Consider the following 57,671-nt stretch of genomic DNA (forward strand, 5'->3'; position numbering starts at 1 on the left):
TGTGCGGTGAAAGTCGCTTGCACGGTGTGAATGGGGGGAAAAGAAAGAGATAACATCAAATTCTTACCTATCCATATCAATTATTTACTATAACGATCCTACGCTTTATTTAGGAAAGGTGTCGCTTGCGTGGGGGCAAGGGACAAGCGATCGTTTTTATTTAAAAGACATTGCGGTTTTAATTGAAAAGTTCATGAAAAAAGTACAGGTGAGTTCGTCTAATGTGCTATTTTACGGATCATCGGGCGGCGGCTTTATGTCGATGTTTTTAGCAGGGTACGTAAAAGGAGCAAAAGCGCTTGTCAACAATCCGCAGACTTGCTTGACCAAGTGGCTGAAAACGCCGGTTCGGCAAGTGTTTAATTTATCTTATCCGAACCTGACAGAAGATGAAGTGATCGCCTCATACGGTGAGAGAATCAACGTAGTGAAGTTTTTTCGCCATATTAACTATGTGCCAAAGGTGTATTACTTGCAAAATGGGGCGTTTGAATACGATATGAACAATCACTTGCTGCCGTTTTTAACGGATTTGCAGGACATGCCAGACGACTGTGAAATCAATAATATAAAAGTGGAGCTCTATTATGACCCAAAGCTGAAGCATGCAGCTGTTAGTAAGCAAGAAACGATTGATTATGTGAATATGGCGAAGAAGATATAAGAAAAAAGGCAAGAGTTTATCCTTTAAGGAGCTCTTGCTTTTTTATGTCGAATTTTCTACCTCAATAGATACAAGTAGGAAGTTATGTTGCTTTTTCTTTTGAATATGATAGTGAAGATGAGGTGTAAGGAGGGGAAGTATGGCCGATCAAGATGAGAGAAAAAGATACTTGATGGAAGTTCAGACCTGGCTTGAACAAGTATGTGATCCTGTATTTGAAGAAGCCTTTACAGAAGTAGATATAACGTCATATATCACGCGCACGCAAGAAGACGTTCTTGAATATTTAAGTGAAGAAGATGTGAACGAATATACGTTAGAAGAAATCAATAATGCGGTACGGCACATTGATAAAATCTTAAAAGAGCGGCTTGGAGACGACGGTAGGGAGAGGGAATCGATAGCTCCGGGGCAGCATGAGCTGCCGCCGCTTGGCTATAGCTATTCAGCTCTTGAACCGTATATTAACCGGGAAATTATGCGTCTTCATCACAGCAAGCATCACCAAAGCTATGTCGATGGATTAAATAAAGCAGAGCTCATGCTGCAGCAAGCCCGTAACACAAACAATTTTGACCTCATAAAACATTGGGAACGGGAAGCTTCTTTTCATGGCTCCGGTCATTACTTACACACAATCTTTTGGGAGATTATGAGTCCAGAAGGAGGAGGACGACCGAGGCGCCAGCTGCTGCAGCAGCTTCAAAAAGACTTTGGCAGCTATGAGAAGTTTATGATGCACTTTTCTCAAGCCGCTAAAAAAGTCGAAGGTGTTGGCTGGGCAATCTTAGTATGGTCGCCGCGTTCGCGAAAGCTTGAAGTTCTGCAAGCTGAGCGCCATCAGCTTCTCACGCAGTGGGATACGATTCCGCTTCTTGTATTAGACGTATGGGAACACGCATATTATTTACAGTACAAAAATGAACGTGATCCATACGTTGATAATTGGTGGAAAATCGTTTACTGGCCGAATGTAGAAAAAAGGTTTGAGGCAGCTAGAATGCTTCAGTGGCAGCCGTATTAACAAGTATTGCAGGTATTTTAATTTCAAATAAAAAGGCTATGATAAAAGCATTTTAGTTGAAGGGAAATCCGAACGATGAATTGAGATTCTTGATGGAGAATCCAACGCGTTCGGATTTTTTATTGTTATGGCGGTTGATATATGTATACGCTTCTAGCAGTTGATTGGAGAGCAAGACGAAGACTCCTGTAGAAATAGTGGAATAGATGAGACCCCGCAGGAGCGCAAGCGACGTGGAGGCTCATCGGCCATCCGCGGAAAGCGAAGTCTTGCACGGAAATCAACTGCGGTGTAAAAAGTGATTTATATTAAGATCCTTTAACGCATTTATTAATTTTAAATAAACTATGTTCTAAATAACCAATTTAAAATAAAGTATAAGCCTCTAGAACCAGTTAAATGTTACAAATGAAATAATCTAATATAAATGTGTGTAAAAGCACCGTTATATGCCTAAATATGTATGTTTTTAAAATGTTAAGGTGATTAATTTACTAGTTTAAAAGGAAGAATATTTATTTTTACTGTAACTAAACTATCAAACTATTGACATGTTACTGAAATATAACTGTAATATTCATGTGTTATTTTTTATGTATTGGTAGATAAAGGGGAAATCAATTACATGAAAAAGACAATGATTACGTTCAGTTTAGTTCTAATGTCACTGTTCGGTGTGGCAAGTGGTGCATCAGCTGCAACAAATACATATACAGTAAAAAGCGGAGATTCGCTATACAAAATTGCAAAGACATACAAAGTATCGGTTAGTCAGCTGAAACAGTGGAATAACTTAAAGTCAGACAGCATTCATCCGAAACAAGTATTAAAAGTATCACAAGTAAAATCAAGCACGCCTGCTAAAGCAGCGCCTGCGAAGTCTTCAAACGTTGTGAAAGAATTTAAAGTAACAGCAACAGCGTACACAGCGAACTGCAAAGGCTGCAGCGGAAAAACGGCGATTGGAATCGATTTGAAAAAGAATCCAAATCAAAAAGTGATTTCTGTCGATCCAAAAGTGATTAAGCTTGGTTCAAAAGTATACGTAGAAGGTTATGGCACGGCAATCGCAGCTGATACAGGCGGTGCGATTAAAGGAAATAAAATTGATGTTCTTCTTCCTTCTCAAAAAGAAGCGTTAAAATGGGGAAGAAAAACAGTGAAAGTTCAAATCTTAAAATAAGTATTCCTTAAAGAAATGAGAGCCTTCGTTGAAAGGCTCTCATTTTTTTCTTCATTAAAGGGCATCCTACTTTATATATACTGATGGAAAAGTTTTACGAAAATGATCATATTTGTTGACAAATATTTCGGAAACGGATATATTTATCCGGTATATAATTAAGTTCATTAAATATTCGTGACATAAATTAATAGAATGAACACATAAACTATATTCTTAACCTGTTTGTCATCTGAAGATTTACATACAGATAATTTTAAAAGGGAAAGGTCTTGTTAAAATGAATACACAAACACAACAGTCCGATCAAGCCCGAACTCGGTCTATTTTTGGCGTAATGATAATGGGAGCGCTCGTCGCTTTTTTAAATCAAACGCTGATTAACATTGCGCTTCCGCAAATGATGGATCATTTCCATGTAACGGCGGCTACGGGGAACTGGTTAACAACTATCTTTATGTTAGTAAACGGAATTGTTATTCCAATTACAGCATTTTTAATGAATCGATTTACGACAAGGCAGCTGTATATTACAGCAATGGGTCTGTTTACAGTAGGAACACTCCTTTGCGGTATCGCACCGACATTTTCTGTTATTTTAGTGGGACGCGTCGTGCAAGCAGCAGGAGCAGGAATTTTATTTCCGTTAATTACAAACGTTATTTTTACGTTATTCCCGCCTGACCGACGCGGTTTTGCGATGGGGATTTTTGGAGTAGCGATGAACTTCGCACCGGCAGTAGGTCCGACGCTTTCTGGTTTAATCGTTGAGCACTACTCATGGCGCGTTTTATTTTTTATGATGTTTCCAATTGCACTTATTAACGTAATTGCGGCAATTATTTTAGTGAAAAACGTTACGGAAACAAGCCGACCTAAGCTAGACGTGCTTGGCGTTATTTTATCAACAATTGGATTTGGCGGCTTACTGTATGCGTTCGCTACGGGCGGTACAAAGGGGTGGACCAGCACCGAAGTGTTAGCCATGTTTATTGTAGGCGGTATTTCGATTCTGTTCTTTATTTTCCGTCAGTTAAAAATTGATCAGCCGCTTCTTGAATTCCGTATTTTCCGTTACCGCATGTTCACGCTGACAACAATTATTAACGTAATTGTGACGATGGCAATGTTTTCAGGTATGATTTTAATGCCGATTTATATGCAAAACGTACGCGGCTTTTCACCGTTTCTTTCAGGCTTGCTGTTACTGCCAGGGGGAATTGTAATGGGGATTATGTCTCCTATTACAGGAAGACTGTTTGATAAGTTCGGCGCAAGATGGCTTGCTGTTATTGGTTTAGCGATTACCGTTGTGACAACATATGAATTAACAAAACTTGAAACAACCACAACATTTATGTATGTGATGATTGTCTATACTGTTCGTATGTTTGGGATGTCACTGCTCATGATGCCGATCTTTACAGCAGGATTAAATGAGCTTGCGCTTAGTCTAAATAAATACGGCACGGCAATGGTTAATACGCTTCGAATGGTTGCTGGAGCTGTAGGAATGGCGTTCTTTGTATCCATTATGATGAATCAAGGTGAAAAACACGTGAAAAACATCGTAACGAATCAGCAAATTTTGCCGACAGATAAAGGCAGTATGGCTGAAGCTGTGAATCAAGGTACAGCAATGGGTATTAACGATGCGTTTATGATCGCAACGATTTTAAGTGTAATCGCGTTTGTTTTAGCCTTCTTTATTCGTAAAACATCACCAAAAGAAGATACCATTACAAATCGTGTGAAAAAAGCAAGCTAATAAAAAATCCGTGCCTTAATATGGTACGGATTTTTTTTATGAGTTAAATTTGTCTTTTTTATAGTCAATATAAAGCGATCCGTCCGACTGAACCTCAGCGTAAAAGACGTCATCAATTGATTTGACTCCCGCTTTTTCGAGCTGCTTATGCAGCCAATTATTATCTACATGCAGGTCCTTCAACGCATCTTCATTCGCTTTTCCATCGTAAATAACGCCGGTTGAAGTGGGAAATAAAAGCGTTTTTGACCATGAGTTCGGCTTTTTATCTTGTTTTTGCATAACGGAAAGGTTTCCGTTGATTTCTAATATGGCGTATTCTACATCTTTTATGGAAAATACGTTTTGCTGCCTCAGCATGCCTAAAAGAGATTCAATATCTAGCCGCACTTGTTTTAATGCCTTTTCCATCACTTTCCCTTGCTTAATTACAATTTTAGGCTCACCGGTAATAAGATGCCGCGCTTTTTTCGATTTCATTCCAATATAGCCCATAGCGATCGTTAAAAATGTCCAACCTAGCAGTGAATAAACCCCTTTATCAATCTCCACTCGCTCATCGGTGGAGAGGGAAGAAGCGATATTACCAATCGTAATTGCCGTAATAAATGTAAATACATTTAACTGGCTAATTTCTGTTTTCCCCATGAGCCGCGTTAAAAGAAGCAGCACAAAAAATGAACAGGCGATTCGAAACGTCGATTCAGCATAGCCCATACATTTCACCCTTCCTTCATTTCATTGTTTTATGTTGTGAAAAAATAGAAATTTTATGCAGTTAAAAGGATAAATTCCATGCTTGTCTCCCAATCGCTTTTGCTTTTGCGCTACAATAAAGAAGCAACGTGTTTAACTAGACAAAAGAAGGTGAAACCATGAAACCATTTAAAGCCTCAGCCCTACTAGATGTTATCAGTGAATTGTTCTCCGATGAAGCGTCGATTGCCGTTTCAGATCTAGAAACGTACGTGTATTACCGAGCAAGCAAACGAATTAATTTGAAAATCAGCCCTGGAGATCAAATAAAAAAAGGAACGATTACATATAAAGCATTAGAACAAAAGCAAAAAGTATCGGAATTTATTCACCGAGACGTGTTCGGCACACCTTACTACGGCATGGCCGTGCCTTTTTTAGATGAAGGAGATGTTCAAGGATGCGTAACGGCGATTTTTCCTGTGTTAACGAGCGGAAAGTCAGTTGTGACGTTAAAGGTGAACGAAGGATGGATACCGGTTCCTTTCTCAAAAATCATCTACGTAGAAGCGCGTGACCGAAAAACCTATGTGTACGCACAGAAGTATACGGGTACGCATAAATACACGTTAAATGAATTTGATTATGTGCTTCCAAAAGAAGAGTTTGTGCGCTGTCATCGTTCCTTTATCGTCAATGTGACACAAATTCAAGAAATTTACCCTGATACACATTCGACTTTTTTATTAGTGATGAACAATGGAGAAAAAATTCCGGTCAGTCAGTCGTACGCCAGTTATTTTCGAAAGCTGCTTGGGTTTTAACCGTCATTTAGCTTCATTATCATCAAATATGCTGTTTTGTCGCTATTTTTGTCCATTTCATTCCAAAAACTCTTGTGGACGCTTTCTTTACAGTAAAATGGTAAAAAGAGCAAAAACAAGGAGTGAACAGAATGGAAAACGTACGTAATCGAATTAAGCATGAAGCATTACAGAATCGCGTTGTCTCTGCTGAAGAAGCAGCGTCTTGGATTCAAGATGGAATGACGCTTGGTCTAAGCGGTTTTACACGCGCGGGCGATGTCAAAGCTGTGCCGTTTGCGCTAGCGAAACGAGCGGAAACTGAGGCAATAAAAGTCAGCGTGTATACCGGTGCTTCACTTGGGTCAGATGTGGATAAGCTATTTGCAGAAAAAGGCATGTTAAACAAACGCCTGCCGTTTCAAGCGGATCCGACGATGCGTAAAAAAATTAATGAAGGTGAATTTCAGTTTATTGACCAGCATTTATCGCATACTTCTGAATGGGTGCGTTCAGGCGTGTTAGATTCAATAGATTTCGCTATTTTGGAAGCGGTTTCTATCACAGATGACGGAATGATGATTCCAACAACGTCAATCGGCAATTCAATGGTGTTTGCCGAGCATGCAAAATCAATTATTATTGAAATAAACACAGCGCAGCCAGAGCTGTTAGAAGGTATTCACGATCTGTATGATCCGGGCGCTCAAGGAAAGCGAGATGCAATTCCTTTGAAAAAATCCGATGATCGTATTGGTTCGTTAGGCATACCAATTGATTTAGATAAAGTAAAGGGTATTGTGTTTACAAATCAGCTAGATTCACCGTCTACAATTGTAGCACCTGACGAAGAAACGGTTGTGATGGCTCAAAATTTGATTTCATTTTTACGCCAAGAAATTAAAGAAGGGCGATTAACTGAATCGCTTGCTCCTTTACAATCTGGAATTGGATCCGTGGCAAATGCCGTTTTCCACGGTTTGTTAGATTCTGAGTTTCATGATTTAGAAGTATATTCCGAAGTATTGCAGGACGCCGTGTTTGATTTATTTGACGCAGGAAAAGTTACGTTTGCTTCCTGCTGCTCAATTACGCTTTCAGCAGATAAAATGAAACAAGTTTTCTCGAATCTTGAAGCCTATCGAGGTAAACTTATTCTTCGTCCGCAGGAAATTTCCAACCATCCCGAGATCATTCGTCGTTTAGGGCTGATTTCAATTAATACCGCGCTAGAACTAGATATTTACGGAAACGTCAATTCCACACATGTGATGGGAACAAAAATGATGAACGGAATCGGAGGCTCAGGAGATTTTGCCCGAAATGCGCGCCTTGGTATTTTTGTAACAAAATCCATTGCTAAAAACGGGGATATTTCAAGCATAGTGCCGTTTGTTTCGCACGTTGATCATACGGAACACGATGTGGATGTCATTGTAACAGAGCAAGGGTACGCAGACTTACGCGGACTCGCTCCAAGAGAACGAGCAAAACGAATCATTGAAAATTGTGCACATCCAATGTACCGCGACCAGCTTATGGCGTATTACGAAGAAGCGCTCACGCGAGGCGGCCAAACACCGCACGTTCTTGAAAAAGCCTTTTCTTTTCATACGTCTTATCAAAAAAATGGAACGATGAGAGAAGTTGTAGGGCAAACAAAGTAAATGAACGCTTTGTCTCATGAGGAGACAAAGCGTTTTTTGCTGAGTAAGAAACTTGTGTTTGTTATCTCTTTGAATTACGATGAAAGGGAATACATAAAGAAAACGAGGTAACTTATATATGAAAGCATTAGTATTTGAAAGATTTGGAGGACCTGACGTTCTTCACTATCAAGATATACCGAATCCCTCTATTGGACCAACAGATGTACTAGTAAGAACAAAAGCAATTGGACTTAATTTTGCGGATGTGTACCGAAGAAAAGGGAACTACCATTTAACGGGTACACCTCCGTATATTTTAGGATATGAAGGAGCAGGTGTGGTAGAAGAAGTAGGAGCAGAAGTAAGTCACGTTAACGTAGGAGACCGCATTGCGTTTGCTGACGTTCCTTTTGCAAATGCAGAGCTTGTTGCCGTGCCACAGGATAAAATAATTGCTGTACCTGACGATATTTCGTTTGATGCAGCTGCTTCTGTGCTTTTGCAAGGGTTAACGGCCCACTATTTAACACAAGACAGCTACAGCATTCAGCCGGGCGATTATGTACTTGTTCACGCAGCTGCTGGAGGTGTAGGGCAGCTTTTAGTTCAAATTGCCAAGCTATTAGGCGGACAGGTTATTGGCTTAACGTCATCTTCTGAAAAAGCAAAAGCAGCGGCTCGAGCAGGGGCTGACTATGTCTTTTTATACGAAGATAACTGGGTAGAACAAGTGAAAGAAGTAACGAAACGAGGCGCAGACGTTGCCTACGAATCTGTAGGGGTTACGCTAGAAAAAAGCTTTGAAGCCGTAAAAACAGGCGGAACCGTGGTGTTTTACGGAATGGCAGGAGGCGATCCGGCCCCGGTCGACCCACGTATGCTGATGGATACCTCTAAAACGCTTACAGGCGGAGATCTGTGGAACGTGCTTGTATCTTATGAAGAACGCAAAGTACGCTCACAGCAGCTGTTTGAGTGGATCAGTAAAGGTCAGCTTGTGCTAACCGATCCTGTGGTATTTGACTTAAAAGACGGAGCGAAAGCACATGAGCTTCTTGAAAGCCGAAAAAGTACAGGTAAAATTTTGTTAAGACCGTAAAAGAAAAGCCCTTTCGTCAAGGGCTTTTTTCCGTTAGTAAAGGAGAAATCAAGAAGCTGTCTAATATATATAGTAGAGAAGTAGAGTAAAAGAGGTGAAGGTCGATGAAACATGCATTAATTACAGCAGGTCATAAAGGTATCGGCAAAAAAGTAACAGAACAGTTTCTAAAAAAGCAGTATTCCGTTACCGTCCATTTTCGCAGTGATAAAAATAAAGTGCGAGAACTGCAAGAAGAATGGCATCAATATAGTGATAACGTACAGTTTATAGAAGGAGACATAACAAATAAAGAAGATATTGAACATGTCGTTGCGCAGGCTATGGAGCGGTTTGGACGTATTGATGTTTTAATTAATAATGCAGGTCCGTATGTATTTGAAAGAAAGAAATTAATAGAGTACACAGACAGTGAATGGTATGAAATGGTGGAAGGGAATTTAAGCTCTGTTTTTCACTTTGTCAAAGCTGTTGTTCCTATTATGAAAAAACAGCAGTTTGGACGGATTATTACATACGGCTTTCAAGATGTAGAGCATACCCCTGGATGGATGTACCGCGCGGCTTTTAGTGCCGCTAAGTCAGGGCTAGCTTCTCTGACCAAATCGCTTGCTCTAGAAGTAGCGGAATACGGGATTACGGCCAATATGGTCTGCCCCGGAGATATTGTAGGAGACATGAAAGAAAGTGATATTATAAAAGCAAGATTACTAGAAGACAAAGCAACGCCTGTCGGTCGATCAGGGACAGGAGAAGACATTGCGCGTATTATTGAGTTTCTTTGTGATGAAAACTCAGATATGATTACAGGCAGTATTATATCCGCTTCGGGTGGAGTAGACGTTGTTCATAAAAGCAAAAAAACAAGCCCCTGGCAGATAATGCAGGGGCTTGTACGTTACAGCAGCGATTCTCCGCCATCAATAAACATTTCACTTCCGGTAATATGTTTGGACGCGTCAGAAGCTAAAAAGGAAATTAAATCTGCTACTTCTTCAGGCTTAGCCGAGCGTTTAGCAAGCGGTTGATTGCCATTTGGATATTCAATTGGAATCGCGACTTCTTTTAATTTGTCTTCTTGACGGAATGTATTGCTTTCAATATTTGTATCAACTGCTCCTGGACAAATGACGTTAACCCGTATTCCGTATGTAGAAAGTTCAAGAGCTGCCATTTTGCCGAAGGCCATTTGGCCAGCCTTTGAGGAACTGTATGCGCTCATGCCGATGTTTGAAAATGTACGGTTGCCATTAATGGAGCTAGTAATAATAACGCTTCCTCCCTGAGCTTTTAAATAAGGAATAGAATGCTTCACGGTTAAAAAAGTACTCGTTAAATTTGTATCAATTGTTTTTGTCCAATCTTCTGGTGATAGTTCTTCAATAGAAGAAAACGTACCGTTGATGCCTGCGTTAATAGAAACAATATGTAATTGACTCCATAAGCTGCTAATCGTTTCGATACTTTCTTTTATACTTTCAGAGTCAGATACGTCTGTTTTAATGGCTATACACTCTCCGCCGCTCGCCATGATGGTCTCTTTTACTTCGTGTAGTTTTTCTTCCTCTAAGTCTAAAAGAGCAACGCGCGCTCCTTGTTCAGCTAAGGTAATGGCTGAAGCCCGTCCAATTCCAGATGCCGCTCCCGTCACAAGCGCAACTTTTCCAGTTAATGCAATCATTTGTAACCCCTCCATATAAAAATGTTGTTTCCTTTCTTTAACCTATAAGAAGGAAATAAAAACCTCTTTTAAACTATTTGTGTTTAAATTTGCTAAAAGATGCCAAAAGGAAAAGAGAAAACAGCGGCGAATTATTAATATGACGCCAGAACACGAAAAAGGCTAATCTCAAATAGGCTTACTTGAGTAGCTAAAGATATACTCTGTCTTTTCAGAAGAATGTTTATATAAAATTTTACATCAGAGGGACTTGCAAATCGTTCCTTGAAAGCTTACACTAGTAAAGCACAGAAAAAGGACGGTGTTTTATGAAGAAGAAAGATAATGTGATTCCATTCCCGCAAAGAAGGGAAGCAGCTGCTTATGTTCCCGCTTCTATTAGCTTAGATAAGGATATTGTGGAGTTTTTAGAAATTATGAATTTTGAAGATCGAAATGATTTTTTAAATGAAATGATTGATTCATTTTTTAAATATGTAAAAGGTGAAGAAGACGAAGTAAGATAAAAGGTAACGTAAAGACATCCAAAGAGATGTTTTTTATTTTGTGACCGATTGCTTAAAATGCATGCTTAAGCCTCGTATAGTTATTTATGGTATAGTATACATTAGATACTATCTAGCAGGTGCAAATGCGAGGAGTGATAAGATGAGTGGATTTAAAAAAGACATTCGTGCCGGATCTGAAGAACCACACTCACTAGAACAATTAAAGCATGAAATGGAGCAAAGCCTGTGGAATTTAAGAAAAGATTTGCGAAATGAAAATCGTTCGGAAACGGAAATGGAAATGATTAAAATTTCGCTGCTGTCACTATTTGAGGAGCAGGCCAATAATTTGAGCAAAACGGAGCTCTCTGATTACCTTGCGGACTATCACAAAAGAGTCGAGCAATTATTCGACAGGTATAGCTATAAATAAGACAAGCATCCTTGTGGGGATGCTTGTTTTTATTTGAGCAAAATTCGCTTGTATTCGCTGCGTTTCAGAGGTTTGGATACATATCCGTCAGCTTCTAGCTGATAAATAATGGTGGCAGCTGCATACACGCTAAAGGCATGATCAAGACCAAAGTAGTCTTGCAAGGCGGCGACGCTCACTTCCTCTTGAAAGATTTTACTGCGGTTCGATAAGACAATAGGGTAGACGTTTTTAACGATTTGCTTTGAAATTTCGAGTGTTAACATATTGAATCCCTCCTGTGTGAGTGTACATAACTAAAGGTATTCAGCGCATTGTACATTCATGAAAAAGGGAGCGATTACATTTTTAAAAGATAAAGAAAAGAGGAGTAAATGCCCATAAAATCAGATATTTTATCACTTTGTGGAACTTGTTTGAGAAGCTCAGTATTTTAGTGTATGACAAACATTTTCAAAAGTTCTATGGAATTATTAGGAGCAATTTAACTAAATCCACATATCTTAAAGTATAGCAAATGGAGGTGAAACACATGGGATACTACGGAGGTTACGGATACGGTTGTGGTTATGGCGGCGGTGGCTGCGGCGGCGGTTTCGCTTTAATCATTGTACTTTTCATCTTATTAATCATCATCGGCGCTTCTTGCTTCGGCGGCGGCTGGTGCTAATTATTAAAAAATGAGGACGATGCAACATCCACACTTTATTTCTTCAACTATTTCTTCCACAAAAGGTCTCTTCGGAATGAAGAGACTCTTTTAGTTTACTATTTATAATAACGTGTACAAACTACATGTTAAAAAAATTTATGCGTAGCTCTACATAAAAAAAAGACTCTGTAATCAGAGTCTTTTTCTACTTATGCTTTTTGAACGTTAGCAGCTTGAGGTCCGCGTTGACCTTCTTCAACGTCGAATGTTACAGCTTGACCTTCGTCTAAAGATTTGAATCCTTCGCTTTGGATTGCTGAGAAATGTACGAATACATCGTCGCCGTTTTCGCGCTCGATAAATCCGAAACCTTTTTCTGCGTTAAACCATTTTACTGTACCTTTTTCCATGAATGTTGCCTCCTCGTGTGCTATGCACACATTGTATTACTATCCTTGCTCATGATCAAAATCTTTAAGACGAAAGTATTCACCTATCGATTGTTGCCGAACAAAAATAATTCTTCTTATAGAATAGCAAAAGATAATGATAATTGCAAGGAGTGAAGAAAATTTAACGAAGATGTTGCCTTCATTTAACGAAAGAAAACGAAAATTATACGACTGAAAATAAGTAAGAAAGAGCGTATCAGGTCACACTATCTCTATATATAAGAAGAAAGGGGTAGTCATATGTTTAAACAAAAAGCTGGAGAAAAACTGATTGAACTGCTAATTGAATGGGGCGTTGATCATATTTACGGCATGCCGGGAGACTCCATTAACTCAATTATTGAACCGCTTCGCAAAGCCCAAGATAAAATTAAGTTTATTCAAGTGAGGCATGAAGAAGCAGGAGCTCTCGCAGCGGCTGCATATGCAAAGCTAACGGGGAAAATTGGAGTATGCACGGCTATTGCCGGACCGGGAGCAATTCATTTACTAAATGGTTTATATGATGCCAAATTAGACAAAGCGCCCGTTTTAGCACTTACAGGGCAAGTAGAGTCAGATCTCATCGGCAGCGATGCGTTTCAAGAAATTAATTTAGAGAGAATGTTCGATGACGTGGCTGTATATAACCAGCGAGTCATGTCCGCTGAGCAGCTTCCGACTGTTGTCAATCAAGCGATTCGAACAGCTTATGCTAAAAAAGGTGTGGCTGTGTTAACCATTCCCGATGATATTCCTCGTTTTGAAGTTGGATCAGAAGCACGAGAAACATCAAGCATCATTGTCAAGCAAGACATTTTCCCCCATAGAGAAGATCTTGAAAAAGCAAAAGATTTGATTGGTAAAGCGGAAAGTCCGGTTATCCTAGCCGGTCGAGGCACACATGAAATGAGAGAAGAGCTGCTTGCATTTGCAGAAAAAATCGCAGCACCGATTGTCCTTACGCTTCCTGGAAAAGGCGCAATACCGGATGAGCATCCATATTGCCTTGGAGGACTTGGATTAATCGGGACAAAGCCAGCGTATGAAGCGATGCAAGAAGCGGATACGCTCATCATGATTGGGACGTCCTATCCGTTTACAGGCTTTTTGCCAGACCATGCAAAAACGATTCATATTGATATTGATCCTGCACAAATTGGCAAACGATATCCTGTAGATGCAGGGCTTGCAGGAGAAGCGAAAGCAACGGTTCAGTGGTTTTTAGAAAACGTTGGCCGCTCAGAGCATCGTCAGTTTTTAGAGCAAAGTCAAGAACGTATGAAAAAGTGGTGGAATCAGCTTGATACCCAAGAAGCCAAAGAAAGTGTACCTATCAAGCCTCAGCGAGTGATTCGAGCGCTTCAGCACGTAGCGGATGACAACGCGGTCTTGTCTGTAGATGTAGGAAACGTCACAGTATGGATGGCGCGCCATTTTCGGATGACAAATCAGCAGTTTGTGATTTCAAGCTGGTTAGCCACTCTCGGATGCGGGCTGCCGGGCGGAATTGCTGGAAAAGTTGCTTATCCCGAGAAGCAGGTGTTTGCGGTGTGTGGAGACGGCGGCTTTGCGATGACAATGGCTGACTTTATTACAGCTGTTAAATACAATCTTCCGCTAGTCGTAGTGCTATTTAATAATCATAAAATTGGCATGATTAAATTTGAACAAGAAGTAATGGGAAATGCTGAATTTGGGACAGATTTAACAAACCCGAATTTTGCTAGGTATGCAGATATCTGCGGAGGTGTTGGCTACCGAGTAGAAAAGGAAGACGAGCTGTTGCCGGCTTTTGAAAGTGCAGTTAGACAGAATAAACCGTGTATTATCGATGTAATCGTTGATGCAAACGAAGCGCCTATGCCAGCAAAAATAACGCTTGGGCAAGCAACAGGGTATGCCAAGCACATGGTGAAAGAATTGTTTCAAGAAGGCAAGCTAGATTTACCGCCTTTATAAAAAAATAGGCTGTGACGAAAGTAATTTAGTTGAAGAAAGATCCGAACGATGAATCGAGATTCTTGATGGAGAATCAACTTCGTTTGGGTTTTTTTTATTGGCATGGTGAATGTAGTTTTCATGTATTTCGTTGCTTCTAGCAGTTGATTGGAGAGCAAGGCGAAGACTCCTGCGGGAAAAGCGGAATAGGTGAGACCCCGCAGGAGCGTATGCGACGAGGAGGCTCACCGGCCGCCCGCGGAAAGCGAAGTCTTGCACGGAAATCAAATGTGGTGTACCAAGCAACCCATATGAGCTCATGTATCCCATTTGTTCGTCTTCAGATTGGACTGGTGTGGTTATGTCTCAATCTCTTTTTCATGGTGAAATTCATTCAATATGATTAACTATAAAATTATTATGTAAACTAAAATACCTAAAAATGAAAAATAGCTACTATTATAATTTTTGATAAAGTGGATGAGCAAAAAAACACCGAATTGGATGGTCTTTTTTTATAAAACTGCTTTAAGATAAGAGAGATAAAGGATAAACTACTAATTAAGAAAGTTTAAATGTAAGGACTGACGCCGCATGAACTGGAGACCAGATCGCGCTAGCAAAAAAGCGATTTATAAACAAATTGCAGAATATATTGAAAGCTGTATTTCATCGGGAGCTTTTCCACCGGATTCTATGCTGCCATCAGAACGAACGCTTGCCGCTGAGCTCAACGTGAACAGAAGCACGGTAGTAGCTGCTTATGAAGAGCTGCAGGCACTTGGAATCGTAGAACGTAAAAAAGGAAGCGGCACGCGAGTGAGTTCGAGCATCTGGGGAATTTCCCGAAAACGTATTCCAAACTGGGGGAGATATGTAGAAGACGGTTCATTTTTGCCTAATTTACCGCTCGTACAGCGAATCAGAAGCGAGGCTTTGCGAACAGATTTTGTGAACTTAGCCAGCGGAGAGTTAGCTCCTAGCTTATTTCCAAGCGAAGATTTTCAGCAAATATTAGCGGGCATGCCTTTTAATGAACATTTAGGCTATGATCATCCCCACGGCAATGAACGTTTGCGCGATGCTATTGCTACTCATGTTTATGAGTACCGGAAAATCTCCACTGACTCCAATTCTATTCTAATTACATCAGGTGCACAGCAAGCACTTCATTTGATTGTGCAGTGTTTGTTAAAGCCAGGGGATGCAGTAGCGATTGAAGATCCATCCTATAGCTATTCACTGCCGCTCTTTCAATCAGCAGGTCTACGAACGTTTTTACTGCCTGTAGATAAAAATGGAGCCAACCCGGACGACTTAGTAGAATTACATAAAAAGCATCGCATTCGAATGATTTTTTTAAATCCGTACTATCAAAACCCGACCGGTATTGTGTTATCAGAAGCGCGTCGAAAGCGGTTTTTAGAGCTTTCTTCAGAATACGGCATTCCGCTTATTGAAGATGATCCTTATTCACTCACGGCATTTGACGGAAATGTACATCAAACGCTGAAATCGATGGACGAGAACGGAAATGTCCTCTATATCAGCTCGCTTTCTAAAATTGTTGCATCAGGCCTTCGAATTGGATGGATAGTGGGGCCGGAGCAAGTAATTCAGCGCCTGGCAGACGCTAAGCAGCAAATTGATTTTGGTCACAGCATCTTTCCGCAGTGGATTGCTTATCAATTCTTAGATTCTCCTACGTTTTCTTCTCATATTGAAAAGCTTAGACAAGAGCTCAAAAAGCAAGAGTATGCCCTGTCGTCGAGTCTGAACGAATTGCTTGGATCAAAAGTATCTTTCGATTCGCCTCAAGGCGGGATTCACTTATGGTGCAAAGTGAATCAGCCGGTCGATGACTATCGTCTATTGGAAGAATCGCTTAAAAAAGGAGTGGCCTTTGTCCCAGGAAGCGTGCTGAGTTCTCAAAGCGGAGCTATTCGCTTTACGTTTGGCAGAGGGGAAGAAGAGGTTATTCGAGAAGGAATTAAACGATTTGCGAGCGCCCTAGAGAGTCTGGAATAGCTATAAACATAGCTAAACGTGCCGGATGAAAGTTTTATTTTATTATTTCGTATAGATTGTTATGATCTTGTGCTATACTAAGAGTACCATTAACTTTACTTCTGTATTTGTACCGACTGGCCCTGTTGAAAAACAGGGCTTTTTTATGTTTGTACACAAAAAAACAGATCCTTTAAAGGATCTGTTTCTGATATGTTGTGTTTCTTATGCTTTTTGAACGTTAGCAGCTTGAGGTCCGCGTTGACCTTGTTCTACGTCAAATGTTACAGCTTGACCTTCGTCTAAAGATTTGAAGCCTTCGCTTTGGATTGCTGAGAAGTGTACGAATACATCGTCTCCACCTTCGCGCTCGATGAATCCAAAACCTTTTTCTGCGTTAAACCATTTTACTTTACCTTGTTCCATAATTGTTGCCTCCTCGTGCGGACTCGCACATTGTGGTACTATTCTTGCTCAAATCTAAAGACGAAAAGTGACAATACTCATACATCCCCACCGAACAAAAATAATTCTCTTATATCTTAGCAGAAATTTCCTATGCTTGCAAGCGCTTTATTTAAAAACTATCCGTATTTTTTTGACAAGTTTTTCATAAGACACGTCTAAAAAATGTCACATTTTGAACATTTTAGAAAGGCTATTCTTTGTATTCGCTTTTACTGTAGTTATATAATAATGAAAATATGGTTTTTCTAAAGGTAGAAAACAAGTATAAATGTACATACTGAGCGCTGAAATGGAGTGGTAAAGATGAAAGTGGGTTTAATTGGTTTAGGAAATATGGGATTACCGATGGCGGAAAATATGATAAAAGCGGGTCATGAACTTGTGATTTATAACCGAACTGCTTCAAAGGCGGAAAGTCTTGTGAAAAAAGGAGCAAAGGTTGTAGAGACACCTGCCCAAGCAGCACAAGAAGCGAATCTTGTCTTTACGATTCTTTCCAATGACGAGGCTTTAGAAGAAGTAACGATGTCACAAGACGGTATACTTGCAGGCCTCCAAGAAGGCGGTATTCACGTTTCTGTGAGTACTATTAGCGTAGATTTGTCCGAAAAATTAACAAGCGCACATGCTGCATCAGGACAGCATTTTGTTGCAGCGACCGTTTTAGGGCGCCCCGACGCAGCAGCTGCTGCGGCTCTCAAAGTAATAGTTGCAGGTAATAAAGAAGCAAGAGAGCACGTTTGGCCGCTGTTTGAAGCGATTGGTCAAACTATTTTTACTGTAGGAGACGAGCCTTACTTATCAAATGTAGCTAAGCTTGGCAATAATTTTTTACTAGTATCGATGTTAGAAGCTGTTTCTGAAGCAGTAGTCATGGTAGAGCAGTACGGGATGCAAGCGGAGCAGTTTCTTGAAGTGGTTAACAGCTTATTTGCATCTCCTGTGTATAAAAATTACGGCAATTTAATTGCTAAAAGAGACTTTGATCCAGCCGGATTTAAGCTGGAGCTTGGATTAAAAGATGTAAACTTGGCTATTGATGCAGCCAAAAAAGTGTCCGCGCCGCTTCCGTTAGGAGAGCTTGTGAAAGGTCACTATGAACAAGGGGTCGAAAATGGCTGGGGTCATTTAGACTGGTCGGCGTTACTAAAAACAGTTGAAGCTCTAAAAAAAGATAACTAAAAAGACGAAAAGGAGTGCAGCCAGTGAAAGCGAAAGGAAAGTGGGTATGGATCGTATCCTTTATTTCAATTATTTCGTGTCTGCTGTTTGCAGCAGGGCTTGGAATGTCTATTTATGATTATGTTAGCGCCTCAAAAGCTACTGTAAAAGAAATGCCAAAGCCGAAGCAAGAAACAAGCAGCAGTAACAAAAGCACCAAAAATTATACGATTGTTGCTTTAGGAGATTCACTGACAAGAGGAACAGGAGACGCAGCGGGGAAAGGATACGTTGGGTATTTAAAAGATAATCTTGAAGAAAAAACGAAGAAAAAAATCCTCTTAAGTAACTTTGGAATAAAAGGTCAAACGTCTTCGCAGCTGGCAAGTCAAGTAAAGCAGCAGCAAATTCAGCGGCAGATTAAGTCTGCAGATACCGTGTTGATTACGATTGGTGGAAATGACTTATTTCAAGGTGGACAAACGCTGCAAAACTTAAATAAAAACAATATTCAAAAGCTAGAAAATGACTATTTAAAAAACGTAGACAGCATCTTAAAAAGCATCCGTTCGGCAAATAAAGACGCAACGATTTTTTTAATTGGTTTATATAATCCGTTTAGTAACCTGCAGGATGCAGAAACGACAACGGCTATTGTACGGGAATGGAATTATAAAAGCAGTGAATTAAGCGCTAATTATAAGCAAACTGTTTTTGTTCCGACCTTTGATTTGTTTCAGTTAAAGGTAGATGACTACTTATATACTGATAAGTTTCATCCGAATGCAAAAGGCTACAAGCTGATCGCAGAACGTGTAGCATCGCTTATTACGTGGTAAGGGAGGGAATGATATGAGTGAAGTAACACTTTCCGTAAAAGGACTGAGAAAAGTAATAGGAAAACGTGAAATCATCAAAAATATTGATTTTGAATTAAAAAGAGGCGAAGTGTTCGGTTTTTTAGGACCCAATGGAGCCGGTAAAACGACAACGATTCGAATGCTTGTTGGCTTGATTCGCCCGACGGCTGGTTCCATTTCTATCTGTGGATACAGCGTATCAAAGCAGTTTACAAAAGCGATGGAGCATATCGGCTGTATTGTTGAAAATCCTGAGCTGTATCCATACTTAAGCGGCTGGGAAAATCTGCAGCATTTTTCACGTATGATTCCTTCTATGACGGAAGAACGCATTCATGAAGTTGTGGCATTAGTTGGCTTGCAAGAGCGCATCCACGACTTAGTTCGCACGTATTCGTTAGGCATGAGGCAGCGTTTAGGAATTGCGCAAGCGCTTCTCGGAAAACCAAAAGTGCTCATTTTAGATGAGCCAACGAACGGACTCGACCCATCTGGGATTCGGGATATGCGTAAATTTATTCGCTTTTTAGCTGAAAGTGAAGGTCTAAGCGTCTTAGTATCGAGTCATTTGCTGAGCGAGATTCAGCTGATGTGTGACCGAGTAGCGATTATTGCAAAAGGAGAAGTTATTCACACAGAATCGGTGAAGACCCTGTTAACTCAGCAGGAGCGCTTACTGTGGAAGCTAGATCCGCAGCCAGCGGGAATAGACGTCTTAAAACAAGTGACGGACTTTGTGCAAGTGCAGGGAGAATATGTCACGACGTTTTATGAGGAAGCTGAAGTGGGAGAGTGGAACAAACAGCTCATTCAAGCAGGAGTAACGGTAAAAGAAATGAACCGAAAGCTTCCGACTCTTGAAGATTTATTTATCGAAATGACAGGAGGCGAATCGATTGATTAGTTTGGTTCAAAATGAAATGATCAAGCTCGTTCGAAAAAAGCGCCTGTTAATCGTTACCCTTATTATGGGCGTTTTGATTTCCATGTTCACCTATGCTCAGCTTCGCGAAACGCAGCGCCTTCAAGAAAAGCTAGGAACGACCGATTGGCGCAGTACGCTGCAGCAAGAAATTATCGATACGCAAAACCGGCTGAGCGGAAGCCAAATTTCAGATGATTGGCGCAAGCAGCTTGAAATTCGCGTGGCGCAGCAGCAGTATTACTTAGATAACGATATTAATCCTTCGGAACCAGGAGCCCCAACGTTTGTGCGAGGGTTCATTGAAAACGCCATTCAGCTTTTGCTGCCGCTAATGATTATGATTATTGCAGCGGATTTAGTGTCTTCAGAATACAGCTTGGGATCCATCAAGGTACTGTTGACGAGGCCTGTGAAACGGTGGAAAATCCTGCTTAGTAAATACATCACGCTCGTCATGTCCGTCTCGTTTTTAATTTTAATGTTTGGCGTTTTGTCGTATCTCATTTCTGGCGTTGTATTTGGATTTAAAGGCTGGACAGCGCCTATTCTTACGGGATTTAGCGTGCAGGGCAATGATTTGAATACAGCGGACGTTCATTTAATTTCGCAGTGGAGATATATTTTAATGGAATTTGGCCTTGCTTGGTTTGTATCACTGGTGGTTGGGACGCTTGCTTTTATGCTGTCCGTTTTAATTAAAAGTACGGCTGCTGGCATGGGGGTGATGCTTGCTTGTTTGATTGCAGGTACGATTTTAAGCAGTATGGTTTCTTCGTGGAATTCAGCTAAATACTTGTTTATGGTCAATTTAAATTTAACTTCTTACCTGCAAGGCACAGCTCCTCCGACTGAAGGAATGACACTAGGATTTTCCTTAGGTGTTTTAACCATCTGGGGACTTGCCGGGCTGCTCGTGTCGTTTCTGGTATTTACCAAAAAAGATGTGTATTAATTCCATATAAGTTGACGATAATCAGGAACATACGTTATGATTGTGTTAACAAAAAATGCTGTTTTGCTCAAAGGGGAGTAGCTCTTGCAGTAAAGTCGTCATTTCGAGATTATTATCTCCGGCTTTATTGACAATGCAAATTGTTAGCGAGACCTTTGCCAATGTTGCCATTGGTAAAGGTCTGGATACAAACACCTTTACCACATATGGTAAAGGTGTTTTTTGTTATTTCAAAAGAAGAGAGGAGCTTAAAAATGTCAAAACTATCGAGACTGTTAAAAAGCCCCGCTGTAAAAAAAGGAATAAAAAAAGCTGTACCGATTATTATGAAAGAGTTAAAGAAACGAAAATCGAAAAGAAGATAGCAGAAAAGAAAATAAGAAAGGTTGAGTGCTAAGTGAAAAAGTGGATGCTGGTCATGTCAACTGCTGTTCTCTTTATGGTCGGCGGCTGTTCTTTTCTTGAAGATACAAGCAGTACGTTGAACTACGCAAACAATGCGAAAGATTACGTGAGTGAAGCTCAAAAGTTTGCTGAAGAAATACCGCCTCTAGCGGAAAAAGCTGTTAATGACGATGAGGCAATAAAAAAGCTCGAGCAAAAGCTGCAGGAAATGAAAGGGAAAGCCGAAGAATTTAATCAAACCAAAGCTCCTGACATCGCTTCTGATGTGCACGATCAGCTTGTTCAGCAAAACGAAAAAATCATTAGTGGAATTGAAGCGTATGAAGCCAATATAAAGGATGGCAGCTTCAATCCAGAAGCGCTAAAAAACAGTGAATTGTTTCAATCAATTCAAGATGTATCAAGTATTATGAAACAAATTAAAGAATTAGGTCAGTAAAAAAACAAACCTGGGACAAAAGTGTGCTAATTGAAGAAAATCCGAACGATGAATCACGATTCTTGATGGAGAATCAACTTCGTTCGGATTTTTTTATTTGTAGGATGAACGTAGGTTTCATGTGTATAGATGCTTTAGATTGGATTGATATAGTAGGTATGCCTTATAATTCAATCTCGTTTCCATGTTATAAATGTAAAATTATATAAATATATCTATTTATTAGAAGACAAAACCTTCTCTTTCTTTTTTATATCTACGAAATTTTGTTAGAAGCTGTGACAAACTTAATGTCTGCTTTTCATATCCTATGTATAGTACATATATACACACCGCTTGAAATAAATTTTTTTTGAATGAAAAGAGAACGTAGGAACGTTGATGTATTAGGTAATAAGACTCATTTAAAAAGGAGGGTTCATCCAATTAATAAAAACTATAGTCCTTTGTTTTAAAGAGAGAAACTAAAAAAAATTTTTCGGTTTACAAAAAGTTAATAAAACGCATACAAATGGTTTACTAAAAAATCAAAAAATTTACATCCTTTATAAATCTTTTCTGCTATACTATTTTTGAACAGTTGCTAGATTTATAGCGATGATAACTTACTTGAAAGGTGAATGGTAGATGAAAAAGAACAAACGCAGCAAAACGAAGAAAATACTAACTACATCACTGGCACTTTCTTTATTATCAATGCCGCTTCTAACTACACAGGCAGGAGCAGAAGAACGTCACCCTGGACAAAGCTCACAGCAAAGTAAGCATCAAGGCCACAATAAAAAAGATGCGCTTGTGAATATACGCCTGATGGAAACAACTGATGTTCATACGAATCTATTAAACTATGATTATTTCAAAGACGCCCCTTATGAAAAAGTAGGTTTAGCTAAAACCGCTACCTTAATCAAAAATGCTCGAAAAGAAGTAAAAAACAGCTTATTAGTAGATAACGGAGACCTCATTCAAGGAACGCCTCTAGGCACGTATAAAGCCAAGATTAACCCGCTGAAAAAAGGTGAAGTTCATCCTGTATTTAAAGCCATGAATCAGCTGGATTACGATATTGCAACACTTGGAAATCATGAGTTCAACTATGGATTAGACTTCTTAACAGAAGCGTATAACGACGCGAACTTTCCTTACATAAATGCCAATGTTTACGTTGATGATCATGACAACAACCCGAAAAACGACAAAAATAAATTTACGCCGTATAAAATTATGAATAAAAAAGTCGTCGATGAAAATGGAAAGAAACGAACGATTAAAGTTGGTTTCATTGGCTTTGTGCCTCCTCAAATTAACGATTGGGATAAAGCAAACCTTGATGGAAAAGTCATTACAAAAGGCATTGTGGAAACAGCCAACAAGTACATTCCAGAAATGAAGAAAAAAGGCGCGGACGTAGTTGTCGCGATGGCTCACTCCGGGTTTAGCAGCAACAAGCAAAACACGGAAGATGTCATTTACTCATTAAGTGAAGTAAAAGGCATTGATGCTATTACGTTTTCGCATACGCATAAAGTCTTCCCTGCTAAAACGGAAGCTTCGCTAGACGGTTTGTTCCTTGGAGCAGATAAAAAGCCTCTTCCTGGCGTTGATAATGCAAAAGGAACAATCAACGGCGTTCCGGCTGTCCAAGCAGGTTACGGCGGAGGGTCACTTGGCTTAATTGACTTAACGTTAAAAGAAGAAAAAGGAAAATGGAAAGTAGTAAACTCTCAATCGTCCACGCGTGAAACGTATAAAGACGTAAAAGATGCGTCAGGGAAAACGGTTACGCAAAGTACGGTAGAACCGGATAAAGGTGTTGTTAAAGCAGTTCAAAAAGATCACGATACAACGGTTAAATATGTGAACACACCCATCGGTAAAACGACGGATGATATTCACAGCTATTTTTCTCTTGTGAAAGATGATCCCTCTATTCAAGTTGTAACAAATGCACAAAAAGACTACGTGGAAAAATACGTTTCTCAAAACAAGCCGGAATATAAAGACCTTCCGATTTTATCAGTGGGAGCCCCTTTTAAAGCAGGAAGAAACGGCGTTGATGAATATACGGAAATTAAAAAAGGTGACTTAACGATTCGAAGCGCAGGCGACCTGTATCTATATGACAACACGTTAAAAGCGGTCAAAGTAAAGGGTTCTGTGGTAAAAGACTGGATTGATATGTCTGCCGGTAAGTTTAATCAAATTACACCGAACAAAACAGAAGAGCAGGAATTATTAAACCCAAGCTTCCCTGTTTATAATTTTGACGTCATTGACGGCGTTCAATACCAAATCGACGTGACAAAACCAGCAAAATACGATGTGAATGGAAACGTGATTCACGCAGATTCAAGCCGAGTTGTTAACTTAACGTATAACGGTAAACCAGTTGACCCGAATCAAGAGTTTATCGTTGTGACAAATAACTACCGAGCTGGCGGAGGCGGAAACTTCCCTGGTCTAAAAGGAAGCGAGCTTGTGGTGGATTCAGCGGATGAAAACCGTCAAATTCTAATGGACTACATCACCGAACAAAAAGAAATTACGCCGACAGCTGATGATAACTGGTCCATTGCACCAATTAAAGGAACGGCTAACGTGACGTTCACAAGCTCACCGCGCGGAGAAAGCTATTTAACTGAAGGAAGTAACATTACGTATACAAATAAAACGGACGACAAAGGATTCGGCATTTACAAAATTAATTTAAACGGCGAATCAAAAGATAATACAAAGATTCAGCTGTTAGGCATGAACGACCTTCACGGTCAGCTCGATACAGATACAAAAATCAATTCAAATGGCCAATCGCTGTTAGCTGGAAATATGAAATATACAGCAGCAGCTATTCGTAAACAAGAAGCTGAAAATCCGAATACGCTTTTAGTTCATGCAGGAGACATGATTGGCGGAAGTCCGCTAGTTTCAGCGCTGTTTCAAGACGAGCCAACGGTTGAAGTGATGGAATCGCTTGGATTTGATGTAGGGACGCTTGGAAACCATGAGTTTGATGAAGGTATTGCTGAGCTTCACCGTATGATTGAAGGCGGAGACCATCCAAAAGGAACAAAAGGATACGACGGCATGAATTTCCCAGTAGTAGCGGCAAATGCTTATGATACGTCAACGAATAAATTAATTACAGAACCTTATGCGATAAAAGAAGTAGGCGGCAAGAAAATCGGCTTCATCGGCGTTGTAACACAAGAAACGCCAAGCATGATTGTTCGTAAAGGAAATGAAAACTTAAAAATTACGGACGAAGCAGAAGCAATTGATAAATATACGGCAGAGCTGAAAAATAAGGGTATTAAAGCAATCGTTGTACTTGCTCATAATCCATCTAATCAAAATGGAACGTCTACCGAGTTTGATGCAGCAGATATCGCTAAAAAAGTTGACGATGAAGTTGACGTGATCTTTTCAGCTCACAATCACGTATACAACAACAAAGTAGTAGATAACAAACTAATCGTTCAAGCTTATTCATACGGCTCAGCGTTTTCTGACGTAGACGTTGAAATTGATAACACGGGTGACATCGTGAAAAAAGATGCAAAAATTGTGACCGTATACCAAAAAGACTATACGCCAGATCCTGAAGTTTCAAGCATTATGAAAAAGTACGAAGATTTAGCAGCGCCTATTAAAGCACAAGTGGTTGGGAATTCATCTACAGATTTGGCAAAAGGCTATCCTTCTAGCGGAGCAACAGGTGATATCGCGCTTGGAAACTTAATTGCTGACGGTATGAAAGCAGAAATGAACGCTGACTTTGCGTTAATGAATGGCGGAGGCGTTCGTTCACAGCTTGATGCAGGTGACGTGACATACGGTGATTTGTTTGCGATTCAGCCGTTTGGCAACGTCTTAAATAAAGTAAAGCTAAGAGGAGCGGATTTAGAAACGGTGTTAAATAATCAAATTACATCATCTGGACTAGATTTCCATATTGCAGGCTTTAACTATACGTGGGATGGAAGCACAAATAAAGTAGTCGATATTACGCTACCAGATGGAAGTAAAATCGACAAAGAAAAAGAATATACGGTAGTAGTGAATAACTACATGTACGGAAATGAAAAGTATGGTATTGGTGCACTTTCGTCAGATATGGAAGTGGGACCAGAAGATTTACAAGCAACGGTAAACTATATTAAAACACTTCAGAGCCCGTTTGAATACAAAGCTGAAGGCCGTATTCAAAACGTGGCAGCTGCTAAAACAGCTGAACAGCAAGAACCGACTTTAAAAATAGCTCAATAAGCCAAAAAAGGCTGTCTCATAACTCGGATTTCCGGTTTAGAGACAGCCTTTTTTTAATAGTTTAACTTAAATTTTAAACTCTCAGTCAATGAATTTACGTTATAAAACATAGCTTAATTTTTGAAACAATCACCAAATTGTGGTATTCTCTCCATAAGAAGACTTACGTAAACGTTAAAAATAGTATCAAAGATTTCACTATTTTTTCATTTATCTACGCTATTATGTAAAGTTATATAGAACCTGTAAAAGAATGTGTTCGCTATAGTAAAGGAGTAAATAAACGTGGCTATTAATCTACAAAAAGGGCAGAAAATTGATTTAACAAAGGGAAGAGAAGGGTTATCTTCTATTACGGTTGGATTAGGATGGGATCCTGTAAAAAAACGCAGCTTTTTTGGTTTTGGAGGAAGCGGCCCAGAGATTGACTGCGATGCATCTGTTCTTATGCTCAATTCGAACGATAAGCTTGTAAGTAACTCAGCCGTTGTGTATTTTGGGAATCGTCATAGTAACTGTGGAAGCGTCAAGCATTCAGGCGATAATCTTACCGGAGCAGGTGAAGGGGACGATGAACAAATTTTTGTTAATTTAAAAAATGTTCCTGGAAACGTACATAAACTTGTGTTTGTAGTCAACATCTATCAGTGTGTTGAGCGAAACCAAGATTTCGGTATGATTAAAAATGCTTTTATCCGTGTTGTGGACAGCGCTAAAAACGAAGAGCTTGTACACTTTAATCTATCTGAAGACCATTCAGGAGCAACAGCTTTATTTGCAGGTGAAATTTATCGAGACGGAAAAGAGTGGAAGTTTTCAGCAACTGGAGATGCAACGAGAGATACTGGATTGGCTGAAATTGCAAACAAATATACAAAATAAACAACTAGAAAAGAGGGAAACGAAATGGCTATTAATCTTTCAAAAGGACAAAAAGTAGATTTAACAAAAACGAATCCAGGATTAACAAACGTAGTAGTAGGTCTTGGGTGGGATGTAAATAAGTATGACGGTGGAAACGATTTTGATTTAGATTCATCTGTCTTTTTATTAAACGGAGCGGGAAAATGCGTTTCAGAATCTGATTTTATTTTTTACAACAATACGACGGGTGCAAACGGAGCGGTTGAACATACCGGAGATAACCGTACAGGCGTAGGTGAAGGAGACGATGAGCAGGTTCAAGTAGATTTGAAAAATGTGCCTCAATCTATTGAACGTATTGCGTTCACCATTACGATCCATGAAGGGGAAGCACGCGGTCAAAACTTTGGCCAAGTAAGCAACGCCTACGTTCGTATTTTAAATGCAACAAATGACGAAGAGTTAATTCGTTATGATTTAGGTGAAGACTTCTCGATTGAAACAGCGGTCGTGGTAGGCGAGCTGTATCGACACGGTGGAGAATGGAAGTTCAATGCCATTGGCAGCGGCTATCAAGGCGGCTTGGCGGCACTTGTAAACGACTTTGGTTTAAACGCCTAATCATTAAAGTAAGAAAATGTACGGAGGATGTTTTTATGTCAATTTCTTTATCAAAAGGTCAGCGCATTGACCTAACCAAAACGAACCCAGGCTTAACAAAAGTAATAGTAGGTCTTGGGTGGGATACAAATAAATATGCTGGGTCTCAGGACTTCGATTTAGATGCATGTGCATTTTTAGCCAATAAATCAAGCCAAGTTGTAAATGACGAAGAGTTTGTTTTTTACAACAATTTAAAAAGTCCAAACGGAGCTGTGGAGCATACCGGTGACAACCGTACAGGTGCAGGAGATGGAGACGATGAGCAAATCGCCGTTGATTTTTCTCTTCTTCCTGACCACGTTGAAAAAATCGGAATTAGCGTCACGATTCACGACGCAGATGCTCGCGGACAAAACTTTGGACAAGTATCCAACGCGTTTGTTCGTCTCATTGACGCCCAAACAAATGAAGAAGTGCTTCGTTATGATTTAGGCGAAGATTTTTCAATCGAAACAGCTGTTGTGGTGTGTGAGCTATACAAGCACGGAAACGACTGGAAATTTAATGCCATTGGCAGCGGTTTTTCTGGCGGATTGGCCGATCTTTGCCGCAACTACGGACTATCCGTATAAAAAAGGCATGCGATAAATGAAAAAGAAAGGGTGCTTTAACGAGTACCCTTTCTTTTTAGCATGTATATGTCTGAAAAGAAAGGAGCTGTAAGGTGTGAGTAAATTAATTGATCCTCATATGATTAATCTTAACGAGGAGGATGGAACTTCTCTTTTTTCTAAGGATGTTTCTCTGCGAGGTGACTTTATACAAAATGAGCAGCAAACTACCTATAAACAAGTGGCAGGCAGCTATTTAGGCACTCATCTTGATGCGGACGAGTACGCAGATTTTCTTTATGAACTTGCGCATTCATCACCATCGATCCTTGTCCTGCACGATAAGCTTGATAAGTCCATTTCTAATAATAGATTAAAAGAAGTACAAACGATCCTTAAAATTAATCAAGAAGAACGCGGCCTTTCTGTCAATCGGCTATTTGCTTTTTTAGAAGGGAAAAAGCTGATCGTGAAGTCAGAAAATCCCGCTATACATAGAAGAGTACGTGAAAAATTTATTGAAACGTTAACGTGTTTTAAAGAACAGCACGAAGAGGGCTTTATGGACGGGCATTTTCAACGTGTATTAATCGATTTAATAAAGTGGCAGTGGAATCATGTAAAACCTTGGATGGTCGATAAAGCATTTCCTGAGCACGCGCCTCGCATCATGTGGTATGGGGATGCAAATAAAAGCGAGCAGTATTTTCTCCATTATTTAATTTTACTAGGTTTTGACGTCCTTACCTTTCATCCAGAAGGAAAGGATAATTTAAAAGAAGTAGATAAGAATCAGCACTTAACAACGGTTTATACGTTTCCTTCTACTAGCTCTCTTGTACCTTTTCCAACGGATAAACCGGTTCGAAAAGGTACGGTAGCATTTCGAGCTTCTCAAGAAATTGAGCAAGTGCTTCATTCAGAGGAGTCCATGCTGTATAAACCTTGGCAATTTCGTTCGTATTTTCCAACTTCAGTTACTCTTAAAACGACGTATGATGAAATCTTTTTATTAATGAGAGAACGGGCGTTTATTCGTCCTAATTTTCAAGTGTCCAAGCCATATGTACACGTGCCGGTCTTGTTTTCAAAAGTACTTGGTATTTCTAAAAACCGAAAAGAGTACTGGAGTAAAGTTCATGAGCTCATGCAAACGGAAGATGAGTTAGCTCTGACGATTGATTCTGTTCCTTTTGCTAAAAAAATAGAAGGAAATAATCACTTTCACTATCAAGGAGCTCTCGGAAGTGATGGCACGCTCAGTCCTGATAGAATGATTGAAAGCAACTGGTGGCGCTATAAAGAGCTGCCTATCGGGCTTCAGCAAGGGCTCGCTGCAGCTATTTCTAGGTACTGTGCACATTCAAAGCTTCTTCGGTTAGATCATGAAGATGCGTATCAGCATCAAATGTACTTGTTTAATCAGTCGTTGAAGCTTCCAAACAACGTGCTTCGCATGCTTCAAAAGTTTGATTATACGCAGCATGTACCCCGTCTCATTATTTATCATGGAAATGAACGAGAAGCGTTTACGCGTGAAGATGCAGCTTTACTGCTTCTATTAAATGAATTCGGCGTTGATATTGTTCTCTTTAATCCGACGGGTCAACTGGATATAGAAGCGTTCGTCGAAGAAAAGTATTTCGATATGCACTGGCTAGAAGATATTAGCTTTAATGAAGAATTCAAAGAGCCGTCGCTCATTCAAAAATGGTTAAAACGAATCTTTTAAAGAAAGAAGGGTTTTTAAATGGCAACAAACGAATTACAGCCTTTAGATGTAAACGAAGCCGAAGAAGTTTTAGAAACAAAGCCTAACGAAGTAAAAGCAAAACTGCGAGAAGAGCCGGAAGTACGTCGCTTAGCAGAACAAATTGATTATAAAAATCAGCTGGCTCTGCTTGAATACGGGAAAGAAACAGCTAATGAAATTTCCTCGTTTTCCGGAAAAGTGCTTAGTACAATTAAATCGTCTAGCATGGAAGAGTCCAGTCAATTATTAAAGCAGCTTGGAAAAATTATGGATAAATTTGATGCAAAGGATTTTGTTGAAGATAAAGGGTTTTTCTCTAAGCTTTTTAAACGCGGTCAAAAAATAGTGGATAAGCTGTTTCAAAAATATGAAACAATGGGCTCTGAAATTGATAAAGTATATGTAGAGATTACAAAATATGAAACGGAAATGAAGCATTCGACCACAACGCTTGAACAGCTTTACGAGCAAAACTATCAGTATTATATGGAGCTTGAAAAATACATTGTAGCGGGCGAAGTGAAAGTAGAAGAGTTAAAACAAGAGCTAAAGGTGCTTGAAGAAAGAGCGTCGAGTGGAAATCAGCTGGCTGCAATGGAGCTTCAAACCTTAAAAAATGCAGTTGAGCTGATGGAGCAGCGATTATATGATTTAGAAATGGCAAAACAAGTATCTTATCAATCCGCTCCTCAAATCCGTATGCTGCAGCGAGGAAATACAAAGCTGATCGGGAAAATCAATTCGGCGTTTATTACAACGATTCCTATTTTTAAAAATGGACTTATTAATGCCATTGCAGCGAAGCGTCAAAATTTAGTAGCGGAGTCGATGAACGAATTAGACAAACGTACAAATGAACTGCTCATTCGAAATGCAGAAAATATTTCACAGCAAAGCGTTAAAATCGCCAAAATGTCCGGTGCCCCTAGCGTAAAAGTAGAAACGATGGAACAAACGTGGAATATTATTATGAAAGGAATGCAGGAAACAAAAGCAATTGAAGAAGAAAATAAACGCCTTCGTGAAGAAGGACTTGTTCGCTTGGAGCAATTTCAAAAAAACTTCAAGGCGCTTGAACATAAGATGTAACGAAAAAGCGGGAATCGTAAAGATTCCCGCTTTTTTTTGCACATACGTTTGTTTGCTAGAAGTCTAAATCATAAGCGATTAGTCAAAAGCGTGAAAGGGTATCAGATATAAAAGAAGTATTATCCAAAATAAGATAGTTATTTCCAGAAGACGTTTGTGTACTTTTATAATTTAAGTTAAAAAAGCAAAAAACTTAATTTTTTTAAGTTTTTTTCTGGTTTTTAACTTTTCTTTGCGCTACAATTAGCTCATATCAAAGTAAAAAAGGAGGGTATTCGGGTGTATCAAGAGCAGCGCATGAGTGCGATTATTGAATACCTTCACACACACCGCACGATTACATTAGACGAAATTTGTGATATGTTCACCGTTTCAAAAGATACGGCGAGACGCGATTTAGTCAAGCTTGAAGAACACGGTGAGGTTATGAGAGTCAAAGGCGGAGCGACGCTATCGTCAAGTCATATCATCGATTACAGTGAGCGAACGCCTACCAAAGCGAAAGAACAAATTGCTAAAGAAGCAGCTGCGTTAATGTCGGAGGGGTATGACGTGCTTTTAGATACGTCTTCTACCATCGCACTGATGGCAAAGTATATGGATGTAAAGCATGTAAACGTTATTACAAATTCCATTGATAATGTGGATTTGCTCGATCAATATACCCCGTGTGATACGTTTTTGCTGCCGGGCAAGTTTAACGGGAAAAACCGTAACGTCACCGGGCCAAGAACGATTTCTACGTTGCAGGAATACAAAGTAGATCAGCTGTTTTTAGGTACGTGCGGCGTTGGTGCAGATGCTATTACGTCTCCAAGTGAAGAAGAAGCGTTTTTAAAAAGACAGATGATTCAATGTGCAAGACAAGTGATTATGCTTGCGGATCATACGAAGTTTGAACGTGAATTTTTACATCGAGTATGTGATATGAGCGACATTGATATCTTAATTACAAATAAAGACCCAGAAGCGGATGTAAAAGAAAAAATAGAACAAAATCAAGTGCGGCTTATCGTCACAGATTTTGATAAAGGAGAGGAAAAACGATGAAAAAAATAAAAGTAGGATTAGTAGGATACGGATTTTCAGCAACGGTCTTTCACACGCCGCTTTTAAGCGTGTTAGACGAATTTCATATTTCAAAGGTAATGAGTTCAAATCCTGAAAAAGTAAAGAGCGACTTAGAAGATGTTGAAGTAGTGAGCACTCTGTCTGAACTTCTAGAAGATGACAGCATTGATTTAGTGATTATTACAACGCCTAGCGGCATGCACTATGAAATGGTGAAAGACGCACTACGCGCAGGTAAGCACGTAATTGTTGAAAAGCCGATGGTGGTATCCGAAAAAGAAGCAAATGAATTAATTCAATTAGCAAAAGAACAAGGTGTTCAACTAAGCGTCTATCATAACCGTAGATGGGACAATGATTATTTGACAGTGAAACAGCTGATTGAAGAAGGGAAATTAGGCGACGTAAAAATGTATGAAGCTCATTTTGATCGCTATCGTCCAGCTGTTCGAGACCGCTGGAGAGAAAATGAAGGACCTGGGTCAGGAGCGCTTTACGATTTAGGATCTCATTTAATTGACCAAGCTTTACATCTTTTTGGAATGCCTGACTTTGTTCAAGCTGATGTGTTTGGGCAGCGAGATCATGCACGCACGGATGATTACTTCCACTTAGTGCTTGGATACGGTTCTCTTCGTGTTATTTTACATTCAAGCGCCATTGTGCCAAGCAACGGACCTCGCTTTCAAGTTCACGGAACAAAAGCAAGCTATATCAAATACGGAATTGACGGCCAAGAAGATATGCTAAGAGCTGGCAAGAAGCCTGTGGATGATACGTGGGGAGCGGATCGTCCTGAACACTACGGTAAGCTGACAACAGGGGAAGGAGAAACAACAGAAATTGAAACGCTGCACGGTTCTTACGTAATGTATTATCAAAAAATCGCCGACAGCCTGCTTCGAGGAGAAGAGCTTCCGGTTTCAGCAGAAGAAGCTCGTGACGTGGTTAAAGTTATCGAAGCGGCATTTGAAAGCAGCAAAGAAAAACGAGCGGTTTATTTTAACTAAGGAGCGAGAAACAGTGAGTAATCATTCGACAGAGACGCTGCTTGAAAAAGTAGTTCAACAGGAAAAAGAACTAATCTTTCATCAATTTACAAATGACCAGGCGTTACAGATCGGCACGGCCATTATTAATGAAGCGAAAAGAAAAGGTAAGGCAGTAACCGTAAGTATTAAACGAAATGGTCAAACTCTCTTTCAACATGCGATGGAAGGGGCTATTCCCGATCATGAAGAATGGATAAAACGAAAATCAAACACCGTTCTTCGTCACCATCACAGCTCGTATTATATGAAGCTGTACTGCGAGTTAAAAGATCGTTCTTACGCGCAGTTTTACGCAGCGAATCCTCAGGAATTCGAAGCAGTAGGAGGGTCATTTCCAATTTCGGTTAAAAACGTCGGCGTAATTGGAACCATTACCGTATCAGGTATGTCGCAAGAAGAAGATCATGCACTTGTGGCAGATACGATTCGCAGCTTTATTTCGTAAAGAAAGAACTTAGGGTAGGAATAGTTTAAGGAAGATCCGAACGATAAATCGTTCGGATCTTTTTATTGGTTTGGTAAACGAAGGTTTCGCCTACTTAACTATGTCTCAAGCTCTATTTTTGCGGAGCCACTATCTGCTGAAGTGCTTAATGGCAGAATCATTTAAAGAAAAATCTTCTTTGGTAAGCGCCGTTTGATTCTGTGTTTCGCATTCTTTAGTAGGATGCTCTTCTTTTTTAGAAACAGTAGAAACTTGTTCGTTATTTTCATACGTGTAGTTTGTTGACATTATGTTTCACCTCTTGTATCTAGTGTTTGAGGTACAGAAAATAAAATAAGAAGAAATATCAGGAATACCTTAAAGAGAAGGGTACCCTTTAAATTATTTGAACTCGTGCAAAAAATTGTCTACACTAAACACTGATACATAAATCAAGTGAGGAGAACGTGGACAGTTTATGAAGTTGATTTCCTGGAACGTAAATGGCATTCGCGCGTGTGTGCGAAAAGGTTTTTTAGATTATTTTCAAGAAGTGGATGCAGATGTATTTTGTATTCAAGAGACGAAGCTGCAGGAAGGCCAAATTGATTTGCAGCTAGAAGGGTATTATCAGTATTGGAATTACGCCGTGAAAAAAGGCTATTCTGGAACGGCTGTTTTTACAAAGCAGAAGCCTTTATCGGTTTCATACGGTGTGGATAAAGAATCGGAAGACGAAGGACGTATCATTACGCTTGAATTTGAACAATGCTATGTAGTAAATGTGTATACGCCAAATTCTAAAAGAGATTTAGCAAGGCTTGAAGAAAGGCTTCAATGGGAAGACGATTTGCTCGTGTACTTAAACAAATTGAATAGCCGTAAAGCGGTGATTTTGTGCGGAGACTTAAACGTAGCACACGCAGAAATTGACTTGCGTAATCCGAAGCCAAACCGAGGGAATTCTGGTTTTACCATAGAAGAGCGAGGAAAAATGACGACGCTTCTTGCTAGCGGATTTCTTGATACATTTCGCTATTTGTATCCGAATCAAGAAGGAGCATATACGTGGTGGTCGTATATGAACAAAGTGAGAGAACGAAATATAGGATGGCGCATTGATTATTTTATCGTCTCGGAGAGAATCAAAGATGTTATTCAAGAAGCTACTATTCATCCGCATGTAATGGGAAGCGACCACTGTCCTGTGATGTTGGAATTAAATGTACCTCATCTATGATATCTTTCTATATAATAGAAGAAAAACGGAAAAAAGGTTGGTTCACGCGAACGGTTGCGGTATAGTAAACATATTAAAAAGTACAGAATGTTTCATGAGATAAAGGGGGAGACAGAGGTGAAGCGAGACTCGCTGCAAACCATTGAACACGAAATTGCGCTGCTTGTTCGTCTAACAACGACGCACAGTCCTAAGCTTGGAAGCTTGGACCGTTCTGAGTATTTACTGTTAAGCGAGCTAGATCAGCGCAGTCCGCTCGGGATTAATGCATTAGCTGAAAATTTAAAGCTGAGCTTATCTACAGCTAGCCGGCAAGTATCTGCGCTTGAGACTAAACAGTTTGTTCGTCGCTTTCCGAGTCCAGAAAATGGGCGGATTAGTTTAATTGAAATGACGGATGCAGGGAAAGATATTTTGCAGCATGTACAAAGCAAGCGTAAACAAGCCTATGCTGAAGTGTTAGAAAATTGGTCGGAAGAAGAGGTTTTGGCACTGGAAAAAAGTTTATCACGCTTGAATCTTGATTTTAAAAGATGGCGCAGTAATGGATGTTAAAGCGAATACATATAGATGAACAAAAAGGCTATTGAAAAATAGTCTTTTTAAGTTGAAACAAAGAAGTTGATTTCTTCATTAAAAGATGTATAATATGTAGTGCTGCTATAACTTGCATGATACAACTTGTACAATAAAATATGTAAGGAATTGTTAGTCATATGAAAAGAATTTAATAAAAGGAGGAATAAATATGAGTCAGAATAATCCAGCAGTAGCCTCCGACAAACAAGGTTTAAGCGTACCTAAATACTTAATTATGGCGATTTTAACGCTATTTTCAATTGGCCCTCAGTATTTTTTGAATTTATCTTACACGGTCAATCAAGTATTGATTCAAAATCGATTTGATGCGAGTACACAAAGCTTACTATTGCCATCTATTATTTCTAACTTGGCATTTGGACTTGGGGTACCAATTGGTCCGATGCTTGCGAAAAAATATGGCGTACGTAAAGCATACTTAACGTTCGTTTTAGTCTTTTTAGCAGGTTCGATTATCAACGTTTTTTCTGAAAATGTGGCGTTTTTATCCCTTGGTCGTCTGATTCAAGGCTTAAGCTCAGGAATGCTGTTTTTAACCATTATTCCAGCTGCGCTGATTTCGTTTCCGAATAAAATCCGAAACTTCTTTTTAGTATTAGCGATCGGCGGACTGTTCGGTTCAACGGCGATTGGAGCCTTTTTAGGCGCTGTATCTCTTAGCATGGATAATTGGCGCTGGGTGTTTGTTTTAGGAATACTTGCTTCTCTTGTCTCTCTGTTTATCGGATATAAGGTATTACCTGCTCATGATCCAACTCAGCAAGAAGACCGTCCAGTGGATAAGAAAAGTATCTTTATTCTTAGCCTTATTATGATTTTATTAGTTTATCCACTGTATGAACTAAGATACGAAGGATTTGCTTCTATCCAAGTGTGGCCGTTCTTACTAGCTGCAGCAGGGTTAGTTGTCATTTTTGTCTTAGTTGATTTAGCGGCTGAAAATCCGTTAGTACCATTAAAATCGCTGCTAGCCGTAAAACCAGTTGCGGGTACAATTATGGCCATTGGCGGTCATATGGCATACATCTTAGCAATTGCAGGTATTAATGGCGTCATGCAAAATGTGCAAAATGCATCGTACACCACGCTTTCCTATTTTTATTTATACTTTTTTGTTGGGGTACTGATTTCAGCATTTGCGACGACATTCTTGTATGACAAGTTTGGTCCAGGTTATCTTGGAGCGATTGGATCACTTCTCATTGTCATTGTAGGATTTAGCTGGGTAAACGTATCAGCCGATACATCACTAGTGAGCTTGTATGTTCACATTATGCTCTTTGGTATGGGTGTTAGTATGGCACTTGTATCCGGTGCATTAGGAGCGGCACTAGCCGGAGATTTACATCAAGCTTCGATGCGTTCCATTTCACTGCACTCCATTCGAAATTTATTAGGAGCGATTGTAGCACCTGTGATTGGGTGGTTTGTTGTTCGACAAAACGCGATTTATTATGAAGATTTCCGAGGTCAAATTAGCTCAGTAGATCCTCAGGTGAAGATGCAGCTATCTGAAATGATCAAACGCTATATGGGTATGGGAATGAGTCAAGCAGACGCAAAAACATCGGCCGTGACGGCTGTTGTAGCAGGCGCTAAAAAAGCGTCGATTTTACATGCGTATCACAACTTATTTTTCATGCTTGGTATTTTAGGCGTAATTATGCTCATTGCTTCACTAAGTAAAGCGTGGAGCGGTGAAAATAGAATTCTTGTTCAAAAAGAAGAGGTTCAAGAAGAAGCTGAGCCGCAAGAAGAAAGAAAAATGCTGCCGGCACCTCAAACAGAAGAAACCTCTGTATAATATACTAACTATAGAAAGAAGGAATTCCGATGAGTAAAAGTCGTTTATTGGTTACTAACATTGTTGGAATCATTGTGATTTTATTACTAGTAGGCTTTGGTGGATATTATTTCTACGAAAAAGCAAATTACGTTAAAACAGATGAAGCGCAGGTAGAAGCACCGCTTTCACAAGTCATCGCTTCAGCTAACGGTCAGTTAAGCGAATGGAATGTAAAAGAAGGAGATAGCGTTTCTCAAGGTGATTCTGTTGGAAGCTTAAAAGAAGGCGAAAAATCAACAGACGTAACGTCTATGATTGACGGAACAATTATTAAAAACAACGCATCTCAAAATCAATTAGTAAAAGCTGGCGATGTGTTAGCACAAACAGCTGATTTATCTAAAATCTATATCAATGCAAACATTAAAGAAACAGACCTAGGTGACTTAGAAGAAGGAGACAGCGTCGACATTACAGTGGACGGAGATTCAGGTAAAGTCTTTAAAGGCCATGTTGAAGCAATCGGTCGCGCAACAAACTCAGTGTCTTCTATGCTTCCTGCTCAAAATACAGGAAACTACACAAAAGTAACGCAAAAAGTACCGGTGAAAATTTCAATTGATGACGCATCAGATAAAGTTCTTCCAGGTATGAACGCAGAAGTGAAAATTTCAATTTAATAACGGAAAAAAAGCTGCTTCCTCTAAGGAAGCGGCTTTTTTTATGCCTAAACAAATAAAATAAAAAATGTGCTAAAAAGGGGATGTATACAAAGGAAATGTGTGGTAAGATACTTCTTGTTTGAAATTGGATATCGGTAAAGAAGGTGATGGGATGACCGCGGTCGAAACAAAAAAAGGGCCAAAAGAAAAGCTGAATTTGTTTTTCTTAACGTGGCCGATCTTTTTAGAAGTGTTTCTTTTTATGTTAATGGGGATTGCTGATACCTTTATGCTAAGTGCGCTGTCGGATGATGCCGTATCAGGAGTCGGAGCAGCCAATCAATACCTTCACATTGCGATTTTGGTGTTAGAGGTCATTGGTAACGGAGCGGCAATTGTTGTCTCTCAGTATTTAGGATCAAAACGGTATATGGAAGCGTCAAAGATTTCTGCTTTGGCCGTTACGTTAAATTTAGGAGTCGGGCTAGTCATTAGCGCGGGTTTTCTTTTGTTTTCAAGACATATGATGGAAGCGATGAACTTACAAGGTGACGTGCTGATGTATGCACAAAGCTATTTATCCATCGTTGGAGGAGCTATTTTTCTTCAAGCGATTATTAACTCTCTTGCAGCAATTATTCGCGTACATGGCTTTACGAAGCAGGCAATGTTTGTTTCACTTGGAATGAACATTTTTCATATTGCAGGAAACTATGCTTTAATCTTCGGGAAGTTCGGCTTTCCGGAAATGGGCGTGCAAGGAGCAGCGATTTCATCTGCGTTCAGCCGATTTGTTGCCCTTATTGTGTTCTTTTGGCTGCTGTATCAAGTGATGGAATATAGAGTGAAATTTCAATACTACATTACTCTTTCAAAAGAATATATCGGTAAAATTTTAAAAATCGGTATTCCTTCGGCTTTTGAACAAGTGATGTATCAAGGCTGTCAAATTGTCTTTTTATACTATGCAACCTACCTAGGAGCAGAATCACTTGCTGCGAGACAGTACGCAATGAATATTTCAATGTTCATTTACTTATTTGCCATTGCAATTGGAATGGGTACAGCGATTATTGTCGGCCGTTTAGTAGGCGGAAACGAAAAAGATGAAGCGTACCATCGCGTATGGAAAAGCGTCAAATGGGCCAGTGCCGTAACGATGATGATGGTTGTTCTTGTGATGACATTCAGAACACAGCTGATCAGCGTGTTTACAGACAATCCGCATATCATTGAGCTTGGGGCGACGGTGCTGCTTCTGAGCATTGTGCTTGAAACGGGAAGAACGATGAACATTGTGCTGATTAACTCGCTGCGGGCAGCGGGAGATGCCAAATATCCGGTGTTAATTGGTGCGATGTCGATGGTCATGATGAGCTTGCCGCTCGGTTATTTCTTCGTTTTCCATTTAGACATGGGGCTCGCTGGCATTTGGCTTGCCATCGCAGCCGATGAATGGACGCGCGCAGTTATTATGTTTTTTCGCTGGAAAAGCCGAGCATGGGAAAACTACGGACTTATACAGCACGAACAAACAGCTGAAGAACCAACGCCGGTTCAAGTATAAAACAAAACCTCTGCAGAATGTGCAGAGGTTTTTTGCTGTGTAAAAAAACGAAGTAAAGTTGGTCTTTTTACGCAAAAAGCTTTAATTTGTGGGAAAAAACGGGTATGGGTACAAAGAAATGGTTTTATTCTACTTATTCTTTGTTTTAGATAACGGTATATGGTTGGATGACGTATTTAGACATGAGTCTTTTTTCTCTGATTTTCCATTTTTATCTCAATTCATGAAACTAGAAGCATAAAAAAGAGAGTTTTTTCCTATTTAGCTATAATGAGACAAATTTTATACTTATAATTATTGGATTAAACTCGAAATGTGCGGAACAGGAGGAACGATATGGGGTTAGGAAGCGTATTAGACGGACTGCTGGGTGAAGTATCTGGAAGAGTCTCAGATGTAGAAGGGAAAATTTCTAAGCTAAGAACGGCTAAAAGTAAAATTGAGCATGAACAAGCTGTTTCATTAAAAGAAATTGAACACATCAAAAAGCCTGAGCTGGGAGACAAATGGACGGGTACGTTATCGGATGATTTTGACGAAAAACGTACGGCAGCCTACGACAACATAAAAGGCATTTTAGACGGTGATTACGATGGATACATTCGTGAAATTGAAACAAAGATATGGGCGCTAGAAGCTGAAAAAGGAGCTTTGAGTGGCTTGAACGCCGTTATTGGAGAAGCGGATTCTTTATTAGCTAAAGGTGAAGAAGCCTATGACGCAGTAGAAAACAAGATTAGTGAAATTAGAAGGGGGCTGTTTTCATGACAATTAAGCTTGATCACGCTGACGTTATCAAAAAGCTTGAAGCAGTCAGCACAGCGATTGGAAATTTATCCATTAGCAAAATGCCTGACCTTGGAAAAAACAGCCTTGATACTACAGAGAAATGGGAAGCGCGCGAAGAAGAAATTCAAACGCTTATTTCTACTTATATAAAAGCACTAAACAAAAACGTAAAAGATACAAAATCTAATGTAGACTTACTAAAAGAACAAGACGAATCTATTATCCATTCGTAGCAGCAAAGGGGGATGACTGTGGGAAAGGTATACGATGCAAAAGCGCTGTTTGATGTAGCAAAAGACAGGGGAAAAGCCTACGATGAGTTACTAAGCCAGCTGGGTGAACTGAAAAAAGCGCTGCAGGGCGTAGCGGACTTAGATGGCAGCTTAGAAGGAAAAGGCGCTGACAATATAAAATCTTTTTATAAGCAGCACGCCGATACGGCCGGACAGTGGGAAAACTTAATTAAAATGCAGCAAAGCTATTTTTCAACGCTTCACGTTAAAGCTGAAAAAGCAAAGCTATCAGGAAGCACGATTGTAACTGAATCATTTTTAGAAACAGAGCTAAAAAACGCCAATAGCAATGCTAAAGAAATGGTTGCGCAGCAGCACGACGATCTGCAGAGTATTTTAAACGGTATTGACGATATCGTCTCTATTTCAGCGTTTTCAACGAGTGAGTTTAACGATAAAATAGAAGAAGCAGAGAAAAAACGCACCGATACAATTGAGGCAGTGAACCAGTTAGACGCTGAATGGTCAAAAGAATACAGCGAAATGGACGACTTCTATGCGGTAGTGGATACGCTAGTAAGCGGCTTAGAGCTTGCTACGAGTCAAGGAGGAAGTGTCTATCAGCTTGCCTTTGACGAAAAAGCCTATCACGACAGCGAACTGTATAAAGTTCAAACAAAGCTAAACGACTATGCAACTTCATATGTTGACTACAACAAGCAGCAAGAAGAAGTATACGAGCTGGAAAAAAAGCAAGAAGAAGAAGCAAACAAGCCGTGGTATGAAAAAACGTGGGACGCGGTTTCTACCTTTACAGGAGAGGTCAGCGGATATTATGATTATAAAAGAGCAGCAGAAGGCGTGGACCCTGTTACGGGTGAAAAACTTTCTACCTCACAGCGCGTCGCAGCAGGAGCCATGGCAGCAGCCGGCTTCATTCCGGTTGTCGGCTGGGTAGGACGAGCCGCAAAAGGCGGAAAAGCCATCTACAAAACGGCTAAAGGCCTAAGCACAGCGGATCACGCCTTAGACGCCTACAAATCCGCTAAATCCTTCAAAGTCCTGGAGCAAACGGAAAAAGGCCTCTACGGTCTTGTGGCTGCAAACGGGCTAGGAGAATATATGACCGGACGCGACATGTTCGGGAATAAGATCAGTGAAGAGCAGCGTAAAGCAAGCCTTCTGCAAGCATTAGGAATCGCTGGAGCTGGAGCGCTTTCTACGAAGGTAGCGGGGAAAATGGGACAAAGCCTTGCGACCAAAGGAACCGAAAAGCTCAACAACATGCGCAACACGCTTCGCACAAGCGCTGTTGCCAACGTCACAAAGCAAGCCTACCAAAGCGTCAAAAACGCACCGGCCTCTTGGACTCAGTCGCTACATAAAACGTATAACAACATCTTAGACAGCAGTATGCCAAGACTCATGCCAGATCTTGTGCCGGCAGGTCCAGCACTTGCCCAGCAGACGGTGAGGGAGACCTTGCAGAATGTGAAGCAGCAGACGATGCAGATGGCGCAAGCTCTCTATAACCCAACTGCCAAGCGATACCAAGATTCAGAAACCGGACGATTTGTGGCTAACCCGAATGTGGAGAGAGTGGAGAAACCGGTTGTTAAAGAAGTTGAGAAGGTTCAAGAAGTTACTAAGGGTACGAGTGAAGTTTCGAAGAAGAGTGCAACTAGAACCTTTAACAGCACTTATGAAGAAAGACTTGCACAAACACCAGTAAATAATGGAAAATGGACTGGAGAACGTGGTGAATCTACATTTATTCATGAGAATGAGAAAGTCAATGAAATCCTAAGTCAAGTTGATAAGAAAGGCATTGATTACTCAGATGCTGTCCCTGATTTTTCTCCTGTCTCGAAAGGAAGAGTTGAGATAGAAGGCATGTCTATTGATAGAGATATTAATTTTAAAAAAGCTGATGAACGGTTAGCTGAAAAATGTGGGGTAACCCCTAAGGAAGTAAGGAAATGGCGTAAGCAAAATAAATATACTTGGCACGAGGATAATGATTTGAAGACTATGGACCTAGTGCCTTCTGTAATAAATAGTAAGTTTGGTCATTTAGGTGGAGTTTCCGAGGCAGGTAAAGCCGAAAAAAAACTATAATAGAGGGTGGAATCAATGGAGACAATTAAACATGAAACGTTTGGAGAATTAGCCTACAACTATGGTTGGAAGAGGAATAATAACATTACTTTGTTTGGACATGAAAAGACTGTAATATTAAATATTGAAGCAGAAGATGATGCAGAATTTGAAGATGCACAGGTCAATGCTTATCATAAATTTTTTAATGACAAAGAACGTCTTTTGAACTTGGCTGAGGATGCTATATTGAACTATTATTTAGAAGTTTACGAAGATTACAGACAGCGACTCGGTGAGAAATTCGCTGATAAGATGGCTCCTGTCATATCCACAAAGGACGAGATAGCTACTATTGTTGAACCTAAGCAACTGATATTTCCTATGGTCTTTGATGAAGATGTAAGACAAGTTGGTTTGTTACTTGAATGCACGTGGGAACCTGAGCATGGTCTTGCGGTAAAATTTGAGGATGAAGAAATAGTCGAGGTTGGTTTTCAAGATATTGTTTTATAATTTGGGGACTACCCAGTGCCGAATGGACCCAACGGTTTTTATGAGATAAAACTAATAAATAAGGTAGTGGTTAAAGAGTTCATTAATTATTTAAAGGATAGTAATACTTCGCTAAAAAAAGATGATATTATGAACTTTTTAAAAGGGTTACAGTAGAATTTAAAGCACTTGATTGTCTACTTTAGGCAACAAGTGCTTTTTGTGAGAAATTTATGCTTTGGACTACATAAAAAATGCTAATGAAAATCAATAGCTTATGATGGTTGTACCATCAAGGCATTATGTTTTAATACTTGGTTTGTGAAAATAATATAATAATTAGGCGATAAACAATGGATAAACAATGGATAAAGTAAAAGGATGTTCGAACTCTGCTTTGGCTTAATAAATTATGAGTTGTATTTTTACTAGATACGGCCGTATAATACTCGCTATTCGTTAAAAAAGCGTTACATAAATTTTAATTTCGTAATGGGGGCTGAAAAATTAAACGTTGTTGGGTATACAGAATTCTCAACTTAAGGACAGGTAAGTTGAAATATCAAAAAGACGAAATCAAAGTATACTGTAAGGAACAAGGCTTGAACTTGATACATATTGTTAGAGATTGAATTGATAGAAGAGATGGCTAAAGATATGACGCCTGAACAACTCAAAAACACGTATTTAAATGTAAAGCTTATACACTAGGGAGGAGTAGGAATTGAATATATACAATGATTTTCGGCAAAGTGGAACAGTAGAAGAAGAAACAATCAATAAATATAAAGAGTATCTTCCAAAAGAATTGATTGAAGCGTGGAAAACATATGGATATGGAACTCTCCTGAATGGTTATTTAAAAGTAATTAATCCTGATGATTTTAGAGAGTTGATAACTGACACATATTTAAGAAATGAAGGGACCATTCCAATTCTTGCTACATCCATGGGTGATATTATATTATTTGAGGTGGATGAAAATAATGAGTCCTATGTAGTGATGGTTAACTATCGTAAGGCTAAAACGAAAGTGCTAGCTTCAAAATATTCTTTATTTATTAGATTTTTAGAGGAAGAACCATTTAGACAGAGATCATTAGAATGGTCACCTTATACAGAAGCAGTAGACCACTATGAGTTGCCAGCTTATGATGAGTGTTTTGGTTATACTCCATTATTAGGGCTTGGTGGAGCAGAAAAAGTAGAGAATCTAAAAAAAGTCAAATTGAAGGAACATATTCTCATTATTACTGAATTCATGGGACCAGTTCAGTAATGAACTATAAGCACTTGACTGCCTTTTAGGCAACAAGTGTTTTTTTTGTGAGCCATTTTTAAATTTCTTAGATACCTGATGTGAATGTGAAAAATATCAGAAAGTTAAAGAGAAATGAGGTTGAATTTTTAAAAAAATATTTCAAAAAAACAAGTGTTGACGTTAAAAACATTTATACTGAGAGTAATATGCAAACAAAGAAATTTATAGTTAAAAACATTATTGATGGTAAGCATGGCCTTACAGCATTTTATTAGTGTTAAAGAAGTAAAAGTAGTATGAAAGAATTTGAAGATTTATTCAGTGAATTGCAGACTGATATGATATCTAGTATGGAAGGAGGATATAAATGAAACCTAATTATTTTTCAATTTCAATGTACCCCACAGTAGCTTTTAACGAAGAGGAGCTATTAGGTCGTCTTTTGGAAGTGTTTGAGTCAAATGAAAAATTTGCTCCTACCCATTGGGGTAACTCTGAAACAGTAAAGGTAGAATATAATCGTCGGGAAATTCTAGAAAAAGTGATTTCAGAGCGTAGAGTATCTGAAGTTCACCTGTATCGTGATAAAGCGGTGCACTATAAAGGGAGTTTTAAAGTTAACTGGAGTCATAGTTCATATTTGGAATTTGAGTTCCATAAATCAATACCTAAAAAATTATGGTCTGTTTTTTTTGAGTTATCTGATCAAATCGCAGAAATTGTAAAGCCGCGTTATGGAGTGTCCCAAATTTTTTGGAAAGCATCTTATCCGTGGAATACTGAATATGAACGCTTACATATGTGGATGAATATGTCTTCACTACCTATACCGGTCAGGTTTCTTCCTAACGGTCCCTTGGGGGTAGGAGCTAGAACATATTTTAGTGGTCATATTTTAGAAATGTTTGATAAGGAATTCCTACTAAATACTCCCGCTGTCGTATCAGAATTAGAATGGGGCGGGGTTTGTATGGATCTTTTACAAAATCCATTAGAAGCTGATAGGGATACATTGCTAGATCGGTGGTTACATGTAATGAAATACTTAGAACCAGCTCAAGTAATAGCTGTGCCAAGTTTTCATGAAAGTCGAATGGTTGTCACGTATTCGCCCAATGTTGCTTGGAAGAAGTATCTAGAAAATTAAAGGAAAGGAATTTGTAATCATGGATGAGAAAAGTAATGAGCGAATAAGGGTTATGGAAATAGTAAATAGATCTCAATATAATGATGAGGTTATAGATCAGGTAGATACGAGTGATTTAGACCTTAGTTTTTCAGACCTGTCAGAAGTAATGGCAAGGCGTATTATGGCAAAACGTGTTGTGTTGAGAGCCTCTTCCCTAATGAGAGCAGCGTTTCATGACTGCGATTTTGAGTTAGCTGATTTCAGAAGTTGTAATTTAGAGGAAATTAACATGGCAGATTGTAGGTTTGGCGAAGCGGATTTTTCTAAAGCAAATATGAAATATGCAAAGATAAATATAAGTAGTTGCTTTGAAACTCGTTTTGATGAGGCTGATTTTTCACATGGAGAATTAGTTGGAACAATTTTAAATCATGCTACATTTCGCCATGCAAATTTGTCAGGAATTGATGCGGAACAGGCCGACTGTATGGGAACGGATTTCAGCGGTGCCAATCTGACAAATAGTAAATTTGAAAAAGCGCATTTGGAAAATGTAAATTTATCAGCGGTAGATGCTAGAAATGCTAATTTCACAGAAGCAGATTTTACCGGAGCAATCCTTTTAAATGGGGATTTCACAGAAGCGGATTTTACCGGTGCTAAACTCGACAATGTAGTTTGGACAGGAGCAAATGTAGAAGGAGCTAAGTTTGACGAAAATGTGAAAGAACAAGTGTTGAAAATGATATAGAAGTTGATTTTAAATTGTATGTAAAATTGGCACCTACGTTTCAATGTATGATTTGTCACAGCATGTAAAGGGTGTCACACTCTCGCTATAAAACTTGCAAACTTAAAGCACTTAATTGTCTAAGAGAGACGATGAGTGCTTTTTGTATTTCAGTATGAAAGGTGAAATGAATATGATAATTTTATAAGTATGCTAAAGAGAACGGTAAAGCAGTATCTAAAAAGAAATCAATACCCAATTTTGTGAAAAAAACAATGGGAAGAAATATGTTGTTGATTCTTATATTCCAGGTGGGGAAATTGTCTCGAGGAAATTCACTCAACTGACTGAAGTACAAGAAAAGACCGCATTAAGTTATTTAAGTGAGTTTACTAAAAAATATTATTCTGGTAAATTTAACCTAAACACTTTAAAAGGTGGTCGAGTAGAGGGAGAATTAATTTTGGAAGTTCCTGTTCAAACGAAGCCAGTTCCACAAAAAATCACTAAAGACCATTGGTCGATACGAAAACAAAATGTATTGAAGTAATATGACAGGTGAAAAGCCGAAAACTCATGATTTTAAATATACTGACTAGCTTAAATAGACCCAAAAAATGATGAATACTGAAAATCACCTAGGTTTCTACAATAGTCTAACAGAAGAAAATAAATATAGTTTAATAAATGCATTTAAGAGGATAAATAGGAGTGATTCTAAGTGAATAAGTTATCTTTTCTACAACAATACAGAAAAAGTATTGAGTTTGTATCTAATGAAGACTTACTAAATATTAAGAAAGAGAACATCCCGAAAGAATGGGTGGAAGTATTTATAGAAACTGACAAGACTGAGAGGAAAGATAAACTAATTGCTTTATGGAATCGGGTATGTGAAAAAGAATTAAGTCACACGATTTCATATTTAAAAGAGAATTTAGTAGATGTTGAACTCATTATAGATAATGGACAGTACGCCATTCTATATAGCGTGAAGAGTGAAAATGACGAAATTCTTTATTATGAAGGGGGAATACCAAACAAATCAATTTACGATTTAGACATGCAACAAGCTTGGTCAAGTGTTCCGCAATCTATTGTTAAATTTTACGGAAAGTTACATAATGGCTTTTATTATATGCCAAGTCGAGCAATGGGTCTAGTACCGTTAGAGAGAGTAACTTATTTTAAAGAAGATGAATGGGGGATTCTTGATGATTTAGAGCATCCATTAGAAATCAATCTTGATACCACTTATGGATTTTTTGAGAATGGTATTGGTGGATACGTTGCGGTGGATTTGAACAATTGTACGGATAATAGAGCAACACTGTGGTTCACCAATGACCAGCCTGAATATAGTGTTGATTTCTGGGATATTGTAGATGAATGGATTTTAATAGGGTTACAAGATAATTAAAAAATAATGTGTAAATAGACTAAGTAAGTTTATATAGCATATAGCACTTGATTGTCCATAAAAGGAAGCAGGTGCGTTCTTTTATTTGAGCGTAACAATCAGTACAATCATAAAAAAGTTCAAAAATGAATTACGTGTATGTTTAAAAAAATGGAAAGATTATTAAATAAACATAAGGAGGGTTTTATGAAAAATAAATCCATTCTTAATTTACAAAGTGAACGAAAAGTTGGGGTTGTTTTAATTGTTGCTGAAAGAGTATTTTCTGTAATGAGTAAAGGTGATGAAAGATATCCAGCAGGTAGAGAAGCGTTAGACAAATGTTGGTTATGGGGTGAATCTCATATTGTAACTGGAGATGAACTCTATGAGCTTATTGACAATGCAGACTATACAGGGATCTCAGAATTTGCTGAGGAAGAAGAAGACTTGAATATGGCTAGGCTATGGTCACTACTAGTGGATGCCGCCGCTTATACATCTTGGGAAGCTTATAAAAACGAAAAAGTAAAATATGTACCGCAAGCACTGGAAGGTATCGGTGCAGATAGTAGCACTGTCTTTTTGAATAGCGCAGTTGAGACCGGTTTTATCACAGTAGAGGAAATTGAAAGAATGGAATTAGTTTTTTATGATTATGAGTGTACAAGCAATGAAACCTCAATAAAAAGAGAAGATTTTATGAAATTATTTTAACTCAGTGTATGGAACCCATTGAATAAAGAGAACGAATGAGTAAGTGTAGACCACTACAGCAAATAGTGAGAACTAACAGTCAGCAAACCTCAAAAAGCAGTTAAATGCATTATTTTTAACAGTACGTAATTGTTAAAGGAAAGAAAAAGGTATTTTTTACGTTTTAGGATAGGGATCAATAGATCTGGTCAAATTTTATAAGTGCAAAACTATTAAATAGCAATGTATCTTTAGTCTTAACAAGTCATCCCATTTTATTAAGGAGAATGTAAATGAAAATGGAATTAAATATCCAACAAAGAGTTGGAGAATATAGAGTGAAAAGTGATCAGTTATTTGAACAGAAAAATTATCAACAATCTGTTGATGTATTAATCAAAGGGTGGGAAGAGATTCCGCTTCCAAAAGGGTTATATAGTGATACTTATGAGGTGGTAAAAGATATCATTGATACCTTTATCATAATGAATGACTATGAAAGTGCCCAATATTGGCTAACTCATCTATACTCATCAGGCTTTAAACGATTTGATGATGGTGAAAAAGAGTTTATTTCAGGCGTTATTTATTATGAATTGGGATCCCTTTTACTTGCCAAAGAGTTTTTTGATATAGCTAATCGAAAATCAGAAGGAAGGTTATTTGAAGGGAAAGACACGAAATATATAAAATTACTCAAAAGGTAACCATGTATGAAGGAGGATCACCAAATCAAATGAATCGATTTAATAATTTGAGCAAGGATGCTAAAGTCGTATATCTATTGTCGCTATCTAATTTAATTATCAACAAGATTTCTGAATCTAAAGGATTTAAAGTAGCGGTTGAGTCATTAGAAAAAGCTTGGGAATGGCTAAAATTAAAGGATTTTGACGCAGATAGCCTGTATGTATATTTAGAAAACATAGATGAAACAGATATCATGACTTATATGCAACTGGCCGATGATAAAGATAATGAAAAAGTATGGATATGTATTGGAAATGCTCTGGCATATACAATCTGGGAGGCGTATCAATATGAAAAAGAAAAGTATCTTCCCCAGACTATTGAAAGTGTTGATTATCAGACTGTTGAAAGCTTCATAACAAATTTTGAAAAGGTATATGAGAATAATAGTATCTCAGATAAGCTATTACACTTTCTTGAAGAAAACTATCCAAAGAATGCTGATAAAAGGGTAGATTTAATTTCAATAAAGACTTTTATTGATGAGTCTATTGAGAAATAGATAACTAAGAAACTTCTAAAAATGTGTAATTATTTAGCTATACTTTTAAAAGCAGATTTTAACTTCAAAGATAAGCAGATGAGACTTTTAGATGACAGCTGCTTTTGGTTGTTTTTTTGAGATATTTACATTTTGTATACTTGAATGATGCTTTATTAAAGTTCATGAAGGTAGCATCATCAAGGAATATCAAGTTAATATTTGAATTTTATGAGAAGGACGATGATCAGAAGCCAAATGGATATATCGCCTTTTAATATTACACTTCATCACAATGTTAAAGAGGTATACAAATGGAATGTAAGGATGGTCAATCATTTATCCCTTGCCGGACGATACTGTGCTTTCTGAAAAGGAAGGTAAATGGAGAATGAATTTACCAGAAACGTATAAAGAATTTGTGAAAAAAAAAAGCACTGTTAGTAGAAATATTATGGGAAGGTGTACAAGTGACTATGGAAATGTATTATTGTGACGAATGGTCAGATATCAAAAAGAAGCCTTGGAACATTCTTGATGAGCATACTGCATACACATACCACCAAAAACATAAACCCTATACGGTCGTACTAAGGGAAGATGAGAAGCACAAGTATATTATAAATATTACAAATGAATGGGTTTCGGTAGGGTTTTACGATGAACTAATTCGTAAATATTTAAATTATGACTTCGAAGTTATGAGTGAAGGTATGGTTTTTTTAAGAACAGCCATGTATTGGGAATATGATGATGAAACTGATACAGAAGTAGGTATTTTGATTTTGAATTTCCGAGAAGATGGTTACATAGCAATGGAAAAGCGAGATTTAAAGAATGTTTCAGTAGAGGAGCGCGAAACAAACAATACCCTTGAAAAAAACTGGGATGTGTTTCCTGAGTTTGGCCAATACTTATATTTGTGCAAAGAAGAACGCTAATTCTTTTGTAAAGCTAGAGTTCATAAGATGTGTCAGCTTAATAGTTGCTAGGATATATATAAGTATCATACTTTTACTATGAAAGTTACAACATTAATGCTACTAAAAAACAGATGGACTTAAAGCACTTGATTTTGTACAAAAGTAACCAAGTGTCTTTTTTTAGTTGTCTGACATGGATTTGAAGAAACATAAAAAAGTTAAAGATAAACAGTTAGAATAACATACCAAATTGAAGATGAAGAACTAGGGATAGCAACAGTTGAAAACCAGTCAGGAGGATAAATTCTATGCAAATGGAAAGCCAGTTACAGGAATTGTATCAAGAAATAGCAGAAACGGTTAATAATATGATTCCAGAAGAATGGGAAAGATTTTATTTTTATGCACAGATTGATGAATCCGGGGGGGCGAGTTTACTTTTTTTATAAATCAATTAGAGATAATAGCTACACGTATAGTCTAGATATACCAAAACAATTTAACATATCGGAACTAGAATTTAATAATGAAGAAGATAAGCTTTTTGATCTTAGTGAACAGCTCAGGGAAATCTTTAAAGAAAATAACCAGGAACTATGGTATTCTTTTACGCTAATGTTAGAGCAAACAGGGAAGTTCTCTGTATCATTTGATTATACAGATTGGTTGAATACAGATTACGGATTTGTAGCACAGAAAAAGATTTGGAAGTATAAATATTTAGATGAAGCACCGGCGGATGAAAAAACTAAAAGTTTAATAGATCAGTATTTAAAAGAATATCCAAATAATCCTATTTAAATAATTATTAAGGCTATACAAATAAAGGAAGCAGTAAGCACAAAGTGAAGATGCGGGATTTTCGAGTACAAATATTTAAGTAGAGAATTAGCGGATGAAAAAGATAAAGAACAAATGATGAAAATGAAAAGATATGAAGAGAATTTTAACAGCAATAATCAATAATTTATAGCATTTGAGTTTTTTAAAAAGGAGGCAAGAACTTATGGATAAGGACGATATTCATTTTCTTCAACAGTTACTTAATAGCACAGATAAGGATTATATAATAAGTTATTTATTGAATACTAATAACTTTCTATTGCTTCATTACTCTGCTGCAAATTATAACTGGAATAGTGGATTTGAAGTGCCAACAGTTATTCTAGAAAATGCAGCTTGTGATTTTGGAACAGGTTTACTGATGTTTCATTATGCAGACGGGTATCGTATGTTAGAAGATCCTGGTGAGGTTTCAAATTCTTCCTTGGAAAATTGGAAAAAATTTTTAGGGGAAGTTTACAATAAACTCATAAACTTAGAGTTTACATCTCAGACTATTTCTTTCAATCCTGAATTAACAAACATTCAAAAATATAAATTAAAGAAGAGTAATTCAAACATTCCTGAACTCCTTATTAATAAATCTCCAGGAGATGCGGTTGATATTTTTAAAATATAATGAATTAGTAACTAAACTTAGGTTAATTGATGCATTATAAAAAGAGAAAAGAGTTAGGTCTAAGTCTAAAATACATAAAGGAAGCTAAATATCAAGCAGCTAAATCTGGAAGAATGGTAGGTATAGAATTTGAACGAACTGAAGTCATGAAAAGAGTAGAAAATGAAATGAAGCAATTACATAAAAAAATAGCTGAAACAGTGAATAAAATGATACCAGAAGAATGGGGAAAGTTTTATTTTTATGCTCAAATATCAGAAACTGGGGGAGGTACTTATTTTTTTATAATACACTTCAGAATATACAAAGTTTTACGTATAGCTTGAAAATCCCGTTTGAGTATCATGTGGATCAACAAGAATTTAAAAAATGTAAAAGAAAACTGTTTGAATTGAGCAATCAATTAAGAAGCAGTTTTGAAAATAATTACCAAGAGCTTTGGTATTCATTTACAATGTCTGTAGATAGTAACAGGAAGTTGAACATACACTATGATTATACGAATTGGTTCGATACAAAGTATAGTTTTAGTGACCAAATGATAACTTGGAAACGTAAATACCTAGGTGAAGAAGCAAGTGAAGAAAAAGATAGAGCATTAATTGCAAAGTACGATAGTGAATTTCCGAATGATCCTATTTGAGTAGATGATAATGAAGGAGTTTGCATAGTGGACCGAAACCATAGTAAGAAATTGATAAGAAATGCCATTAAAACTGGCGATATCAACGCAGTGAAAAAACTAATAGGAGATGATATAGAGGTTTTAAATACCGTGACTGTATTTGGTACGTGGTTACATGTAGCGGTTAAAAAAGAGAACCTTCAAATCGTCCGATATTTAGTTGAAAAAGGAATTGACGTTAATGCGAAAGGCGGGACATTTGATGCTTCTGCGTTAAATTTAGCAGCTGGGTCCGGTAATTTAGAGATAGTAAAGTATTTAATAGAATCTGGAGCAGAACTAGATGTGAGCTCAGCGAAGAGAAATCCACTGTTTGGAGCAATTTATGGTGGGCATCAAGAAGTAGTTAAATATTTAGTACAAAAAGGAATAGATGTGTCGCTTAGATACACGGGAGAAAATATCAAAAATATGAATGCCTATGAATATGCAAGAGAGTTTGGGCAGACTGAGATTGCTGAATATTTAAAGCAAAGGATGACTGAAAATTGATTGGGTTTAGATTGTCTCTCATGCAGGTGGTACAAATTGCTTAAGAGCAAAAAAATGAGGAGAGAAGTTGTTAAATTAGGAAAAGAATTCGAAAAGAGTCGAATTCTTTTTTTATGTTGGAGTAAAAAGTTAGTATTTGAAATGTAAAGAATGCAATGCAGGAAGTAGAGAGAAAGTATTTAGTACTTTAGTGTTTTATGATAAGAGCAATGATGAGTTTATTGTAGTGGTTTATAATAGTTATAGAGAAACATTAATGGATGGTACAGTAAGGAACGCGTTATAAACTGGAAAAACAGTTAGGTGGTCGAACATATTGAGTATGGAAACAGAAATAAATCAAATTTATAGGGGGATTTCTGAAACAGTGAATGAAATGATTCCTACGAAATGGACAAAGATTTATTTTTACGCTCAAATATCCGAAACGGGCGGAGGCACTTACTTTTTTTATAATACCCTTGAGAATGAAAAGAACTATAAATATAGTTTAGAAATTCCTTGTGAATACGACGATATTGATAAAGAATTTTATAAAATGAAGGATCGAGCTTTATTTGAGTTAAGTAATAGATTAAGAAACGTTTTTAAAGATAATCAGCAAGAACTTTGGTACTCTTTTACACTATCTGTTAATAGCGATGGCAAATTGAAGGTGCATTATGATTATACAAATTGGTTTGACACGGATTACAGCTTTGATGACCAGCTAGTGATTTGGGAATATAAATATTTAGGAACAGAACCAGATGATAGCGAAAGTAAGACTTTAATCAATAAGTATTTAAATGAGTATCCCAATAATCCAATTTAGCATAAATCCAGTATTTGTGGTTAAATTCCCACCTCATGAAGGTACTAAATTAACCCTAAAGAATTGCATCAAGGGAACATTTTACAAGCGTAGAATTAAAAGTTTATAAGCGAGGTGCAACATCATATGAAAGAATTTGAAGAACGATTCACTGAACTCCAAGCTGATATGATATCAATTTGTATGGAATATATTAACGATAGAGCCGACAAAGTGTATATCTATGCTTCGTGTGAAGGAAACATTATCGCTAGTAAGTTTTTTTATCTTATTAACAATCAATATGTAAAATCTCATCAAGTGAACGACGCCTTAGAGGATGAGGATGAAAGATATGATACATCTCCGAAAAGAGGATTTATGGTATTAAATATTTTAAATGAAGATATTGAAAAAATTGAAGCGCTGTGTAAAGAAAATAACAGAGACATGCCAACGGAGATGAAATTAATTTATGATGTGAAGAGCGGCCACTTTACAGCGGAATACAATTACGAGTTGGTTTATACAAATGATGATGTTAAAACCGCTAGTTATAATGCTAATGAGTGGTTTGAAAAGGTGAAACTTAATAGGCTTTAATATTTTGCTAGGGCTTCTTAGGCAGTTTAACAAGGCAGCAGGAGGAATGTTAGATGAACGAAGAAAAAGTGAATAAGCTATATCAAGACATAGGCAATATCGTAATAGAGACCATTCCGGAAGCGTGTTCTAAAGTTTATCTTTATGGTGAAGTTGTTGATGGTGCCCAAACAGCGTACTTCTATTATTATCCTAATAACAGTGATGAAATTATATACAGTCATGACATTCCTGAAATTTTTGCTGTAAGTGAAGAAGACTATGTTAAACAATGGAACAAATTATTAGACTGCATCCAAGAATTGTGGAAAGTGTTTACCTCCAGTGAGAACCAAGAGCCATGGACCAACTTCACTTTAATTTTTAATCACAAAGAAACGTTTACGATTCAATTTAATTATGATGATCTTTCAGCCGCAGATTCCCATGCTAGGAAGACAATATGGAAATATGAATACCTTGGTATCTTGCCAAAAAGTAAGCTAGGACAAAAGCATCTAAAGAGATATCTCGAGGCTGTAAAAGATAGATAAAAAATGAACAGCTTATAGTGTAATTCATTATGTTAAATATACATATCTCAATAGGGAATGAAAGAATACTACAGAGAAGGAGTACATTCAATGGAAATAAAAAAAGATTCAATCATTTATCCATTACCATCGGATAATTTAGTAGCTGAAAAGGAAGCGTTTTGGAGAGTGAAATTACCTCCAGACTATAAACAAATGATAAAAAGAAATAACGGGGCTTCTCCAGAAGCAAAAGCTTTTAAAGTGAAGAGTCATAGCTATGTATTAATAAGGTTTTTATGTATTCTTGAAGCCCCAGAGAACAATGAAGCCGGTACGTTTGATATTGATGTAACATGGACTCAATTAGAGGATCGGCTTACAGATGATGGAGATTTATTGGGAGTAGCTTTATTACCAATCGCGACTTTATTTGCAGGAGATTTTGTGTGTTTAGATTATAGAAATTCAAGAGATAACCCTAGCGTTTGTGTATGGGATCATGAAAATTCTGCTGAGCTTGAGCCGAACACGTACCCTGTTGCAGATACATTCAAAGAATTTTTAGCTATGCTTCATTAATCCGCAGCTAAAGTAGGGCATGAAAATAATTGTGGATTTTTTGAGGCTCTCATAGAAGTAGGCGTGATCAAATAGTAAACGTTGATTCAATTAATTATAAAAAGGGGATATAAATGAAGAAGATCGTAGAATTATTTCATGATATAGATTGTACGTTGTCTCCCATGATAAGTTTTTATAGCGCTTTATCAGATCAAAAATTTTTAAAAGTCTTACACTATTTTTCAGAGGAAACTGGTTATGGAAATGAGTACCACATTTGTACATTTTCAGACGACTTAGAGCCGTGGGAAGAGGGCTATGTTGAAAACGGCATTGAATTTCTAGACGGTACGGGTGACACTGACAAAAGTGTTATTGTCGATTATGAAACGTTTTTAACTTACTTGCACAAAATTTGCCACGTATATATGGAAGATCATGCCCATGATAAAGAAAAAGTGATGGCTCTTTTACATAAAATCAAACAAAATTATAGTATCGAAGACTAGTAGGAGTACATAAAGAAGCCGCGAATCGAGTCTTGCTATAGATAATAAGCTCCCGACACTACAGCGCATTACACCAAGCAGAGAGACGATATATTTTGGAGAGAATTCTACAAGGTAGAAAGTAGAGGGAAAACGAAAAATGGAAATAACTCAAATGACAAAAGCTATTAGAGACGCTATAAAAGGTGGTCACTTAAATAAGGTAAGAGACTTATTGGAGAAAAATCCAGAAATGTTAACATGGATTACACCTTTTGGCACATGGCTACATGTAGCGACAGCTTATGGTCATTTAGAAATCGTACAATACCTTATTCGTGCTGGAATAGATGTGAATGCACAAGGAGGAACTTTTTCTACCAATGCCTTAGAAAGAGCGGCTGCAAAAGGACATATAGATATTGCTAAGTATCTTATTAACCATAATATTGAAATTGATATCAGTGAACCAGATAGAAATCCGCTGTTTGCTGCCATATATAACGGTCATTTTGAGATGGTTAAACTGTTAGTTGAGAATCATATTAATATATCGATTACATACTCTGGTGAAAATATGAAAGAGATGGATGCTTACGCATTTGCGATTGAACGAGGACAAATAGAAATGGCTGAATATTTAAAACGAAAGCTGAATGAAAAAGTACAAAAGAGAGTGCTTAAAGATTAATTAAATCGTATATAACAGGCCACAAAGCTAATAAAAGCAAGGAGGTCCATCTCATGCTAGAACCCATATATGCTGAAAACGTAATTGTCGGAGTAGTACATAAAAAGCAGTTTCAATGGTATGTGACCGATCGAGAGCTATGGTATTTGGATTATGTAAAGTTTGCACAAGCTTTTGAAAATGAAGGTGATTCAGCGGTTAATGAATACATCGAACCTGAACGAAAAGGGATCGAAGTTCTCAGCAATGAAAATGCTGAGCTTTTTTTAAAACGTATAGAGTCGTATCAAGCAGATACAACTACTCTTTTAAAGCTGTTTGAAGATAAAATAGAAAGCGTAGATGAAGAAGACGTATTAGATTTTAGCCCTTCGTTTTTGGTGGATTTTGATCAAAAGACGTTTTACTCACTGTTTCCTGAGCCGGCTTCATTTGAAGAATATGTTCCAAGCGATTGGAAAGGAACGTATAAAGACTTTACAGGTTTGATTCCAAAAATAGAAAAGTATTGGGTAAATAAGGACGGAGAAAATTTATTTGAGCTGTGAAAGCAAACAGGGCATGGAGGGATAATGTTGTTTCGTGTTCAAACATTCATTAAGCGTCCAGGTATTTTGATTACGGATTTATCATCTCTATATGAAAAGGAATCGCACTATTTTATCGATATATCGAACGAAGAAGAACTCATTCGTTACGGTAATCAGTTTGATTTTACTTGCCTTGAAGGAGCTATTAAGCTTGAATACTACGGTGAGCCGCTTCTTGATGCATCTGCATGGGATGTTATAGATGGGATGTGGCTTTATTTGTTGGATGCAATGGAGAGTTTAAAAGAGACCGGATATGGAGAGATGAATTTTCCAGATCAACCGTTAGTATTAACCTTAAAATCGGCTTCTGAACAGTTTGTACTGTATACCTTGCATACATCTCCTCCCGTAAAAGCAGTGCTTCCAAAACAAGACTTTTTTATGGTGGTGTTAGGAGGAGCGGAGCAGTTTTTTAAAACGATGGAGAGATGTTTTAAAGGGAACTTTCGGTATTTCAGTGAAATCAAACGTATTGAAGCGTTAAAAAG

61 protein-coding genes and 4 pseudogenes (1 of these 65 running past the window's edge) are annotated in these 57,671 nt (G+C 38.2%); 59 read left to right on the forward strand and 6 right to left on the reverse strand.

Features of this window, described 5'->3' with window-relative positions; translation table 11 throughout:
* The first annotated feature begins 118 nt into the window (after positions 1-118).
* The 5 genes from ACRPLY_RS00005 (at position 119) to ACRPLY_RS00025 (ending at position 4,639) form a co-directional block, all read left to right on the forward strand.
* Entirely contained in the window at positions 119-664 is a 546-nt protein-coding gene (locus ACRPLY_RS00005) for a hypothetical protein (protein WP_432231451.1), read from the forward strand.
* Between the two features lie 139 nt (positions 665-803).
* Positions 804-1,688 carry a superoxide dismutase gene (locus ACRPLY_RS00010; RefSeq protein ID WP_098627470.1) on the forward strand — a complete coding sequence of 295 codons (885 nt, stop codon included), beginning with the start codon at positions 804-806 and terminating at the stop codon, positions 1,686-1,688.
* A 160-nt stretch (positions 1,689-1,848) separates the two neighbouring features.
* Positions 1,849-1,983: a hypothetical protein gene (locus ACRPLY_RS00015; protein WP_255287274.1), complete on the forward strand. Its 135-nt coding sequence runs from the start codon at positions 1,849-1,851 to the stop codon at positions 1,981-1,983.
* A 330-nt stretch (positions 1,984-2,313) separates the two neighbouring features.
* Positions 2,314-2,871, forward strand: a complete 558-nt coding sequence (locus ACRPLY_RS00020; protein ID WP_014459735.1) for a 3D domain-containing protein — start codon at positions 2,314-2,316, stop codon at positions 2,869-2,871.
* A gap of 280 nt (positions 2,872-3,151) precedes the next feature.
* The gene (locus ACRPLY_RS00025; protein ID WP_028413037.1) at positions 3,152-4,639 is read left to right on the forward strand and encodes a DHA2 family efflux MFS transporter permease subunit; all 1,488 of its coding nucleotides are present in this window, start codon (positions 3,152-3,154) and stop codon (positions 4,637-4,639) included.
* Positions 4,640-4,675: 36 nt separating this feature from the next.
* Here the strand turns inward: ACRPLY_RS00025 and ACRPLY_RS00030 are convergent, their stop codons facing one another.
* Positions 4,676-5,356 carry a DUF421 domain-containing protein gene (locus ACRPLY_RS00030; protein WP_098999542.1) on the reverse strand — a complete coding sequence of 227 codons (681 nt, stop codon included), beginning with the start codon at positions 5,354-5,356 and terminating at the stop codon, positions 4,676-4,678.
* A gap of 158 nt (positions 5,357-5,514) precedes the next feature.
* Between ACRPLY_RS00030 and ACRPLY_RS00035 the strand changes: the two genes are divergently transcribed.
* The 4 genes and pseudogenes from ACRPLY_RS00035 to ACRPLY_RS00050 form a co-directional block, all read left to right on the forward strand.
* The gene (locus ACRPLY_RS00035) at positions 5,515-6,159 is read left to right on the forward strand and encodes a LytTR family DNA-binding domain-containing protein (RefSeq protein ID WP_325077920.1); all 645 of its coding nucleotides are present in this window, start codon (positions 5,515-5,517) and stop codon (positions 6,157-6,159) included.
* A gap of 131 nt (positions 6,160-6,290) precedes the next feature.
* Positions 6,291-7,805: an acetyl-CoA hydrolase/transferase family protein gene (locus ACRPLY_RS00040; RefSeq protein WP_325077919.1), complete on the forward strand. Its 1,515-nt coding sequence runs from the start codon at positions 6,291-6,293 to the stop codon at positions 7,803-7,805.
* 118 nt (positions 7,806-7,923) lie between these two features.
* Positions 7,924-8,886 (forward strand): quinone oxidoreductase family protein, encoded by a 963-nt coding sequence (locus ACRPLY_RS00045; protein ID WP_116740403.1) that lies wholly within the window; start codon positions 7,924-7,926, stop codon positions 8,884-8,886.
* A 104-nt stretch (positions 8,887-8,990) separates the two neighbouring features.
* A pseudogene (locus ACRPLY_RS00050) lies at positions 8,991-9,740 on the forward strand (SDR family oxidoreductase); the annotation flags it as partial.
* A gap of 44 nt (positions 9,741-9,784) precedes the next feature.
* On the opposite strand, the gene ACRPLY_RS00055 reads toward ACRPLY_RS00050, so the two are convergent.
* Complete coding sequence (locus tag ACRPLY_RS00055; protein ID WP_014459742.1) at positions 9,785-10,567, reverse strand: SDR family oxidoreductase; 783 nt, start codon at positions 10,565-10,567, stop codon at positions 9,785-9,787.
* 308 nt (positions 10,568-10,875) lie between these two features.
* On the opposite strand from ACRPLY_RS00055, the gene ACRPLY_RS00060 reads away from it, so the two are divergent.
* Positions 10,876-11,073, forward strand: coding sequence for a hypothetical protein (locus tag ACRPLY_RS00060; RefSeq protein ID WP_014459743.1), 198 nt, complete (start codon positions 10,876-10,878; stop codon positions 11,071-11,073).
* 142 nt (positions 11,074-11,215) lie between these two features.
* Positions 11,216-11,488, forward strand: coding sequence for a hypothetical protein (locus ACRPLY_RS00065; RefSeq protein WP_033579235.1), 273 nt, complete (start codon positions 11,216-11,218; stop codon positions 11,486-11,488).
* 29 nt (positions 11,489-11,517) lie between these two features.
* Here ACRPLY_RS00065 and ACRPLY_RS00070 read toward each other — a convergent pair whose 3' ends face one another.
* Complete coding sequence (locus ACRPLY_RS00070) at positions 11,518-11,754, reverse strand: hypothetical protein (RefSeq protein ID WP_014459745.1); 237 nt, start codon at positions 11,752-11,754, stop codon at positions 11,518-11,520.
* Positions 11,755-12,020: 266 nt separating this feature from the next.
* On the opposite strand from ACRPLY_RS00070, the gene yjcZ reads away from it, so the two are divergent.
* Positions 12,021-12,158: a sporulation protein YjcZ gene (yjcZ, locus tag ACRPLY_RS00075; protein WP_013057409.1), complete on the forward strand. Its 138-nt coding sequence runs from the start codon at positions 12,021-12,023 to the stop codon at positions 12,156-12,158.
* 191 nt (positions 12,159-12,349) lie between these two features.
* On the opposite strand, the gene ACRPLY_RS00080 is transcribed toward yjcZ, so the two are convergent.
* Positions 12,350-12,550 carry a cold-shock protein gene (locus ACRPLY_RS00080; RefSeq protein WP_013057408.1) on the reverse strand — a complete coding sequence of 67 codons (201 nt, stop codon included), beginning with the start codon at positions 12,548-12,550 and terminating at the stop codon, positions 12,350-12,352.
* Between the two features lie 282 nt (positions 12,551-12,832).
* Between ACRPLY_RS00080 and ACRPLY_RS00085 the strand changes: the two genes are divergently transcribed.
* From ACRPLY_RS00085 to ACRPLY_RS00095, 3 genes are all read left to right on the forward strand, one after another.
* Complete coding sequence (locus tag ACRPLY_RS00085; RefSeq protein WP_430029710.1) at positions 12,833-14,533, forward strand: pyruvate oxidase; 1,701 nt, start codon at positions 12,833-12,835, stop codon at positions 14,531-14,533.
* Between the two features lie 143 nt (positions 14,534-14,676).
* Entirely contained in the window at positions 14,677-14,919 is a 243-nt protein-coding gene (locus tag ACRPLY_RS00090; RefSeq protein WP_080754433.1) for a hypothetical protein, read from the forward strand.
* 187 nt (positions 14,920-15,106) lie between these two features.
* A complete protein-coding gene (locus tag ACRPLY_RS00095) occupies positions 15,107-16,540 on the forward strand; it encodes a PLP-dependent aminotransferase family protein (RefSeq protein ID WP_430029713.1) in 1,434 nt (477 codons plus the stop codon).
* Between the two features lie 204 nt (positions 16,541-16,744).
* On the opposite strand, the gene ACRPLY_RS00100 is transcribed toward ACRPLY_RS00095, so the two are convergent.
* The gene (locus ACRPLY_RS00100) at positions 16,745-16,945 is read right to left on the reverse strand and encodes a cold-shock protein (protein ID WP_013057405.1); all 201 of its coding nucleotides are present in this window, start codon (positions 16,943-16,945) and stop codon (positions 16,745-16,747) included.
* 345 nt (positions 16,946-17,290) lie between these two features.
* Here ACRPLY_RS00100 and ACRPLY_RS00105 point away from each other — a divergent pair, with 345 nt between their 5' ends.
* From ACRPLY_RS00105 to ACRPLY_RS00170, 14 genes are all read left to right on the forward strand, one after another.
* Positions 17,291-18,169, forward strand: a complete 879-nt coding sequence (locus ACRPLY_RS00105) for an NAD(P)-dependent oxidoreductase (RefSeq protein WP_033579232.1) — start codon at positions 17,291-17,293, stop codon at positions 18,167-18,169.
* Positions 18,170-18,192: 23 nt separating this feature from the next.
* Complete coding sequence (locus ACRPLY_RS00110; RefSeq protein ID WP_014459749.1) at positions 18,193-18,987, forward strand: GDSL-type esterase/lipase family protein; 795 nt, start codon at positions 18,193-18,195, stop codon at positions 18,985-18,987.
* A 13-nt stretch (positions 18,988-19,000) separates the two neighbouring features.
* Positions 19,001-19,912 carry an ABC transporter ATP-binding protein gene (locus ACRPLY_RS00115; protein ID WP_014459750.1) on the forward strand — a complete coding sequence of 304 codons (912 nt, stop codon included), beginning with the start codon at positions 19,001-19,003 and terminating at the stop codon, positions 19,910-19,912.
* On the forward strand, positions 19,905-20,885 hold the full coding sequence (locus tag ACRPLY_RS00120; protein ID WP_014459751.1) for an ABC transporter permease: 981 nt from the start codon (positions 19,905-19,907) through the stop codon (positions 20,883-20,885). Before ACRPLY_RS00115 ends, ACRPLY_RS00120 begins: the two co-directional genes overlap by 8 nt.
* A gap of 397 nt (positions 20,886-21,282) precedes the next feature.
* Positions 21,283-21,729 carry a DUF6376 family protein gene (locus ACRPLY_RS00125; RefSeq protein ID WP_051418561.1) on the forward strand — a complete coding sequence of 149 codons (447 nt, stop codon included), beginning with the start codon at positions 21,283-21,285 and terminating at the stop codon, positions 21,727-21,729.
* Between the two features lie 627 nt (positions 21,730-22,356).
* A complete protein-coding gene (locus ACRPLY_RS00130) occupies positions 22,357-25,995 on the forward strand; it encodes a multifunctional 2',3'-cyclic-nucleotide 2'-phosphodiesterase/3'-nucleotidase/5'-nucleotidase (RefSeq protein ID WP_432231452.1) in 3,639 nt (1,212 codons plus the stop codon).
* Positions 25,996-26,280: 285 nt separating this feature from the next.
* The gene (locus tag ACRPLY_RS00135; RefSeq protein ID WP_028408239.1) at positions 26,281-26,877 is read left to right on the forward strand and encodes a TerD family protein; all 597 of its coding nucleotides are present in this window, start codon (positions 26,281-26,283) and stop codon (positions 26,875-26,877) included.
* Between the two features lie 24 nt (positions 26,878-26,901).
* On the forward strand, positions 26,902-27,480 hold the full coding sequence (locus ACRPLY_RS00140; protein WP_432231453.1) for a TerD family protein: 579 nt from the start codon (positions 26,902-26,904) through the stop codon (positions 27,478-27,480).
* A gap of 35 nt (positions 27,481-27,515) precedes the next feature.
* The gene (locus ACRPLY_RS00145; RefSeq protein WP_028408240.1) at positions 27,516-28,094 is read left to right on the forward strand and encodes a TerD family protein; all 579 of its coding nucleotides are present in this window, start codon (positions 27,516-27,518) and stop codon (positions 28,092-28,094) included.
* 94 nt (positions 28,095-28,188) lie between these two features.
* Positions 28,189-29,805 carry a YceG family protein gene (locus ACRPLY_RS00150; protein ID WP_047750799.1) on the forward strand — a complete coding sequence of 539 codons (1,617 nt, stop codon included), beginning with the start codon at positions 28,189-28,191 and terminating at the stop codon, positions 29,803-29,805.
* 18 nt (positions 29,806-29,823) lie between these two features.
* Complete coding sequence (locus ACRPLY_RS00155; protein ID WP_221817373.1) at positions 29,824-30,915, forward strand: toxic anion resistance protein; 1,092 nt, start codon at positions 29,824-29,826, stop codon at positions 30,913-30,915.
* A 279-nt stretch (positions 30,916-31,194) separates the two neighbouring features.
* On the forward strand, positions 31,195-31,965 hold the full coding sequence (locus ACRPLY_RS00160) for a DeoR/GlpR family DNA-binding transcription regulator (protein WP_033579226.1): 771 nt from the start codon (positions 31,195-31,197) through the stop codon (positions 31,963-31,965).
* The gene (locus ACRPLY_RS00165; RefSeq protein WP_154991223.1) at positions 31,962-32,996 is read left to right on the forward strand and encodes an oxidoreductase; all 1,035 of its coding nucleotides are present in this window, start codon (positions 31,962-31,964) and stop codon (positions 32,994-32,996) included. Before ACRPLY_RS00160 ends, ACRPLY_RS00165 begins: the two co-directional genes overlap by 4 nt.
* Positions 32,997-33,009: 13 nt before the next feature.
* Positions 33,010-33,483: a heme-degrading domain-containing protein gene (locus ACRPLY_RS00170; protein WP_208733411.1), complete on the forward strand. Its 474-nt coding sequence runs from the start codon at positions 33,010-33,012 to the stop codon at positions 33,481-33,483.
* Positions 33,484-33,612: 129 nt separating this feature from the next.
* Here ACRPLY_RS00170 and ACRPLY_RS00175 read toward each other — a convergent pair whose 3' ends face one another.
* Complete coding sequence (locus tag ACRPLY_RS00175) at positions 33,613-33,771, reverse strand: hypothetical protein (RefSeq protein ID WP_165635279.1); 159 nt, start codon at positions 33,769-33,771, stop codon at positions 33,613-33,615.
* A 169-nt stretch (positions 33,772-33,940) separates the two neighbouring features.
* Between ACRPLY_RS00175 and ACRPLY_RS00180 the strand changes: the two genes are divergently transcribed.
* The 30 genes and pseudogenes from ACRPLY_RS00180 to ACRPLY_RS00325 all read left to right on the forward strand — a co-directional run.
* Positions 33,941-34,702 (forward strand): exodeoxyribonuclease III, encoded by a 762-nt coding sequence (locus ACRPLY_RS00180; RefSeq protein ID WP_028413056.1) that lies wholly within the window; start codon positions 33,941-33,943, stop codon positions 34,700-34,702.
* A 117-nt stretch (positions 34,703-34,819) separates the two neighbouring features.
* Positions 34,820-35,257 carry a MarR family winged helix-turn-helix transcriptional regulator gene (locus ACRPLY_RS00185; RefSeq protein WP_014459764.1) on the forward strand — a complete coding sequence of 146 codons (438 nt, stop codon included), beginning with the start codon at positions 34,820-34,822 and terminating at the stop codon, positions 35,255-35,257.
* Positions 35,258-35,450: 193 nt separating this feature from the next.
* Positions 35,451-37,106, forward strand: a complete 1,656-nt coding sequence (locus ACRPLY_RS00190; RefSeq protein WP_028413057.1) for an MFS transporter — start codon at positions 35,451-35,453, stop codon at positions 37,104-37,106.
* 29 nt (positions 37,107-37,135) lie between these two features.
* Positions 37,136-37,768 (forward strand): HlyD family secretion protein, encoded by a 633-nt coding sequence (locus ACRPLY_RS00195; protein WP_025751627.1) that lies wholly within the window; start codon positions 37,136-37,138, stop codon positions 37,766-37,768.
* A 154-nt stretch (positions 37,769-37,922) separates the two neighbouring features.
* Positions 37,923-39,317, forward strand: coding sequence for an MATE family efflux transporter (locus tag ACRPLY_RS00200; protein ID WP_014459767.1), 1,395 nt, complete (start codon positions 37,923-37,925; stop codon positions 39,315-39,317).
* A 336-nt stretch (positions 39,318-39,653) separates the two neighbouring features.
* The gene (locus ACRPLY_RS00205) at positions 39,654-40,085 is read left to right on the forward strand and encodes a YwqH-like family protein (RefSeq protein WP_013057382.1); all 432 of its coding nucleotides are present in this window, start codon (positions 39,654-39,656) and stop codon (positions 40,083-40,085) included.
* A complete protein-coding gene (locus ACRPLY_RS00210) occupies positions 40,082-40,339 on the forward strand; it encodes a YwqI/YxiC family protein (RefSeq protein ID WP_013083474.1) in 258 nt (85 codons plus the stop codon). Before ACRPLY_RS00205 ends, ACRPLY_RS00210 begins: the two co-directional genes overlap by 4 nt.
* An 18-nt stretch (positions 40,340-40,357) precedes the next feature.
* A complete protein-coding gene (locus ACRPLY_RS00215; RefSeq protein ID WP_430029729.1) occupies positions 40,358-42,457 on the forward strand; it encodes a T7SS effector LXG polymorphic toxin in 2,100 nt (699 codons plus the stop codon).
* A gap of 15 nt (positions 42,458-42,472) precedes the next feature.
* Entirely contained in the window at positions 42,473-42,952 is a 480-nt protein-coding gene (locus ACRPLY_RS00220; protein WP_099331075.1) for a DUF6985 domain-containing protein, read from the forward strand.
* A 615-nt stretch (positions 42,953-43,567) separates the two neighbouring features.
* A pseudogene (locus ACRPLY_RS00225) lies at positions 43,568-43,642 on the forward strand (polymorphic toxin type 15 domain-containing protein); the annotation flags it as partial.
* A 13-nt stretch (positions 43,643-43,655) separates the two neighbouring features.
* A complete protein-coding gene (locus ACRPLY_RS00230) occupies positions 43,656-44,210 on the forward strand; it encodes a T6SS immunity protein Tdi1 domain-containing protein (protein ID WP_028413063.1) in 555 nt (184 codons plus the stop codon).
* Between the two features lie 349 nt (positions 44,211-44,559).
* Entirely contained in the window at positions 44,560-45,339 is a 780-nt protein-coding gene (locus ACRPLY_RS00235) for a hypothetical protein (RefSeq protein WP_028413064.1), read from the forward strand.
* Positions 45,340-45,358: 19 nt separating this feature from the next.
* On the forward strand, positions 45,359-46,072 hold the full coding sequence (locus ACRPLY_RS00240; RefSeq protein ID WP_432231454.1) for a pentapeptide repeat-containing protein: 714 nt from the start codon (positions 45,359-45,361) through the stop codon (positions 46,070-46,072).
* 700 nt (positions 46,073-46,772) lie between these two features.
* Complete coding sequence (locus ACRPLY_RS00245; RefSeq protein WP_432231455.1) at positions 46,773-47,471, forward strand: SMI1/KNR4 family protein; 699 nt, start codon at positions 46,773-46,775, stop codon at positions 47,469-47,471.
* Between the two features lie 186 nt (positions 47,472-47,657).
* Complete coding sequence (locus ACRPLY_RS00250) at positions 47,658-48,167, forward strand: Imm6 family immunity protein (RefSeq protein WP_165635274.1); 510 nt, start codon at positions 47,658-47,660, stop codon at positions 48,165-48,167.
* Between the two features lie 272 nt (positions 48,168-48,439).
* On the forward strand, positions 48,440-48,853 hold the full coding sequence (locus tag ACRPLY_RS00255) for a hypothetical protein (RefSeq protein ID WP_165635273.1): 414 nt from the start codon (positions 48,440-48,442) through the stop codon (positions 48,851-48,853).
* Between the two features lie 29 nt (positions 48,854-48,882).
* Positions 48,883-49,398: an Imm6 family immunity protein gene (locus ACRPLY_RS00260; RefSeq protein WP_028413069.1), complete on the forward strand. Its 516-nt coding sequence runs from the start codon at positions 48,883-48,885 to the stop codon at positions 49,396-49,398.
* A 455-nt stretch (positions 49,399-49,853) separates the two neighbouring features.
* Positions 49,854-50,318 (forward strand): hypothetical protein, encoded by a 465-nt coding sequence (locus tag ACRPLY_RS00265; protein ID WP_028413070.1) that lies wholly within the window; start codon positions 49,854-49,856, stop codon positions 50,316-50,318.
* Positions 50,319-50,614: 296 nt separating this feature from the next.
* A pseudogene (locus ACRPLY_RS00270) lies at positions 50,615-51,101 on the forward strand (antitoxin YezG family protein).
* Between the two features lie 205 nt (positions 51,102-51,306).
* Positions 51,307-51,762 (forward strand): DUF4274 domain-containing protein, encoded by a 456-nt coding sequence (locus ACRPLY_RS00275; protein WP_165635272.1) that lies wholly within the window; start codon positions 51,307-51,309, stop codon positions 51,760-51,762.
* A gap of 209 nt (positions 51,763-51,971) precedes the next feature.
* Positions 51,972-52,405: pseudogene (locus ACRPLY_RS00280) on the forward strand (immunity protein YezG family protein).
* A gap of 27 nt (positions 52,406-52,432) precedes the next feature.
* Positions 52,433-52,939, forward strand: a complete 507-nt coding sequence (locus ACRPLY_RS00285) for an ankyrin repeat domain-containing protein (RefSeq protein ID WP_165635271.1) — start codon at positions 52,433-52,435, stop codon at positions 52,937-52,939.
* A 322-nt stretch (positions 52,940-53,261) separates the two neighbouring features.
* On the forward strand, positions 53,262-53,753 hold the full coding sequence (locus tag ACRPLY_RS00290; protein WP_071277046.1) for an immunity protein YezG family protein: 492 nt from the start codon (positions 53,262-53,264) through the stop codon (positions 53,751-53,753).
* 126 nt (positions 53,754-53,879) lie between these two features.
* Positions 53,880-54,335 (forward strand): DUF600 domain-containing protein, encoded by a 456-nt coding sequence (locus tag ACRPLY_RS00295; RefSeq protein WP_165635270.1) that lies wholly within the window; start codon positions 53,880-53,882, stop codon positions 54,333-54,335.
* Between the two features lie 53 nt (positions 54,336-54,388).
* Positions 54,389-54,868: an antitoxin YezG family protein gene (locus ACRPLY_RS00300; RefSeq protein WP_165635269.1), complete on the forward strand. Its 480-nt coding sequence runs from the start codon at positions 54,389-54,391 to the stop codon at positions 54,866-54,868.
* Between the two features lie 90 nt (positions 54,869-54,958).
* Entirely contained in the window at positions 54,959-55,429 is a 471-nt protein-coding gene (locus tag ACRPLY_RS00305; RefSeq protein WP_165635268.1) for an SMI1/KNR4 family protein, read from the forward strand.
* Between the two features lie 113 nt (positions 55,430-55,542).
* The gene (gene cdiI / locus ACRPLY_RS00310; protein ID WP_165635267.1) at positions 55,543-55,920 is read left to right on the forward strand and encodes a ribonuclease toxin immunity protein CdiI; all 378 of its coding nucleotides are present in this window, start codon (positions 55,543-55,545) and stop codon (positions 55,918-55,920) included.
* Positions 55,921-56,059: 139 nt separating this feature from the next.
* Positions 56,060-56,590, forward strand: a complete 531-nt coding sequence (locus ACRPLY_RS00315) for an ankyrin repeat domain-containing protein (protein WP_165635266.1) — start codon at positions 56,060-56,062, stop codon at positions 56,588-56,590.
* A gap of 53 nt (positions 56,591-56,643) precedes the next feature.
* Entirely contained in the window at positions 56,644-57,138 is a 495-nt protein-coding gene (locus ACRPLY_RS00320; protein WP_029322197.1) for a hypothetical protein, read from the forward strand.
* Between the two features lie 27 nt (positions 57,139-57,165).
* Positions 57,166-57,671: the 5' portion of a hypothetical protein gene (locus ACRPLY_RS00325; protein WP_033579200.1), read on the forward strand. It continues 7 nt past the right edge of the window; only the first 506 of its 513 coding nucleotides appear in the window; the start codon lies at positions 57,166-57,168; the stop codon falls past the right edge of the window.

This window comes from Priestia sp. TGN 0903, from assembly GCF_050846855.1.
GTDB lineage: Bacteria > Bacillota > Bacilli > Bacillales > Bacillaceae_H > Priestia > Priestia zanthoxyli.

Bases quoted from the DNA above. Each gene is read 5' to 3' on its own strand.
- ACRPLY_RS00055 (WP_014459742.1), bottom strand. From the start codon at position 10,567: ATGATTGCATTAACTGGAAAAGTTGCGCTTGTGACGGGAGCGGCATCT.
- ACRPLY_RS00200 (WP_014459767.1), top strand. From the start codon at position 37,923: ATGACCGCGGTCGAAACAAAAAAAGGGCCAAAAGAAAAGCTGAATTTG.
- ACRPLY_RS00275 (WP_165635272.1), top strand. From the start codon at position 51,307: ATGGATAAGGACGATATTCATTTTCTTCAACAGTTACTTAATAGCACA.
- ACRPLY_RS00105 (WP_033579232.1), top strand. From the start codon at position 17,291: ATGAAAGTGGGTTTAATTGGTTTAGGAAATATGGGATTACCGATGGCG.
- ACRPLY_RS00060 (WP_014459743.1), top strand. From the start codon at position 10,876: ATGAAGAAGAAAGATAATGTGATTCCATTCCCGCAAAGAAGGGAAGCA.
- ACRPLY_RS00240 (WP_432231454.1), top strand. From the start codon at position 45,359: ATGGATGAGAAAAGTAATGAGCGAATAAGGGTTATGGAAATAGTAAAT.
- ACRPLY_RS00220 (WP_099331075.1), top strand. From the start codon at position 42,473: ATGGAGACAATTAAACATGAAACGTTTGGAGAATTAGCCTACAACTAT.
- cdiI (WP_165635267.1), top strand. From the start codon at position 55,543: ATGAAGAAGATCGTAGAATTATTTCATGATATAGATTGTACGTTGTCT.
- ACRPLY_RS00255 (WP_165635273.1), top strand. From the start codon at position 48,440: ATGAAAATGGAATTAAATATCCAACAAAGAGTTGGAGAATATAGAGTG.
- ACRPLY_RS00095 (WP_430029713.1), top strand. From the start codon at position 15,107: ATGAACTGGAGACCAGATCGCGCTAGCAAAAAAGCGATTTATAAACAA.
- ACRPLY_RS00045 (WP_116740403.1), top strand. From the start codon at position 7,924: ATGAAAGCATTAGTATTTGAAAGATTTGGAGGACCTGACGTTCTTCAC.
- ACRPLY_RS00115 (WP_014459750.1), top strand. From the start codon at position 19,001: ATGAGTGAAGTAACACTTTCCGTAAAAGGACTGAGAAAAGTAATAGGA.
- ACRPLY_RS00165 (WP_154991223.1), top strand. From the start codon at position 31,962: ATGAAAAAAATAAAAGTAGGATTAGTAGGATACGGATTTTCAGCAACG.
- ACRPLY_RS00085 (WP_430029710.1), top strand. From the start codon at position 12,833: ATGTTTAAACAAAAAGCTGGAGAAAAACTGATTGAACTGCTAATTGAA.
- ACRPLY_RS00195 (WP_025751627.1), top strand. From the start codon at position 37,136: ATGAGTAAAAGTCGTTTATTGGTTACTAACATTGTTGGAATCATTGTG.
- ACRPLY_RS00320 (WP_029322197.1), top strand. From the start codon at position 56,644: ATGCTAGAACCCATATATGCTGAAAACGTAATTGTCGGAGTAGTACAT.
- ACRPLY_RS00130 (WP_432231452.1), top strand. From the start codon at position 22,357: ATGAAAAAGAACAAACGCAGCAAAACGAAGAAAATACTAACTACATCA.
- ACRPLY_RS00260 (WP_028413069.1), top strand. From the start codon at position 48,883: ATGAATCGATTTAATAATTTGAGCAAGGATGCTAAAGTCGTATATCTA.
- ACRPLY_RS00300 (WP_165635269.1), top strand. From the start codon at position 54,389: ATGAACGAAGAAAAAGTGAATAAGCTATATCAAGACATAGGCAATATC.
- yjcZ (WP_013057409.1), top strand. From the start codon at position 12,021: ATGGGATACTACGGAGGTTACGGATACGGTTGTGGTTATGGCGGCGGT.
- ACRPLY_RS00080 (WP_013057408.1), bottom strand. From the start codon at position 12,550: ATGGAAAAAGGTACAGTAAAATGGTTTAACGCAGAAAAAGGTTTCGGA.
- ACRPLY_RS00140 (WP_432231453.1), top strand. From the start codon at position 26,902: ATGGCTATTAATCTTTCAAAAGGACAAAAAGTAGATTTAACAAAAACG.
- ACRPLY_RS00210 (WP_013083474.1), top strand. From the start codon at position 40,082: ATGACAATTAAGCTTGATCACGCTGACGTTATCAAAAAGCTTGAAGCA.
- ACRPLY_RS00290 (WP_071277046.1), top strand. From the start codon at position 53,262: ATGGAAACAGAAATAAATCAAATTTATAGGGGGATTTCTGAAACAGTG.
- ACRPLY_RS00265 (WP_028413070.1), top strand. From the start codon at position 49,854: ATGGAAATGTATTATTGTGACGAATGGTCAGATATCAAAAAGAAGCCT.
- ACRPLY_RS00155 (WP_221817373.1), top strand. From the start codon at position 29,824: ATGGCAACAAACGAATTACAGCCTTTAGATGTAAACGAAGCCGAAGAA.
- ACRPLY_RS00250 (WP_165635274.1), top strand. From the start codon at position 47,658: ATGAAAAATAAATCCATTCTTAATTTACAAAGTGAACGAAAAGTTGGG.
- ACRPLY_RS00070 (WP_014459745.1), bottom strand. From the start codon at position 11,754: ATGTTAACACTCGAAATTTCAAAGCAAATCGTTAAAAACGTCTACCCT.
- ACRPLY_RS00010 (WP_098627470.1), top strand. From the start codon at position 804: ATGGCCGATCAAGATGAGAGAAAAAGATACTTGATGGAAGTTCAGACC.
- ACRPLY_RS00205 (WP_013057382.1), top strand. From the start codon at position 39,654: ATGGGGTTAGGAAGCGTATTAGACGGACTGCTGGGTGAAGTATCTGGA.
- ACRPLY_RS00035 (WP_325077920.1), top strand. From the start codon at position 5,515: ATGAAACCATTTAAAGCCTCAGCCCTACTAGATGTTATCAGTGAATTG.
- ACRPLY_RS00295 (WP_165635270.1), top strand. From the start codon at position 53,880: ATGAAAGAATTTGAAGAACGATTCACTGAACTCCAAGCTGATATGATA.
- ACRPLY_RS00235 (WP_028413064.1), top strand. From the start codon at position 44,560: ATGAAACCTAATTATTTTTCAATTTCAATGTACCCCACAGTAGCTTTT.
- ACRPLY_RS00180 (WP_028413056.1), top strand. From the start codon at position 33,941: ATGAAGTTGATTTCCTGGAACGTAAATGGCATTCGCGCGTGTGTGCGA.
- ACRPLY_RS00100 (WP_013057405.1), bottom strand. From the start codon at position 16,945: ATGGAACAAGGTAAAGTAAAATGGTTTAACGCAGAAAAAGGTTTTGGA.
- ACRPLY_RS00040 (WP_325077919.1), top strand. From the start codon at position 6,291: ATGGAAAACGTACGTAATCGAATTAAGCATGAAGCATTACAGAATCGC.
- ACRPLY_RS00025 (WP_028413037.1), top strand. From the start codon at position 3,152: ATGAATACACAAACACAACAGTCCGATCAAGCCCGAACTCGGTCTATT.
- ACRPLY_RS00190 (WP_028413057.1), top strand. From the start codon at position 35,451: ATGAGTCAGAATAATCCAGCAGTAGCCTCCGACAAACAAGGTTTAAGC.
- ACRPLY_RS00305 (WP_165635268.1), top strand. From the start codon at position 54,959: ATGGAAATAAAAAAAGATTCAATCATTTATCCATTACCATCGGATAAT.
- ACRPLY_RS00145 (WP_028408240.1), top strand. From the start codon at position 27,516: ATGTCAATTTCTTTATCAAAAGGTCAGCGCATTGACCTAACCAAAACG.
- ACRPLY_RS00030 (WP_098999542.1), bottom strand. From the start codon at position 5,356: ATGGGCTATGCTGAATCGACGTTTCGAATCGCCTGTTCATTTTTTGTG.
- ACRPLY_RS00065 (WP_033579235.1), top strand. From the start codon at position 11,216: ATGAGTGGATTTAAAAAAGACATTCGTGCCGGATCTGAAGAACCACAC.
- ACRPLY_RS00175 (WP_165635279.1), bottom strand. From the start codon at position 33,771: ATGTCAACAAACTACACGTATGAAAATAACGAACAAGTTTCTACTGTT.
- ACRPLY_RS00315 (WP_165635266.1), top strand. From the start codon at position 56,060: ATGGAAATAACTCAAATGACAAAAGCTATTAGAGACGCTATAAAAGGT.
- ACRPLY_RS00020 (WP_014459735.1), top strand. From the start codon at position 2,314: ATGAAAAAGACAATGATTACGTTCAGTTTAGTTCTAATGTCACTGTTC.